Origin of the sequence: Collinsella sp. SGI.241, assembly GCF_050312955.1 — a bacterium.
GTDB lineage: Bacteria > Actinomycetota > Coriobacteriia > Coriobacteriales > Coriobacteriaceae > Collinsella.
Genome location: NZ_JBNPKM010000009.1, coordinates 1 through 57,671, shown reverse-complemented (window position 1 = coordinate 57,671; position 57,671 = coordinate 1). Strand labels below are relative to the sequence as shown.

Annotated in this window: 47 protein-coding genes, 1 tRNA gene, 1 other RNA gene and 1 pseudogene (1 of these 50 running past the window's edge); 33 read left to right on the top strand and 17 right to left on the bottom strand. The window is 59.7% G+C overall.

Annotated features, from left to right (window positions below; genetic code table 11):
- Positions 1-676, top strand: the final stretch of a protein-coding gene (gene ligA, locus ACQQ92_RS05575; protein ID WP_427795991.1) for an NAD-dependent DNA ligase LigA. 1,553 nt of this gene lie to the left of the window's left edge; only the last 676 of its 2,229 coding nucleotides appear in the window; its start codon lies beyond the left edge, outside the window; it ends in the stop codon at positions 674-676.
- A 155-nt stretch (positions 677-831) separates the two neighbouring features.
- Here the strand turns inward: ligA and ACQQ92_RS05570 are convergent, their stop codons facing one another.
- Positions 832-2,178: an MATE family efflux transporter gene (locus ACQQ92_RS05570; protein ID WP_427795041.1), complete on the bottom strand. Its 1,347-nt coding sequence runs from the start codon at positions 2,176-2,178 to the stop codon at positions 832-834.
- 209 nt (positions 2,179-2,387) lie between these two features.
- Between ACQQ92_RS05570 and moaA the strand changes: the two genes are divergently transcribed.
- From moaA to ACQQ92_RS05520, 10 genes are all read left to right on the top strand, one after another.
- Positions 2,388-3,443 carry a GTP 3',8-cyclase MoaA gene (gene moaA, locus ACQQ92_RS05565; RefSeq protein WP_427795990.1) on the top strand — a complete coding sequence of 352 codons (1,056 nt, stop codon included), beginning with the start codon at positions 2,388-2,390 and terminating at the stop codon, positions 3,441-3,443.
- Positions 3,444-3,447: 4 nt separating this feature from the next.
- On the top strand, positions 3,448-4,749 hold the full coding sequence (gene mobB, locus ACQQ92_RS05560) for a molybdopterin-guanine dinucleotide biosynthesis protein B (protein WP_427795989.1): 1,302 nt from the start codon (positions 3,448-3,450) through the stop codon (positions 4,747-4,749).
- A 277-nt stretch (positions 4,750-5,026) separates the two neighbouring features.
- A complete protein-coding gene (locus ACQQ92_RS05555; RefSeq protein ID WP_427795988.1) occupies positions 5,027-6,313 on the top strand; it encodes an MFS transporter in 1,287 nt (428 codons plus the stop codon).
- Positions 6,314-6,606: 293 nt separating this feature from the next.
- On the top strand, positions 6,607-6,918 hold the full coding sequence (gene gatC / locus ACQQ92_RS05550; protein ID WP_035136890.1) for an Asp-tRNA(Asn)/Glu-tRNA(Gln) amidotransferase subunit GatC: 312 nt from the start codon (positions 6,607-6,609) through the stop codon (positions 6,916-6,918).
- Positions 6,918-8,432, top strand: coding sequence for an Asp-tRNA(Asn)/Glu-tRNA(Gln) amidotransferase subunit GatA (gene gatA, locus ACQQ92_RS05545; RefSeq protein ID WP_427795987.1), 1,515 nt, complete (start codon positions 6,918-6,920; stop codon positions 8,430-8,432). The genes gatC and gatA overlap by 1 nt, the downstream gene beginning before the upstream one ends.
- Complete coding sequence (gatB, locus tag ACQQ92_RS05540; protein ID WP_427795986.1) at positions 8,432-10,108, top strand: Asp-tRNA(Asn)/Glu-tRNA(Gln) amidotransferase subunit GatB; 1,677 nt, start codon at positions 8,432-8,434, stop codon at positions 10,106-10,108. Before gatA ends, gatB begins: the two co-directional genes overlap by 1 nt.
- A 932-nt stretch (positions 10,109-11,040) precedes the next feature.
- Positions 11,041-11,172: a hypothetical protein gene (locus ACQQ92_RS05535; RefSeq protein ID WP_427795985.1), complete on the top strand. Its 132-nt coding sequence runs from the start codon at positions 11,041-11,043 to the stop codon at positions 11,170-11,172.
- 18 nt (positions 11,173-11,190) lie between these two features.
- A complete protein-coding gene (locus ACQQ92_RS05530) occupies positions 11,191-11,787 on the top strand; it encodes an HAD-IC family P-type ATPase (protein WP_427795984.1) in 597 nt (198 codons plus the stop codon).
- Between the two features lie 163 nt (positions 11,788-11,950).
- Positions 11,951-12,286: a hypothetical protein gene (locus tag ACQQ92_RS05525; RefSeq protein WP_427795983.1), complete on the top strand. Its 336-nt coding sequence runs from the start codon at positions 11,951-11,953 to the stop codon at positions 12,284-12,286.
- Positions 12,283-12,798, top strand: a complete 516-nt coding sequence (locus ACQQ92_RS05520) for a type II toxin-antitoxin system VapC family toxin (protein ID WP_427795982.1) — start codon at positions 12,283-12,285, stop codon at positions 12,796-12,798. The genes ACQQ92_RS05525 and ACQQ92_RS05520 overlap by 4 nt, the downstream gene beginning before the upstream one ends.
- Positions 12,799-12,857: 59 nt before the next feature.
- On the opposite strand, the gene ACQQ92_RS05515 is transcribed toward ACQQ92_RS05520, so the two are convergent.
- Positions 12,858-13,292 (bottom strand): hypothetical protein, encoded by a 435-nt coding sequence (locus ACQQ92_RS05515; protein WP_427795981.1) that lies wholly within the window; start codon positions 13,290-13,292, stop codon positions 12,858-12,860.
- Between the two features lie 239 nt (positions 13,293-13,531).
- Here ACQQ92_RS05515 and ssrA point away from each other — a divergent pair.
- The 8 genes from ssrA (at position 13,532) to ACQQ92_RS05475 (ending at position 23,103) form a co-directional block, all read left to right on the top strand.
- Positions 13,532-13,895, top strand: a transfer-messenger RNA (tmRNA) gene (ssrA, locus tag ACQQ92_RS05510).
- Positions 13,896-14,660: 765 nt separating this feature from the next.
- Positions 14,661-15,539, top strand: a complete 879-nt coding sequence (locus tag ACQQ92_RS05505) for a patatin-like phospholipase family protein (protein ID WP_154517988.1) — start codon at positions 14,661-14,663, stop codon at positions 15,537-15,539.
- Between the two features lie 157 nt (positions 15,540-15,696).
- Positions 15,697-16,140 carry a 50S ribosomal protein L13 gene (gene rplM / locus ACQQ92_RS05500; RefSeq protein WP_370450665.1) on the top strand — a complete coding sequence of 148 codons (444 nt, stop codon included), beginning with the start codon at positions 15,697-15,699 and terminating at the stop codon, positions 16,138-16,140.
- Between the two features lie 2 nt (positions 16,141-16,142).
- Positions 16,143-16,538, top strand: coding sequence for a 30S ribosomal protein S9 (gene rpsI, locus ACQQ92_RS05495; protein WP_022094634.1), 396 nt, complete (start codon positions 16,143-16,145; stop codon positions 16,536-16,538).
- A gap of 122 nt (positions 16,539-16,660) precedes the next feature.
- Positions 16,661-17,998: a phosphoglucosamine mutase gene (gene glmM / locus ACQQ92_RS05490; RefSeq protein ID WP_427794158.1), complete on the top strand. Its 1,338-nt coding sequence runs from the start codon at positions 16,661-16,663 to the stop codon at positions 17,996-17,998.
- A gap of 101 nt (positions 17,999-18,099) precedes the next feature.
- The gene (locus ACQQ92_RS05485) at positions 18,100-18,567 is read left to right on the top strand and encodes a PTS sugar transporter subunit IIA (protein WP_427719420.1); all 468 of its coding nucleotides are present in this window, start codon (positions 18,100-18,102) and stop codon (positions 18,565-18,567) included.
- Positions 18,568-18,839: 272 nt separating this feature from the next.
- On the top strand, positions 18,840-19,568 hold the full coding sequence (nagB, locus tag ACQQ92_RS05480; protein WP_154517979.1) for a glucosamine-6-phosphate deaminase: 729 nt from the start codon (positions 18,840-18,842) through the stop codon (positions 19,566-19,568).
- Between the two features lie 616 nt (positions 19,569-20,184).
- Complete coding sequence (locus ACQQ92_RS05475) at positions 20,185-23,103, top strand: AfsR/SARP family transcriptional regulator (RefSeq protein WP_427795980.1); 2,919 nt, start codon at positions 20,185-20,187, stop codon at positions 23,101-23,103.
- 61 nt (positions 23,104-23,164) lie between these two features.
- Here the strand turns inward: ACQQ92_RS05475 and ACQQ92_RS05470 are convergent, their stop codons facing one another.
- The 6 genes from ACQQ92_RS05470 to ACQQ92_RS05445 all read right to left on the bottom strand — a co-directional run bounded on the left by ACQQ92_RS05470 (position 23,165) and on the right by ACQQ92_RS05445 (position 30,126).
- On the bottom strand, positions 23,165-23,464 hold the full coding sequence (locus ACQQ92_RS05470; RefSeq protein ID WP_427795027.1) for a YhbY family RNA-binding protein: 300 nt from the start codon (positions 23,462-23,464) through the stop codon (positions 23,165-23,167).
- A 157-nt stretch (positions 23,465-23,621) separates the two neighbouring features.
- Positions 23,622-24,107 (bottom strand): hypothetical protein, encoded by a 486-nt coding sequence (locus ACQQ92_RS05465; RefSeq protein ID WP_427795979.1) that lies wholly within the window; start codon positions 24,105-24,107, stop codon positions 23,622-23,624.
- Between the two features lie 317 nt (positions 24,108-24,424).
- Complete coding sequence (locus tag ACQQ92_RS05460; RefSeq protein ID WP_427719427.1) at positions 24,425-25,789, bottom strand: PFL family protein; 1,365 nt, start codon at positions 25,787-25,789, stop codon at positions 24,425-24,427.
- A 108-nt stretch (positions 25,790-25,897) separates the two neighbouring features.
- Complete coding sequence (locus tag ACQQ92_RS05455) at positions 25,898-28,456, bottom strand: homocysteine S-methyltransferase family protein (protein WP_427795978.1); 2,559 nt, start codon at positions 28,454-28,456, stop codon at positions 25,898-25,900.
- Positions 28,457-28,465: 9 nt separating this feature from the next.
- Positions 28,466-29,254 (bottom strand): hypothetical protein, encoded by a 789-nt coding sequence (locus ACQQ92_RS05450; RefSeq protein WP_427795977.1) that lies wholly within the window; start codon positions 29,252-29,254, stop codon positions 28,466-28,468.
- Positions 29,254-30,126 carry a methylenetetrahydrofolate reductase gene (locus tag ACQQ92_RS05445; RefSeq protein WP_427794153.1) on the bottom strand — a complete coding sequence of 291 codons (873 nt, stop codon included), beginning with the start codon at positions 30,124-30,126 and terminating at the stop codon, positions 29,254-29,256. The genes ACQQ92_RS05450 and ACQQ92_RS05445 overlap by 1 nt, the downstream gene beginning before the upstream one ends.
- A gap of 498 nt (positions 30,127-30,624) precedes the next feature.
- Here ACQQ92_RS05445 and ACQQ92_RS05440 point away from each other — a divergent pair, with 498 nt between their 5' ends.
- Positions 30,625-32,712, top strand: a complete 2,088-nt coding sequence (locus tag ACQQ92_RS05440; protein ID WP_154517961.1) for a glutamine synthetase III — start codon at positions 30,625-30,627, stop codon at positions 32,710-32,712.
- Positions 32,713-33,094: 382 nt separating this feature from the next.
- Here ACQQ92_RS05440 and ACQQ92_RS05435 read toward each other — a convergent pair.
- The 4 genes from ACQQ92_RS05435 to ACQQ92_RS05420 all read right to left on the bottom strand — a co-directional run bounded on the left by ACQQ92_RS05435 (position 33,095) and on the right by ACQQ92_RS05420 (position 37,813).
- Positions 33,095-33,171, bottom strand: a tRNA-Glu gene (locus ACQQ92_RS05435).
- Between the two features lie 299 nt (positions 33,172-33,470).
- Positions 33,471-35,648, bottom strand: a complete 2,178-nt coding sequence (locus ACQQ92_RS05430; protein ID WP_427729125.1) for a MurT ligase domain-containing protein — start codon at positions 35,646-35,648, stop codon at positions 33,471-33,473.
- A gap of 45 nt (positions 35,649-35,693) precedes the next feature.
- Positions 35,694-36,737, bottom strand: a complete 1,044-nt coding sequence (locus tag ACQQ92_RS05425) for a hypothetical protein (protein ID WP_427729127.1) — start codon at positions 36,735-36,737, stop codon at positions 35,694-35,696.
- Positions 36,737-37,813: a hypothetical protein gene (locus tag ACQQ92_RS05420; protein WP_427795024.1), complete on the bottom strand. Its 1,077-nt coding sequence runs from the start codon at positions 37,811-37,813 to the stop codon at positions 36,737-36,739. The genes ACQQ92_RS05425 and ACQQ92_RS05420 overlap by 1 nt, the downstream gene beginning before the upstream one ends.
- A 500-nt stretch (positions 37,814-38,313) precedes the next feature.
- On the opposite strand from ACQQ92_RS05420, the gene ACQQ92_RS05415 reads away from it, so the two are divergent.
- The 5 genes from ACQQ92_RS05415 to ACQQ92_RS05395 all read left to right on the top strand — a co-directional run bounded on the left by ACQQ92_RS05415 (position 38,314) and on the right by ACQQ92_RS05395 (position 43,732).
- Positions 38,314-39,528 carry an iron-containing alcohol dehydrogenase gene (locus tag ACQQ92_RS05415; protein WP_117794788.1) on the top strand — a complete coding sequence of 405 codons (1,215 nt, stop codon included), beginning with the start codon at positions 38,314-38,316 and terminating at the stop codon, positions 39,526-39,528.
- A 152-nt stretch (positions 39,529-39,680) separates the two neighbouring features.
- Positions 39,681-40,748, top strand: a complete 1,068-nt coding sequence (locus ACQQ92_RS05410) for a glycerol dehydrogenase (protein WP_427795976.1) — start codon at positions 39,681-39,683, stop codon at positions 40,746-40,748.
- Positions 40,749-40,892: 144 nt separating this feature from the next.
- A complete protein-coding gene (locus tag ACQQ92_RS05405; protein ID WP_427795975.1) occupies positions 40,893-42,146 on the top strand; it encodes a 4Fe-4S binding protein in 1,254 nt (417 codons plus the stop codon).
- Between the two features lie 114 nt (positions 42,147-42,260).
- Positions 42,261-43,337 carry a redox-regulated ATPase YchF gene (ychF, locus tag ACQQ92_RS05400; RefSeq protein WP_089572784.1) on the top strand — a complete coding sequence of 359 codons (1,077 nt, stop codon included), beginning with the start codon at positions 42,261-42,263 and terminating at the stop codon, positions 43,335-43,337.
- An 11-nt stretch (positions 43,338-43,348) separates the two neighbouring features.
- Complete coding sequence (locus ACQQ92_RS05395) at positions 43,349-43,732, top strand: DUF1648 domain-containing protein (RefSeq protein ID WP_154517947.1); 384 nt, start codon at positions 43,349-43,351, stop codon at positions 43,730-43,732.
- 9 nt (positions 43,733-43,741) lie between these two features.
- Here ACQQ92_RS05395 and ACQQ92_RS05390 read toward each other — a convergent pair whose 3' ends face one another.
- On the bottom strand, positions 43,742-44,131 hold the full coding sequence (locus ACQQ92_RS05390; RefSeq protein ID WP_427795974.1) for a hypothetical protein: 390 nt from the start codon (positions 44,129-44,131) through the stop codon (positions 43,742-43,744).
- 76 nt (positions 44,132-44,207) lie between these two features.
- Between ACQQ92_RS05390 and ACQQ92_RS05385 the strand changes: the two genes are divergently transcribed.
- Positions 44,208-44,426 (top strand): helix-turn-helix domain-containing protein, encoded by a 219-nt coding sequence (locus ACQQ92_RS05385; RefSeq protein ID WP_427719445.1) that lies wholly within the window; start codon positions 44,208-44,210, stop codon positions 44,424-44,426.
- A gap of 317 nt (positions 44,427-44,743) precedes the next feature.
- Here the strand turns inward: ACQQ92_RS05385 and ACQQ92_RS05380 are convergent, their stop codons facing one another.
- The gene (locus ACQQ92_RS05380; protein ID WP_154517941.1) at positions 44,744-45,757 is read right to left on the bottom strand and encodes an asparaginase; all 1,014 of its coding nucleotides are present in this window, start codon (positions 45,755-45,757) and stop codon (positions 44,744-44,746) included.
- A 268-nt stretch (positions 45,758-46,025) separates the two neighbouring features.
- Here ACQQ92_RS05380 and guaA point away from each other — a divergent pair, with 268 nt between their 5' ends.
- Positions 46,026-47,624, top strand: a complete 1,599-nt coding sequence (guaA, locus tag ACQQ92_RS05375) for a glutamine-hydrolyzing GMP synthase (RefSeq protein WP_427795973.1) — start codon at positions 46,026-46,028, stop codon at positions 47,622-47,624.
- Between the two features lie 129 nt (positions 47,625-47,753).
- Here guaA and ACQQ92_RS05370 read toward each other — a convergent pair whose 3' ends face one another.
- Complete coding sequence (locus ACQQ92_RS05370; protein ID WP_427795370.1) at positions 47,754-48,971, bottom strand: InlB B-repeat-containing protein; 1,218 nt, start codon at positions 48,969-48,971, stop codon at positions 47,754-47,756.
- A gap of 337 nt (positions 48,972-49,308) precedes the next feature.
- Between ACQQ92_RS05370 and ACQQ92_RS05365 the strand changes: the two genes are divergently transcribed.
- The 4 genes from ACQQ92_RS05365 to ACQQ92_RS05350 all read left to right on the top strand — a co-directional run bounded on the left by ACQQ92_RS05365 (position 49,309) and on the right by ACQQ92_RS05350 (position 52,394).
- Complete coding sequence (locus ACQQ92_RS05365; RefSeq protein WP_427795972.1) at positions 49,309-50,646, top strand: LPXTG cell wall anchor domain-containing protein; 1,338 nt, start codon at positions 49,309-49,311, stop codon at positions 50,644-50,646.
- 103 nt (positions 50,647-50,749) lie between these two features.
- Positions 50,750-50,983, top strand: coding sequence for a hypothetical protein (locus tag ACQQ92_RS05360; RefSeq protein ID WP_427729216.1), 234 nt, complete (start codon positions 50,750-50,752; stop codon positions 50,981-50,983).
- A gap of 39 nt (positions 50,984-51,022) precedes the next feature.
- The gene (locus ACQQ92_RS05355) at positions 51,023-51,823 is read left to right on the top strand and encodes an SDR family NAD(P)-dependent oxidoreductase (RefSeq protein ID WP_123220203.1); all 801 of its coding nucleotides are present in this window, start codon (positions 51,023-51,025) and stop codon (positions 51,821-51,823) included.
- Positions 51,824-52,223: 400 nt separating this feature from the next.
- Positions 52,224-52,394 carry a hypothetical protein gene (locus ACQQ92_RS05350; RefSeq protein WP_427747580.1) on the top strand — a complete coding sequence of 57 codons (171 nt, stop codon included), beginning with the start codon at positions 52,224-52,226 and terminating at the stop codon, positions 52,392-52,394.
- A 306-nt stretch (positions 52,395-52,700) separates the two neighbouring features.
- Here ACQQ92_RS05350 and ACQQ92_RS05345 read toward each other — a convergent pair.
- A pseudogene (locus tag ACQQ92_RS05345) lies at positions 52,701-52,907 on the bottom strand (helix-turn-helix transcriptional regulator); the annotation flags it as partial.
- A gap of 106 nt (positions 52,908-53,013) precedes the next feature.
- Positions 53,014-54,819, bottom strand: coding sequence for an amidohydrolase (locus ACQQ92_RS05340; protein WP_427795971.1), 1,806 nt, complete (start codon positions 54,817-54,819; stop codon positions 53,014-53,016).
- Positions 54,820-55,060: 241 nt separating this feature from the next.
- Here ACQQ92_RS05340 and ACQQ92_RS05335 point away from each other — a divergent pair, with 241 nt between their 5' ends.
- The gene (locus tag ACQQ92_RS05335) at positions 55,061-55,972 is read left to right on the top strand and encodes a response regulator transcription factor (RefSeq protein ID WP_427729222.1); all 912 of its coding nucleotides are present in this window, start codon (positions 55,061-55,063) and stop codon (positions 55,970-55,972) included.
- Between the two features lie 382 nt (positions 55,973-56,354).
- A complete protein-coding gene (gene ptcA / locus ACQQ92_RS05330) occupies positions 56,355-57,425 on the top strand; it encodes a putrescine carbamoyltransferase (RefSeq protein WP_154517924.1) in 1,071 nt (356 codons plus the stop codon).
- Positions 57,426-57,671: the final 246 nt, after the last annotated feature.

Genomic DNA, 57,671 nt, shown 5'->3' with positions numbered 1-57,671 from the left:
GGACACGGGGCGCACCTATGCCAGCTCCAACAGCAGAAAGGGCGTTAAGAAGGGCGACCCCATTCCGGTAGGCCTCAAGACGGCCGAGAAAATCATCGCCGAGCTCAACAAGTCCAAGAGTCAGCCGCTCGGTCGCGTGCTGTTTGCCCTGGGCATCCGTCACGTGGGCAAGAGCGTGGGCGAGGTCATCGCCGAGCGATTCCTGTCGATTGACAAGCTTATCTTGGCGAGCGAAGAGGATATTGCCGAGTGCGAGGGCATTGGCCCCAAGATTGCGGCGAGCGTCAAGCAGTTCCTGGCCGTGCCCGAGAACCTTGCCGTCCTGGAACGTCTGCGCCAGGCGGGCCTGTCGCTCGAGGTCGATTTGGGCGCCGCGCACGCGCAAGCCGCAGCCGACGCTGGCGTGGCGGGCAAGCTCGCCGACGCACAGCCGCTCGCGGGTCTGACCTTCGTGCTCACCGGCACGCTCGTCAACCGCACGCGCGACGAGGCGGGCGCGGCGCTCAAGGTGCTCGGCGCCAAGGTTTCGGGCAGCGTATCAAAGAAGACGAGCTATCTGGTCGCCGGCCCCAAAGCGGGCTCCAAGCTCACCAAGGCCGAGCAGCTGGGTGTGCCCGTGCTGGACGAGGACGCACTCGAGCAGATCCTGGCTACCGGTGAGGTGCCCCAGGCTTAAGGCATCAATAGCCAAATTGAAGAACCGCCCGAAAGCGCGATGCCTTCCGGGCGGTTCTTACTTTGTTGGGGAAACCGGCATCGTGATCTGCGTCACGTAGGTCGCGGGGTCGTCGCTGATGATGTCGTCAATGAGAGCGATTTCGCATTGCCCCGCTACGCTGCTAACTTGTCAAAAGCCCCGCGCCGGTTGAGCACGGTAAACGCGACAACACAGATGACTGCCGACAGAATCGACCCGCACGGCGAGGCGATGCCCATGGGAAACAGCGTGTCGGAATAGGCGTTCGACAGCAGCCACGCGCCCGGCACGCGAATGAGTGCCACGGCCAGCACGTTGTGCGCAAAGCCGATGTAGCTCTTGCCATATGCAGCGAAAAAGCCGCTAAAGCAAATGTGGATGCCGGCAAAAATCGCGTCGAAAATATAGCTGCGCATATAGCCGGTGCCGGCAGCGACTACTGCAGCGTCCTTGGCAAAAAAGCCAATAAACGCCGGCGCCACCAGCCACATCAGCACCGTGATCAGGCAGCCGTACACCACCGAGATGGTCATGGCGTCTTTGAGCACCTGACGCGCACGGTCGCCCTTGCCCGCGCCGGCGTTTTGCGCCGTGAGTGCGCTGACGGTGGCGCCCATGGAACTCGGTACAATGAACAAAAAGCTGATCATCTTTTCGACCAGGCCCACGGCGGCGGCGTCGACCAGGCCGCGATGGTTGGCGATGACGGTGATAAACATAAACGCCACCTGGATGCAGCCGTCCTGCACGGCCACGGGCACGCCGATCTTAAGGATGCTGCCGAGCACCTCGGGCTGGGGACGCAGGTCGCTACGCTTAACGTGGATGTTCGTACGGCGGCTCTTAAGCCACACGAGCGCGAGGGCAACGCTTGCCGTCTGGGCGGTTACCGTGCCGAGTGCCGCACCCACGGGGCCGAGCCCCAAGTGGCCGATAAACAGAAAATCGAGCGCGATGTTGATGATGCACGCCACGCCGATCACGTACATGGGCGAGCGCGAATCGCCCAGCCCGCGAAAAATGGCCGAGAGGATGTTGTATGCGGCGATAAACGGAATGCCGACAAAGCAGATGCGCAGGTAGGCGGCGGTTCCTTCGACTGCCTCGGCTGGCGTCCCAATAAGTGCCACGATCTGCGGGCACAGTGCGAGCAGGATGGCTGCCAGCACTACCGAGACACCCATAAACAGCGTGATGGTGTTGCCGATGACGGTCTCGGCGCGATCGAAGCGGCGCGAGCCCACGGCGTGGCCGACGATAACCGTCGTTCCCATGGCCAGACCCACGAGCGTCACGGTAATGATATAGAGCGTCTGTGCGCCATTGCCCACGGCGGTGATGCCGGCGGCACCGCTAAACTGCCCCATCATGTACAGGTCGGCCATGCCGTAGAGCATCTGCAAAAAGTACGAGAGCATATAGGGCAGGGCAAAGACCGCGATGGTCTTAAGGACATTGCCGCGTGTGAGGTCGTGTTCCATAGGTGGGGCTTTCTGGCTGGGTCTGTTTCCGTACCAGTGTAGTGAAAACCCTACAACGATTGTAGAGTCAAGGTTTGTGTGTTGAGGATGGGCTTGGGAAGCCGGTCTTGCTCAAAGCGACCTGTCCTGTCGTACGGGTGTCGGCATGATTCTCTCGTGGGGGTATTATGTTTTTCGAAGAATAAAACGCCGCGTGAGGGGAGGGCTGCGTGGACGGGCACGTGCAGCATGACGGTTTTGGCCGCGATATCAACTACCTGCGCATCGCCGTTACCGACAAGTGCAATTTCCGCTGCATCTATTGCATGCCGGCCGATGGCGTGGCGCCCCGTGCACACGACGAGTTACTCAGCGCCGAGGAAATCGCCCGCTTTGTGCGCTTGGTGGCGGGGGAGGGCATTCGCCGCGTGCGCCTGACGGGCGGCGAGCCGCTGGTCAGCCGCCGTATTATTCCGATTATTCGCGACATCCGCGCGATCCCTCAGATCGAGGACATCTCGCTCACCACCAACGGCGCCCTGCTGCCCAAGCTGGCGCCGCAGCTCAAAGATGCCGGGCTTAACCGCGTCAACATCTCGCTCGACACGCTCGACCCTACGCTCTTTGGAAAGATCACGCGCCTGGGTCGGCTCGAGCAGACCATGGCCGGCATCGACGCGGCGCTGGCTTGGGGCTTTGAGCCCGTTAAGGTCAACTGCGTTGTTGTGCGCCGGCTCAACCAGGATGTGGCGGCCCTCGCGCGGCTCACGCTCGACCGTCCCATCCACCTGCGCTTTATCGAATATATGCCCATCGGCGACGAGCACACGAGCTCGCATTGCGCTGTGGACCCGCATGCGCCCGCGCTCAATCCCGAGCTGTGGGACGCGAGCGATACCGTGCCGAGTGACGAGCTGCGGGCGCGCATCAATGCCGGGGCCACCGCGACGGGACTGGGCGAGCTCGAGCCGCTCGACATCAACGATGCTCCTGCCGGCGCGGGCCCTGCGCGCTATTGGCGCTTTCCGGGCGCGGCGGGAACGGTTGGCTTTATTAGCGCCATGTCCAACCATTTTTGTGCGAATTGCAACCGTCTGCGCCTGACGGCCGATGGCAACGTGCGTCCGTGCCTGTTTAGCGATGCCGAGTATTCGGTGCGCGACGCCCTGCGCCGTGGTGATGATATGCAGGTACTTTCGGTTTGGCGCGATGCCGTGGCCCACAAACCGCAGGAACACGCGATAATTGAGGGCACGCAACGATTTATGTCCCAAATCGGAGGATGATCATATGGCCAAGAGCAGGTACGCCGACGCCACCAAGGCCGCTCGCAGGGCCGCGATGTCTGCCCACAAAGTCGCGGCCGCGGCGAATGCTGGCAACGCCGACGCGTCCGCGCAGCCGACTTCCAGCGCGGCCACCGAACCCGCCCGTGACGCACGTCGCAACGAGCTGACGCACGTGGATGCCAAGGGCGAGGTGCGCATGGTCGATGTGTCCGACAAGGCCGAGACTCATCGCATCGCCATCGCCGAGGGCACCATCCTCATGCATCCCGAGACACAGGCCATGGTGCTGAAGGACCGCGCCAAAAAGGGCGACGTGCTTGCCTGCGCGCGCGTGGCGGGCATCATGGCCATCAAACGCACGAGCGACATCATTCCCATGTGCCATCCGTTGCTCATTACCAAGAGCAAGTGCGACATTGCGCCCATCGCTCCGGCGGGGACGCCGGCCGAGGACGTGCCCGAGGGCTGGGCACCGGCGCGCGCGGACGGGCAAGTTGGCTTTCACGTACTGGTTACGGCCGGCGTGACGGGCAAGACGGGTATCGAGATGGAGGCCCTGACCGGCGCGAGTGCCGCGTGCCTAACGATCTATGACATGTGCAAGGCGGTTGATCGCGGTATGGAGATCGTCGACGTGCGCCTGTTGCACAAGGAGGGCGGCCGCTCGGGCGTGTGGGACCGCGCAGAGCGTCAGGCTGCTGCTGTTGAGGCCGTGGCCACTGACGGTGCCGCACCCGCGAGCGCACCCGTCGCCGTCGCGCCCGCAGCTCCGACACCGGCCGTCCCCGCGATCGCGTTTATCGGCTACCAAAACTCGGGCAAGACCACGCTCGTCGAGAAGGTCATTGCCGAGCTCACCCGCCGCGGCCTGCGCGTGGGTTCGCTCAAGCATCACGGGCACCACGGCTTTGATATCGACGTGCCCGCTAAGGATACCTGGCGCCATCACCAGGCCGGATCCAAGCACGTGGGCCTCATCTGCGCCACGCGCTGGGCGGAGTACGCCGACACGCGCGAGGAGGACGAGATGCCCGCGCGCGAGCTGCTGTCGCGCTACAACGATGTCGACGTGGTGATCATCGAGGGCTACAAGACCGAGGATTTCGACAACATCGTGGTCGCGCGCTCCGGTGTCGACCGTCTGCGCGGCAAGAGCTCGCTCGACCTGGTCGACGGCCGCACGCTGGCCCTTGCCTGCAACGAAGCCCTGGCACGTCAGGCCTTCGACGCAGGCTTTGCGACCCGGGCCATCAACATCAACGACGCCCGCGCCATCTGCGACCTTATCCAAGACCACCTTTAAGGCTTGGCGCTGAACCTGCCAAAAAGGGACAGGTTTATTTTGGCAGGTTCTATCTGGGCAAACGTCATTTCCACCACAAAGGGGCCAGGCACCTTTGTGGTGGTTTTTGCTTTGGTAGATTTTTGTGACATGCCTTACAATCTACCAAGTAGTTCATGACGGGCGAAAAACGGAGAGAAGGGTCCTGATGCGTCCTTAATGTTTCATGCGGATAGATTGATTTGGCAGACGGCGGCGAATGTCCACCGCCCGTATTCGTATGAAACGAGGAGTCTCCGTGCTCGTATCTCTTCTCTCAAAACCTCACCCTTCGTTGTCCGCGCAGGCTAAGCACCTGGTGGCAATGCGCTTCCTCATATATACCGGCTTTCAGACCAGCTACTTTATCGGTGTTATCGGAACACTCACCTATGCGGACGGCGCTTCGGTCGTTGCGACATCGCTGGCCGTCCTGTTTATGAACGTCTTCGTGATCCTGGGATCCTTTGCGGGTGGAGCGGCGCTTGACGCTTGGGGTCCGTGCCGGCATTTCCGGGCGAGTATCTTCGGCACGTTGGCAACCGACGCGGCAATCCTCGCCTGTGGCAGCGCGACCGGAACAGTCCTTGCCGCCGCGGTGCTCCTGGGCTTTGTGATAGGATTCGCCCAGCTCGTCGCCACGTCCTATCCGGCGTATCTCACCGACGACCCCGTCGAGCTCAAAGACATCAACTCCGCCATCACCATGTCCTCCAACGTGAGCATTATCGTCGGCCCCATACTGGGCGGCTTTGTCGCGGCGGCTGCATCGTCACACGCGGTGTTTTTGCTCATGATGATCTTTACCGTACTGGCGCTCGTCGCCGGTTGGGGCTTTAGGCCGCAAGCAGGTCGCGTCGCCGCGCGCAAAAGTGCTCCCGCGGATAGCAGCACAACGGCAAGTACTGCCAATCAAAGCTCCGACTCCAATAAATCCACCCGCGTCACCTTCGTGACCAGCATCAAGACAGTCTTTACCAACAGCGTCCTCGCCCTGCTGTTCTGCATTATTTTCCTTTCGAACTTTGGCTATGGCGCCTTCGATCCACTGGAGTCATTCTTCTACCGTGATGTCCTGCATGTCGGTGTCGAGTGGATGGGCTGGCTCTCGTCTGCCTGCGGCGTGGGCGCGGTGCTGGGCGCCGTGGTCGCGCTCCGCTTGCCGCCGCACCTGGTCAACCTTAAGACGCTGCTTGTGGCGCTTCTGTCCGTGGGCCTGGGAAGCCTGCTCTACGTGGGAACGCCGTACGTGGGCGTAGCCCTCGTCGGCCAGATTGCCCTGGGCGTGGCCTGGGGCTTCGTCAACCCGCTCCACAACACGATCGTGCAAACGACGGCCCCGCTCGAACAGCTCGGTCGCGTCAACTCGGTCATGGGCTTTGGCAACATGTTCGCCGGCGTGGCGCCGCTGGCGATTGCCCCGTGGCTGGCGGCGACGTTTGGCGTGCAGCAGACGCTCATCGGGGCGGGTATGGTCGTGACGGCGGTTCCCGCGGCACTGCTGCTGTTTGGACGCTGGCATTTGGATCGTGCCGCAAAGCAGTAAAAACCATCACAACATTCGATGAAAATCGCGATTTTGCCGAATAACGTCGAATGTTGTGATGGTTTGCGCCCCGGGTCATGCCATCCTGCGGATCCGGCCATCACAAAGGGGCCAGGCACCTTTGTGGCGGTTTTCGCTATGGACGGTGCGGTTTCGCTGCAGAACCGCCAGCCCGCCGCCTGCCAACCGCCACCCTCGTTACGTTTTCGCTGCATTTGGGTAAAGCGCCTGCTCCAAGCCGGCGTTGCCTTGTATACTAGAGCGGTTTAACTGTTATGCGGAAGGGAGCGCCTATGGCACTCAGCGAGAAAGACGTGCGCGGTATCGCCGAGTACGCAAAGATCGCACTGACCGATGACGAGCTCGCCCAGATGACGTCCTACATGAACGATGCCGTCCAGATGCTCGAGCCCGTCTTGCAATATGACTTGCCCGACGTGGAGCCCACGTTCCATCCCATCGGAAGCCTGTCCAACGTGATGGGCGATGACCTGCGCGAGCCCGAGCGCGACCTGCCGCTCGACGTCGCGCTCGAAAACGCCGGCAGCGCGCGCGACCGCTACTTCCGCGTGCCGTCCATTTTGGGAGAGGGGGAGAGCGAGTAATGGCGCAGAGCTTCGATTCCCTTACCGCTGTCCAGATTGCCACGGGCGTTGCCGCGGGCGACTTTACCGCTACCGAGGTGGCCCAGGCCTCCCTTGCCGCCATCGAGGCGCGCGAGGGCGGGGTCCAGGCATTCCTGCAGGTGGCGCCCGAGCTCGCGCTCGAGGCCGCCGCGCGCGTAGATGCCGATCGTGCCGCAGGTAAGCCGCTGCCCCCGCTCGCGGGCGTGCCGCTGGCCATCAAGGACAACATGAACCTTGTGGGCACGCGCACCACCTGCGCTTCCCGCATGCTCGAGAACTACCAGAGCGTCTACACCGCCACCTGCGTCCAGCGCATGCTCGATGCCGGCTGCCTGCCCATGGGCAAGGCCAACATGGACGAGTTTGCCTTTGGCAGCTCCACCGAGAGCTCGGCGTTCCACCGCACCAACAACCCCTGGGATACCGAGCGCGTGCCCGGCGGCTCCTCGGGCGGCTCCGCTGCCGCTGTCGCCGCGGGCGAGGTCGCGCTCTCGCTGGGCTCGGACACCGGCGGCTCCATTCGCCAGCCGGCGTCGCTGTGCGGCGTGGTGGGCTTTAAGCCCACGTATGGCGCCGTGAGCCGTTACGGCGTGGTCGCCTTTGGCTCGTCGCTCGACCAGGTGGGCCCCTTCGGCCGCACGGTCGAGGATGTCGCGCTGGCCATGAACGCGCTTACCGGCGCGGGCCACGATCCGTACGACTGCACCAGCCAGGATTGCGCCGTCGATTTTACCGAGCATCTCAACGACAGCATCGAGGGTAAGCGCGTGGGTATCATCCCCGCGTTTATGGAGGCCGAGGGCCTGACGCCCGAGGTCAAGGCCGCTGTTCAGCGCGCCGCCCAGGAGCTGCAGAACCAGGGCGCCGAGCTGGTCGAGGTCGACCTGCCGCACCTGGATGCCGCCATCGCCGCCTACTACGTCATCGGCCCGGCCGAGGCGTTCTCCAACCTGGCCCGCTTCGACGGTATTCGCTACGGCTATCAGGAGGAGGGCTGCGCCAACCTGTCCGACCAGAGCTCGCTGTCGCGCGCCCACGGCTTTGGCGCCGAGGCCAAGCGCCGTCAGATGCTCGGCGCCTACCTGCTGAGCTCGGGCGTGTACGACAAGTACTACTACGCTGCGCAAAAGGCCCGCACGCTCATCACGCAGGACTACGACACCGCGTATGCCAAGGTGGACACCATCCTCATGCCCGCTTCGCCGCGCACGGCCTTTAAGTTTGGCGAGATCAGCGACCCCACGCAGATGTACCTCTCCGACCTGTACACCATCTCGCTCAACATTTGCGGCAACGGTGGTATCTCGGTGCCGCTGGGCTTGGGCGAGGATACTCAGCTGCCCGTTTCTGCCCAGCTGGTGGGTCCGGCGTTTAAGGACCGTCAGCTGCTCACGTTTGCCCGCGCCCTGGAGCGCGGCTTTGCCGATGCCGCCACGGGTGCGCCCGCGCTTTCCGTCGCACCCGATTTTGCCGGGAAGGGAGGCGAGCTGTAATGAAGGAGCTTTCCGAGGTCCTGCAGGATTGGGAGGCCGTGATCGGCCTGGAGATTCATACCGAGCTCACCGCACTCGATACCAAGATGTTCTGCAACTGCAAGCTCAGCCACGATGACGAGCCCAACGCCAACGTGTGTCCGGTGTGCTTGGGCCTGCCCGGCGCCCTGCCGGTGCCCAACAAGCGCGCCATCGAGAGCATCGTTAAGGCCGGCCTCGCCACCAACTGCGAGATCCAGCGCCACTCGATGTTCTACCGCAAGCACTACTTCTATCCCGATATGGCCAAGAACTTCCAGACCACGCAGGGTCCGGTCGCCTTTGCCATGTACGGTCACCTGGACCTGGACGTGACTGGTCGCGGCGCTGCAGAGCGCCCCGATTGCGCGTTTGGCGAGGCCGAGGCCCAGAGCCTGGCGAGCGCCTCGGCCAACGCCGAGGGCCTGTCTACATCCATGACGTCGACCATGCGCGAGGGCAATCAGCGTGCCGGCCATCTGGCCAGCTATGACGCGTCCAACCTGCAGATGCCCGAGCGTCGCGAGGACGGTTCCTACACGGTGCCCATCCGCATTCTGCGCATCCACATGGAGGAGGACGCTGCCAAGATGGTGCACGTGGGCGGTGCCGAGGGCCGCATTACCGCCGCTGCCGAGTCGCTCGTCGACTACAACCGCTGCGGCACGCCTTTGATCGAGCTCGTCACCGAGCCCGACTTGCGTACGCCTGAGGAGGCTCGCCTGTTTATGGAAAAGCTCCGTCGCATCTTTGTGACGCTGGGCATTTCGGACTGCTCCATGGAGAAGGGTTCTATGCGCTGCGACGGCAACGTGTCGCTGCGCCGTCGCGGCGAGACCAAGCTGGGTACCAAAACCGAGCTTAAGAACCTCAACTCGTTTAAGAGCCTGCACGACGGCCTTGCCTACGAGATTTGCCGCCAGGCCGAGGTGCTCGAGGAGGGCGGCATTATCTATCAGGAGACCCGCCACTGGGAGCCCAGCCGCAAGCGCACCGTGGTCATGCGTGTGAAGGAGACGGCCGACGACTATCGTCTGTTCCCCGACCCCGACTTGGCGCCGTTCGATCTGGACGACGAGTTCATCGATCGCTGCCGAGGTGAGATTCCCGAGCTGCCCGATGCCAAGCGCGCCCGTTTTGAGGCCGATTTTGGCATTAAGGCGGCCGATGCCGAGCAAATCGCCGGTGACCCGGAGTTTGCCGAGTTCTTTGAGGCCTCCGCTGCCGGTATGGCTGGCAAGGAGGCCCAGACGGTTGCAAACTTGCTGGTGAACGAGATGATCGCCTACCTTAAGGGCGCGGGCGTGTCGCTCGTCGAGTCCGGCATCGCGCCGGCTCAGGTGGCAGCGCTTGCCAAGCTGCTGGCGACCGATGCCATCAGCTCCAACCAGGCTCACGAGGTCTTTGAGGCCATGGCCCAGACCGGCGACGACCCCAACAAGATCGTCGACGAGCGCGGTATGCGTCAGGTGAGCGATGCCGGCGCGCTGCAGCCGATTGTGGACGAGGTGCTGGCAAACTGTGCCGAGCAGGCACAGCAGTATCGTGACGGCAACCAGAAGGTCATCGGCTTTTTGGTGGGCCAGTGCATGAAGGCGAGTCGCGGCAAGGGTAACCCAAAGCTCTTCAACGAGTTGCTGAGAACGTCGCTCTCGTAAGCGGGAACCGAGGGGCCGGGCGCAGGGCCTTGCCTCTCAATTTCGGACAGTCCTGACTCACGACGGAGGCGCCACTGGCGCCTCCTGTTCGTGCGGAACTCATTGAGAGGCAAGGCCCTGCGCCCGGCCCCTCGGTTCCGTGGCGACTCGGCCGTTCTGGTCAGTCGGGCTGAATGGAAATAGAGTGAATGGGCGCGCCGTTGGCGCGCCCATTGTTTTTGAAGGGAACTCATTTTGAGCAAGCGCCCGCCCTGCCGGGGCTCCCGGGTTCCGTGGCGACTCAGCCGTTCTGGTCAGTCGGGCTGAATGGAATTTGGTGAATGAGGGTGCTGTTGGCACCCTCATTTTTTTGTGGATGTGGCGCAGGGACGGTCCCTTGGTCACATTTTTGGGCTGTGGAAAGCGAAGCTTAATACTTTTCCCGAGAAGTGAACGACCTTATTTGGACCTCTGAAGCATCGACACTATTTGGACGCTGTTTCCTGCGGTTTTGCCGAGTTTTCCCTGCGGTTTTGTTACTAAAAAATGCGGATGCTTCAGGGGTCCGATTTTGCTCGTTCACTTCTCGGGAAAAGTATTAGACCTCGATTTGCTGGGACGGGGGAGAGTCTTTCTTGGATGCCGGAGATGTACGTCGCGGCAGACCGATTGTCGAAAGTCGGCCGGTCTGCACCCTAAGATTTCCAGAAAGTTAACCATTTTTGACCTTAATAGTTAGTCCTACTTAACTATTATCCAAAAGTGTGCTTTAGTAAACTTATTCCTCGGGTGCTGAGGCACCGTGCCGTGTCCAATGCGGCAAAAGGGAGAAGCAACATGAAGAAGCCGACGTTTAACACCCTGCTTGTCGGTGGCGGTTTTCTGCTTGGTACGGCTGGCATCAAGCTGCTCGCCAGCGCTCCGGTAAAGAATGCCTGCGTGCAGGGCATCGCGTGCGGCATGCTGCCGTCGAGTACATCGTGGCGCACGGCATCACTTCGTCCATCGAAGGGCGTCGCGCCATCATCGGTTCCGCGCACTTTGTATTTGAGGATGAGGGCGCGCAGCTCGAGTCCGACATTTAGGAGCAAATCGAGCCTCAGATGCAGGGCCTGTCGCCGCTGTATTTGGCGGTCGATGGCAAGGTCGTCGGCGTGCTCGGCATCGAGGGCCCGCTCAAGCCTGGGGTCCGTGAGGTCATCGCCGACCTGCATGCTCTGGGCGTCAAGCATGTCGTTATGTTCACGGGCGATTCCGAGCGCACGGCCGAGCGCATTGCGCGAGAGGCAGGGGTCGACGAGTTTAAGGCCGAGCTGCTGCCCGAGGACAAGTACGCGTATGCGGAGCGCATTAAGGGCGAGGGGAGCCATGTTGTCATGGTGGGCGACGGCGTCAACGATTCGTCGGCACTCGGTTTGGCCGACGTGGGGCTTACAATGGGTGGCGGAAGCGACATCGCCAAGGAGGTCGCCGATATCATCCTGACCGATACGGATCTTGCTGCGATCGTGCGCCTGCGCCGTATGAGCCAGGGCCTCGTTGATCGTCTGACGAGCTCCTACTCTAAGGTGATGCTCACCAACTCGGCGCTCTTGGTACTGGGCAGCACCGGCGCGATTGCCTCGCAGGCATCGTCGCTGCTGCACAACGGCTCGACGATCGCCTACAGCCTGAGCAACGCGAAGGCTTACCTGCGTTAGCAGACGTGTTTGCCCACGTTATCTGGCCTGCGCCCAGACGGCATCGGTGTCGTCCGGGCGCAGGCCTTTTGCATTTGACCCCAATTGATAGCGTCTCTATATAGTGTTGCTATCGAGGATAGCAATTGAAGGGAGCGAGATCGACGTGGGTGCTGCTAGCGGCATGGCGCAGGTGAACGTTTGCGTGGATCGCCAGGTCAAGAATCGTGCCGAGGAGGCGCTGCGGCTTTCGGGCGGGTCACTGCCCGAGCTCATCAAAAAGGTGGTGGCCAAGGTCGCGCAGGGTGGCGGTTCGTGCGAAGAGGTGTTGTCGGCCGTTGACGACCAACCGCCTAGTGCTGGTGGCACCTCGCCGTTTGTCGCATCATGGGCGGCGGTGGATCGGCTTTACGCGGACCTGGGCATCGATACATCATCTGCGTCTGATGACCGCAGCTGGGACACAATCTATTCCGAAGCCATGGATGAGCATTATCGCCAAAAGGGGATGATCCTGTGAGTGGAGGCCCCCTTAGGATCATGGTGGATGCCAACGTATGGGTTGATTCGTTTTGCGCCGACCATACCGAGTCGCTTGCCGCGCGCGCGTTTATTGGGCAGGCGACGGAGACGGGGGCGTTGCTGTTCTTTCCGGTGCATATTGCCAAGGACGTGCTGTACGTTGTCCAACACGAGCTGAAGCGTAGCGTTCTTGCCGGCGGGGGAGCGCTCGACGAGGCATCTGTCCGTGCAATTGGCGATGCGGCGTTGGCGTTTGTTCGGAACATGACCGAAAACGCCACGGCCGTGGGTACTGATGCATCGGACCTTTGGCTGGCCGACAAATACTTAGCGCTCCATCGCGATTACGAGGACAACTTGGTACTCGCCGCGTGCAAGCGCGCGCAGATCGATTACTTGGTGACCAACAATCGCAAGCTGCTCGAACATGCCGATCTTGCAGCAAAGACCCCGCGCCAAATGATGCCGATTCTAGCTTTGGCCGAACGTGGTGGCGCGGCTATCGGTTAGCGCGAACTGTTTGCGTGGCCTTCGGAACGTCGGCGCTCAGAAGGCCACGCATCCTTTAATTACAAAAGCGCTGCCTTGATGACGGGAGCTTCGACGAGCTTCTCGGCGGCCTTTTCGTCGGAATCGTTTAGTGCTGCTAGACTGCGGTAGACCCACTCGTTGACCTGGGTGTTCTTGACGCCTGCGGTCTGCATAAGGGCGCCTACCTCGCGGATTGCTGCGAGCAGATCGGCTTTGGGACCCGCGAGCTCGACCTCGATGCCGTGGTGGGCGGCCACGCCGCGGTTCTCGCTCACGTGGTCGATAAAGCCCGCGACGGTCTCAAACTGCTGGGCGAGAGCTGCATCATCGTCAGCGTCCAGCGCAACAAGGGCGTTCGATACCGTGAGGGCGGGATGTCCACAGGGGACAAAGCCTTCGATGACATCCATAGCTTCGGTAATGGTTGAGCCCAGGCCTGCGAGGGCATTGACGAGTTGCTGCTTGGTATCCATAACTGTCCTTTCGACGGGTCAATTTTGCTTGGCGAAAATATACGTGACGCGTTCAGTGGCAAAAATGCGAAGTATGGTGCACATTAGGGTCTTCACAGCTCGTGCATAGAGCAGCTGTCTGCCTTTAGAACGTGGTAAGATAGCTATCCACGAGCGGGGTTTACCCCGCGTGTTCCTTGAAAAGTCGACGGCTATCGGGTGTTTGCAGGCCCGATACCATCCAGACTTTCCCAACATTCGGGGGCGACTGGTTTCGACACGATAGCTCTGAGAGAGGAAGCAAGCCGAGGTCTCCTCGCCTCGTTAAACAGGGGTACCGTCAAATTGAATTGACAACAACTCTTCTTTTGAGCCTATGGCTCTCGCTGCTTAGTTTATAGCGGCGCGTCAACCCGGTGATTTCCCCGACACCGGCGCGACGTCATGTTAGGGGAATGCTCCCGCGCACGTAATCGGTATGGCGCGGGCTAAGACCGAACCGGTTGGGATGCCGCGAGCGTGTCGCTGCGCGCAAAGCGTCCGAGACTAAACCAGCGACTGAGCTTGGAGATGCCAATCAGGGGGCTTTCGTGGACCGGAGTTCGATTCTCCGCGCCTCCACCAATAGCTACAGGCAGGTAGGTAAACGCACCTACCTGCTTTTTTATTACTTATAGATACCGCGGAGAACCGAACTCTGTGCAGGGCGCGGGCGTAAAGAAAACGCGTAAGCGTTTTTAGCCCGCGGGCGAGGACGCCGGCAGGCGGCCGAAGCCGGTGCGGATTTGCGAAGCAAATACGCGGATTCTCCGCGCAAAGCCTCGACCCTATATAGATGCGATGCCGATCGGATGACAGCCGGCAACGCCCTGCGCCAGCGTCATCCCCGCACCGCGGAGAACCGAACTCTGTGCAGGGCGCGGGCGTAAAGAAAACGCGTAAGCGTTTTTAGCCCGCGGGCGAGGACGCCGGCAGGCGGCCGAAGCCGGTGCGGATTTGCGAAGCAAATACGCGGATTCTCCGCGCAAAGCCTCTACAAGGTGGAGTAGTCAATTTGGGACGGGGCTATTTTAGCTACCCCTATAAGCCAGTCGATATTAGTTCCGGTCCCCAATAATTCGTCGACAGCCAAAGGGCAGCTAAAATAGCCCCGTCCCAAATTGACTACTCACGTTGACGCCTCAAGCGGAAGTTGCATCCCAGAATCTACGCTCAGAATGGGATGCATTTTCCGGATGGGTTGTTGGCGGAAAGTCCATCCCGGAATCGCCCCCCAGAACGGGACGTGCTTTCCGCCAGCCGCCCCGTCCTACTCAACTCCAAAACCCATGCGCTCTCCATTTCAAAACTGGGTAGAAGAAGGCCAAAACGAAACAGTAGGAGGTCAACATGACGGCAGAAGATAAGGCAAAGAACGCCGGCAAGGTCGCGCTCGTCTTGGAGGGCGGCAGTTTTCGCGGGCAGTTTACCGCGGGCGTGCTCGACGTCCTCATGGAAGCCGGCGTCGAGATTCCGGCAGTATATGGCGTATCGGCCGGCGCCCTCAACGGCGTGAACTACAAGTCGCACCAGATCGGCCGTGCCAACCGCATCAACCTGACTTTCTGCAACGACAACCGCTTCATGGGCGCCGCATCGTTTGCGTCCACGGGCTCCATCGTGGGTTACGACTTCATCTTCAACGATGTCCAGGACCGCTTGGATCCCTTTGATAACGAGGCATTCGACGCGAGCCCCATCGAGATGTACGCCGTCGCGACGGACATGCTCTTTGGAACCGCTGCATACCTGCCGGTCAAAAGCGCCGTGCTCGACCTCGATGCCGTGCGCGCCTCGACGTCGCTGCCGCTGGTGACGCCGCCGGTCGAGATCGACGGGCACAAATACGTCGACGGCGGCGTAGCCGATTCGGTCCCCATCGAGCACGTGCTGGAGGAGGCCGGCTTCGATCGCGCGGTTGTCATTGTCACGCAGGACCGCTCGTACGAGAAAAAGCCCTACGAGTTTATGCCTGCCGCACGCGCCCGCTATGCCGACTACCCCTATCTGCTCGAGGCTATCGAGACGCGCCACGACCGCTATAACATCCAGCGCATGCATCTGTGGAAGTATGAGCGCGAGGGCCGCGCGCTGGTCGTTGCCCCGCAAAAGCCTGTCGAGGTCGGTCACGTCGAGCACGATCCGGCAAAGCTTCTCGACCTGTATATTCAGGGTCGTCAGGAGGCAAAGCGTCTGCTGAGTGATATCGAGGCATTTGTCGAGCGCTAGCGTCGCGACATCATTACCGATGGACGACATGTGCAGAAAGTCTGGTCAGAGCCAAAATACCTGTTGACTCGGGCGACGGGCGGGGTAATATGGACGGGTTACTTGCAGAGCCCCGTGAATCTCTGTAACAACACGTACTGTACATGGAGGAGTCTAAGTGATTTCGAAATCGACTCACTACGCCAAGCAGGGCGAGGTCCAGCGCAACTGGGTTCTCGTCGACGCCGATGGTGCTGTCCTGGGCCGTCTTGCCACCCAGATCGCAATGATCCTGCGCGGTAAGAACAAGCCCCAGTTCACGCCCAACAGCGACTGCGGCGATTTCGTTGTCGTCATCAACGCCGATAAGGTCCAGCTTACCGGTAACAAGGCCGACACGAAGACCTATTATCGCCACAGCGGCTACAACGGCGGCCTCAAGGCTGAGAGCTTCCACCAGGCTATGGAGAAGCACCCGGAGAAGGTCATCGAGCGCGCCGTTCGCGGCATGCTGCCCAAGACCACCCTCGGCCGTGCCCAGATGACCAAGCTTAAGGTCTACGCTGGTGCCGAGCATCCGCATGCTGCCCAGAACCCCACGAAGATTGAGCTGGAGGCTTAAAGATGGCTGAGAACACCGTTGTCTACCAGGGTACCGGCCGTCGTAAGAACGCCGTCGCCCGCGTCCGTCTCGTCCCCGGCACCGGCAAGGTGACTATCAACAAGCGTGACGCCGAGCAGTATTTCGGCCGTCATCAGCTCGTTGAGAACGCCCTTGCTCCCTTCAAGGTGACCGATACCGCCGGTCAGTTCGACGTTATCGCTCTGTGCGATGGCGGCGGCATCTCCGGTCAGTCCGGCGCTCTGCGCCTGGGCATCGCTCGCGCTCTTCTGAACGCTGGCGACTATCGTGCTGACCTCAAGAAGGCCGGTTTCCTTACGCGCGATGCTCGCGTGGTCGAGCGCAAGAAGTACGGCCTCAAGAAGGCCCGCCGCGCTCCCCAGTTCTCCAAGCGTTAAGGTTTTTCTCCTTACGAGATACAATGTACAAGCGGGGCCTGCCGATTGCTCGGCGGGTCCCGTTTTTCTTTTTCGACTAGGGTGGGCGAGTGCGTTTTGCCCACTTGGGAAGGAGCGATCCTATGCCCCAGAACATCTTTGGCACCGACGGCGTCCGTGGCGTCGCCAACGCCGACCTCTCGTGCGACCTCGCGTTTCGCCTTGGCCGTGCGGCGACCAAGTTCCTTGGTCCGGACATTTGCGTTGGCCGCGACACGCGTCTTTCGGGCACCATGCTCGAGAGCGCTCTGACCGCTGGCATTATGGCCGAGGGCGGTCGCCCGCACTGCTGCGGCGTTATCCCTACGCCGGCCGTGGCGCTGCTCACTGTCCAAAACGACCTCGACGGCGGCATCGTCATCTCCGCTTCGCACAATCCGCCGGAGTTTAACGGCATCAAGTTCTTTAGCCGCAAGGGCATGAAGCTTCCCGATGCCGTTGAAGAAGAGATCAGCGCCTGGGTCATGTCCGAGGAGGCCATGGCTGCCGACACGCTGCCGACCGGCGCCGGTGTGGGCCACATCATCAAGATGAAGGATGCTCGCAAGGCATACGTCGACCACGCTATCAGCACCCTCGACGGCCTTAAGCTCGACGGCCTGGTCGTTGCCGTTGACTGCGGTCACGGTGCTTCCTGCCAGACCACGCCTGCCGCGCTTCAGCGTCTGGGCGCCACGGTCCACGCCATCAATACCGACTACTGTGGCACCGACATCAATGTCGAGTGCGGCTCCACTCATCTTGAGCCCCTGCGCGAGCTCGTGCTGCGCACCCACGCCGACATCGGCCTGGCCCACGACGGTGACGCCGATCGCGTGCTGTTCGTGGACAGCGAGGGCAACGAGATCGATGGTGATTACATCCTGGCCATCTGCGGCTCTGACCTCGCCGCTCGCGGCAAGCTCGCCAACTCCGAGATCGTCTCGACCGTTATGTGCAACTTGGGCTTTTCCATCGCTATGAAGGAACAGGGCTTTGAGATGGTGCAGACCGCCGTGGGCGACCGCTACGTGCTGGAGCGCATGCTCGCGGACGGCGCCGTTATCGGCGGCGAGCAGTCCGGCCACATCATCTTCCTGGAGCACAACACCACCGGCGATGGCCTGGTGACGGCGCTGCAGCTGCTGGCCGTGCTCAAGCGCACTGGCCGCACCCTCACCGACCTTGCCGGCATCATGAAGAAGTACCCGCAGGTGCTCGTCAACGTGCATTCCGACAACAAGGCCGGTCTGGACGATTGCCAGCCCATTTGGGACGCTGTCGCTGCCGCCGAGAAGGAGCTTAACGGTCGCGGCCGCATTCTGGTGCGCCCGAGCGGTACCGAGCCGCTGGTTCGCGTGATGGCCGAGGCCGAGACGCACGAGCTGACTCAGCGCGTCGTTGACGACATCGTCGAGGTTGTCAAGCGCGAACTCCCCTAATGGTCAAAAACCAATGCCAAGTGGTAAACTAGTAAAACTGGTTTTGATTATTGGTATGTCCAAGGGGGAGCATGTTCACTAAAGTCCTAAGGTCTTTTGGTATGCGTGGTCGAGTCCTTACGCTGGATGCTCCCATCTCGGGCGATGTCATTCCGCTTTCCGAGGTTAACGACCAGACGTTTGCCACTGGCCTTTTGGGCCAAGGCGTTGCCATTCGGCCTACGGGCACGCGCGTGATTGCACCTGCGGATGCCAAGATCGAGGCGATTTTTCCAACGGGACACGCCGTTGCGCTCAACACGGTCGATGGCTTGGATGTTTTAATCCACGTTGGACTCGATACCGTTCAGCTCGAGGGCAAACACTTTACCGTGCATGCACAGGTGGGCGATATCGTCCATAAGGGCGATGTGCTTATCGAGTTTGAACGCGAGGCAATCGAGGCCGAGGGCTACGATGTGACGGTTCCCATTTTGGTGTGCAACTCTGTTGAGTTCTCGAGCATCAAGGGCTCCGTTGGCGAGCATGTCGAGGAGATGGATCAGCTCATCGTCGCTCGCGAGCGCTAACTCGTTCGCTTGCCCTTTGGCCTACAATTCAAACACGTTTACGGAGGGCGCCCTTGAAAGAGGGCGCCCTTCGTGGCAAGATGAAAAATGTCCGAGGCTAAAAGGCTTCGGGTCACCGTGGACGGGCAGGGGCCTCGACGCGGCTAGACACGAGATACATACATTACGCGACCTCGCCCTGGTGGCCGCACACGTTGGTTGCGGCCGACGCAGGCCGCGGGCAAGTGCTTGTAAGGGGAGCCTTGCCTCTCTTCTACGAGAAAGGATGCGTAATGAAGATCATTAAAGCTAAAGACTACGAGGATATGAGCCGCAAGGCCGCCAATATCATCTCGGCGCAGGTTATCCTTAAGCCCGATTGCGTGCTCGGTCTTGCCACCGGCTCCACTCCGATTGGCGCCTACAAGCAGCTCGCCGATTGGTACAAGAAGGGCGATATTGACTTCTCCGAGGTCAGCACCTATAACCTGGACGAGTATCGCGGCCTTTCGCACGATGATCCCCAGAGCTATCACTACTTCATGCGCGAGAACTTCTTCGATCACATCAACGTCGATCTGAATAACACGCACGTGCCCGATGGCTCCAACCCCGATGCCGCCGCTGCCTGCTCCGAGTACGACAGAATCGTCGCTGCCGCCGGTTACCCGGATCTGCAGCTGCTCGGCATTGGTAATAACGGTCATATTGGCTTCAACGAGCCCGATGACCACTTCTCCAAGGGTACGCACTGCGTCGACCTCACCGAGAGCACCATTCAGGCCAACAGCCGCCTGTTCGATAGCATCGACGACGTTCCCCGCCAGGCTTACACCATGGGTACCCAGACCATCATGTATGCCCGCATGATCCTGGTCGTCGCCAACGGCGAGGCCAAGGCTCAGGCTGTGCACGATATGTGCTATGGCCCGGTTACGCCCGAGTGCCCGGCTTCGATCCTGCAGCTGCACACCAACTGCGTCGTCGTTGCCGACGAGGCTGCCCTTTCGCTCTGCGAGTAGTACAATCCGAGCGATTTGTTATTACTTTGTTACAGGCTCCCGTTCTGCGGGGGCCTTTTTTATTATGCATATGCGGGATGGCGGCTAGCTTATAGACTCATGAGTCCTTATACTGCGTCCGTCCGCAATATCTGCCAGTGGAACCAGATGAGCGCGGACTTTATGGTGTGCATAACATTAGCTTGCCAAAAGCTTGACGGTGGTGCCTCGTATAGCGTGATGCATTCTCTAGCATATTCTATTCAAAAATGCTACTAATGAGTCGCAAACGGTATCAGCGCGTAGGTGAGTTGCGCAACAAAATATTACAAGCCCCATTGCGTTACACTGCCAAATGAGTGGGACATGCTGGCAAGCGCATTGACCTGCGCAAAGACCGGTTGGTTGGGGGAAAAGTTTCAATCGGCGCTCGCTGAACAAAAACTTGCCAAATGCGAACCGAAAGACAACCTAAAACTCTACGTCGTTCGATTTACGGGATGGCTTGGGCTGTCTTGCGATTACGGTGTCCATGTGGCCGAGGTAAGGAGCGAGCATGATGAACGGGCTGAACGATACGGACGATCTCGAATTGGCACCGTTGGGCACAGGTTATATGGTCCGACGTGATCGCCTGATGAGCGAGTTGATTGTCAAGGGCCGCAAGGCGGGCATTGTGTTGCTCTATGCACCAGATGGGTTTGGGAAAACATCGATATTGCTTCAGTACGCTCAGGAAGTCAAAAGCGACCCGACGCGCGGTCTGGTACGAATCATCGAGGCTGACCGCGCGATTGCCCGCGAGGTGTTTATGCAGCTCGAAGTGGTCACAGATGAACTTGAGGACAAACCGCGATCGTTGATTGCGATTGATAACGTCCCCAACCTCGATCAGCAAGATACCGAGGAGCTTATCGATCGAATTCGAGGCCTGCGCACTATGGGGATCGGGGTCTTTGTCACCTGCCGCCCCTCAAATCGCCAGTTGATTCGCGGGCTGGGTGACTCGGTCAAGATCAATGCGCAGATGCTCAAGGTGCATGCCTATGAGTATTCGGCTTGGGCATCGGCGTTCTCGATTAGCACGTCGCTCGATTTTTACCAGCTCACACAGGGTGTTCCCGAGTTGGTTTCGGCTATGCAGACGGGGCTGTACGGAGAGGGCGACGTTGCCAGCTTGCTCGAAAACGAGATTGTCAACGTATACGGTGCGGCACTTGCCGATATGGCATCAATCGATAACGGCGCCCTATTTAACGTGGCGTGCGTGATGGCCCTGATGGGCGAGGGCAAGATTGCGGAACTTGAGGCATGCGGTGTCAGGCTCTCCATGATCGATCAGTCCTATCTTGTTCGTGATTATCCGATTTTTGGTGTCGATCCGGTCGACCGAAGCTTTACGTGTATGGGCACCGAGGATAACGCGCGCCTGAGATTACGAAAAATGGTTGCGGAAATTCGTCCAGAGCTCGTTATGCGCGCGGCACGCATTCTGCTCAAGGCGGGCCGATGCGATGCTGCGATGGATTTGGCAGATGCCTTTTTGGATCGCGACGCCGTCCTTGAGCTTGCTGGACAGTATGGTGTCGATTTGGCTCTGACTGGGCATGGAGGGGATGTCTGTCGCGCGGTACTGAGGACGACGGATGCCGACAAGCCCGCGTTGGAGCCGACGCCCACCGAGGCACTTGGTGTCTATTTGGCGGCGGTAAGCGTTTCGAATACTAAACTGGCCCGGTATATGGCCTCGATTGTCGAACATGCGAGCGCACAGTCGGTCCGCGAGATTGATTTGGTTTCTTGGAAAGTCGCCCAGGTGCTTACGGTCGTCTGTTATGGAGATTGCGAGCTTGGGCTTCCAGCCAATCCTGCTCTTCCAAAAAATGAGGCATCTTGTGCTGCGCTCGATATGCTGTCGGCGCATATCGAGGTTAAGAGCCGGCTGACCGAACAGGCGAAAGACGGCGCAGCGCTTTCGGGACTCAAGGCGAACAAGGTATATGATTGCGAACTCGATATTGCAGAGATTCTCATACGGGCAGATCGGATGTTGGTGGAGCTCTTCGATGGGTCCTTTATGGGAATCGATGAGCGTGACGACGAGATGTCTCGAACACGGGAGGCACTCGATGCTCGTGGGCTTAAGGCACCGGCTGTCTGGGTGCGTATGGTGCTGGCGGCACGGCGTCTGCTTGCAGGCCTGCCAATGACTGACGATACGGCGTTTAATGAGCTCGATCGCTTTGCCGTGCGCGTGCGTGATAATCAAATCCAGCTGTTTGGCCTGCTACTTGAAGGCTGGCAGGCGCTCGCCGAGGGGCGCCCGGTCAACGCGAAGTTCCGCGCGGTCCAGGTACTCAAGCTTGCTGACGAGTCGATCGCATACATGCGCGACAACGCGTTGCTGTTGGAGCGTGCATCAAGCCTTCGCAATACGTCGATGGTGTCGGTACGAGAAGAGGCAGAGCTGCTCGACCTAAGTCGGACACAAGTCGGCGGCGCGGAGGCTTGGGTCGTAGCGCTGCATTTGGCGTCTGCGGGCCGTGACAGCGATCTTGCCGCCTGGATGTCTATGAATCGTTCTGGGATTCTGGAGCCAGCGTATCGGCTGTTTGCACGCCTTGCGATGCATTGCCTGGGCGAGCCTGCTGCCAAGATTCGAAAGAAGCTCCCGGTGCGTGAGCTATCGCGATATTCGCTGCGCGACGATTTGGAGGGAGAGAGCGAGCGGCTGTTCCAGGTCGGCGAGGTCGAACCCGTCGACGCTATCGATCATATCGAGATTCGCATGTTTGGCACGTTTCGTGCCGAGCGCGACGGATTTCCCATCACAGACAAGATGTGGCGTCGTAAGAAAGCGGCAACGCTTGCCGAGCGGCTTGCGTTGGGTATCGATTCGTTTGTCGATCGCGAGACCTTGGCTATGGAACTGTGGCCACATGCCGAGTACAGTAGCGCCCGTAACAACTTGTATTCGACTGTGTCACGCTTACGATCCGCTTTGGGACCCACGCCAGATGGCAAGTCGTGCGTCCTGATTCAAAACGACTGCCTTGGCCTCAACAGGGATTACGTTAAGACCGATGTGAAGCTATTTGAGCAGATAAGCCGCGAGATTTTGGGTAATCGCACAAGAGTGCGTGGGCCTCACCTGGTCGAGCTGTGTCTTAAGATCGAACAGCTCTATACCGGACCGCTGTATATCCCCAACGGTTGCAATCCGACGTACTTTTTGCGCATGCGCCGCATCATGCAGTCGAAGTTTATCGACTGCATGATTGTGGGAGCAAGCGCTGCCTTGGAAGAAAACGACCTGCAGTCGGCAATCTGGCTGGTAGAAGCGGGGCTACGTCAGGAGACCGCACGCGAGGACATGGTGCGATGCGCCATGCGCGTGTACGGAGCGGCGGGGAGACGCCGCGATATCGTCGAGCTCTATAGCGGGCATATCCATCATCTTAAGGAACAGGTCGCAGGTGTTCCCGAGCCCGAGACCAAGCGTCTCTACGAGCGTTTGGTCGAAAGCAGGGTCAACCGACCGTTCATTGAGCGATAAAAAACGGGCGCCCGCATCATTCGGACGCCCGCAGGCTTGCTCTGTGTGAACCGAACGGCCCTTAGACGAGCTTGATCTTCTCGATATCCTTGCGCGAGGACTCTCGATACAGCGAGAACTTGCGGCCGATAACCTGAACGACGTCGGCGTGGCAGCGCTCGGCGAGTTCCTCGGCGGCCTCGCGGGCAGAAAGGCTGGAGCCGTCCAGCACGGAGCACTTAACGAGCTCGTGCTTTTCCAGGTAGGCGGCCGTCTGCTCGACGGTACCCTCGTTGACATCGGACTTACCGATGATGATGGCGGGGTTGAGGTGATGGGCCATGCTGCGAAGCTGCTTGACCTGGGCTCCTGTCAGTGCCATGGGATCTCGCTTTCTATGTATGGGGCGCCCCGCGATGGGGCCTTAATCTACGTGAGCTGTCCCACGATAGCGCAGGAACGGCGCGGTGTGGAGCGCGTTTGCCAGTTCGCAAAGAATGCGGATGCCGGGTGGGTAGACGATGCATGCTTTAGATGGGCTACGGTCGGGGCGCAGAGACCGGCTCCCAGGCGATGAACGCCCATCGGACCTTGCGGATGTGGTCGAGCATGTAACGTCCCTGCGGCACACCCTTGGATCCCGGCTCGCCGGCATGGGGGTTCTCGATCATATGTTGGGCGATATAGTCGCGCAGACGATTGATCTTATCCTCGTTGCCATGCTCGAGCATACGGGAGAGGTCCGCCACGCCGGCCTCGAGGCTATCGAAGGTGTCACGACGGGGCGATTCAAAATACGTGACCTGCGGTAGTGCACCCATCTGAATAAGGATGTTAAAGGCGTACACAAAACCATTGCTGCGGGTAACCGAGGCGCCGATGGCATTCATCACGTGCAGGTCATAGCGCGGGCTGGAGTTGGCGACCATCGTGACAGCACAACGCCGCCGAGCAGCCTGTAGACGCATCCATTCGCCATTCCAATCCGCAGAAAGAAGCTCAGATTGAATTACACCATCAACCACGGGCCATCCCTCCTCACAACAAAAAAGCGACTCCTCCCAAAAGAAGAGCCGCAACCAGCATATATCAGAAAGAACCGATCCAATGCCAAACCGCCATACCAGCAAAGTAGGGCAGAAGCGAAGCGACTGCCAAAGGGATAGAACCCAACCGAGGTCCCGTTGTGCGGGAGCCCCGGGGAGGGCAAATATATAAGGTCGATCGCGAGTTCCGCACGAGCCGGAGAGCACTTAATGTGCTCTCCGTGCGAGTCAGGACTGTCCGAGCAGGCGACCTTATATATTTGCCCTCACCGGGGCTCCTCGCCAGTCCCCCTCAGCTAGTTCTTGAGCGAGTTCAGCGGCGCCGGGAAGCGTCCACCGCGGTGGGCAAGCACGGTGCCGGCGTTGGGGTTCACCGGCATGATGGGCGCACGGCCAAACAGGCCGCCATACTCGACGCAGTCGCCCACGCCCTTGCCGATGGCGGGGATCACGCGCACGGCCGTGGTCTTATTGTTGATGACGCCGATGGCCATCTCGTCGGCGATAATGCCGGCGATAGTCTCGACCGGGGTGTCGCCGGGAATGGCGATCATGTCCAGGCCAACGGAGCACACACAGGTCATGGCCTCGAGCTTCTCGAGCGAAAGCGCGCCGGCCTCGACGGCGGCAATCATGCCGGCGTCCTCGGACACGGGGATAAAGGCGCCCGAGAGGCCGCCCACGCTGGAGCTGGCCATGACGCCGCCTTTCTTGACGGCATCGTTGAGCATGGCGAGCGCGCAGGTCGTGCCGGGGCCACCGCAGGTGCCCACGCCGATGATCTCGAGGATGCGCGCGACGGAGTCGCCGACGGCAGGCGTAGGCGCCAGCGACAGGTCGACAATGCCTTTCTCGACACCTAGGCGACGGGCGGCCTCGCGACTCATGAGCTCGCCGGCACGGGTGATCTTAAAGGCGGTCTGCTTAATCTTTTCGGCGACTTCCATCATCGATGCGGAATCGGGCAGCTTCTCCAGGGCTGCGGCCATAACGCCGGGGCCCGAGACGCCTACGTTGATGACGGCGTCGGCCTCGCCACCGCCGTGAACGGCGCCCGCCATAAACGGGGAGTCCTCGACCATGTTGGCAAAGCAGACAAACTTGGAAGCACCGACGGAATCCTCATCTGCCGTAAGCTTGGCGGCATCGATGATGGTCTGAGCCGCCATGAGCACGGCGTCCATGTTGATGCCGGCGCGCAGGCTGGCGACGTTGACGCTGGAGCAGACGCGGCTGGTGGTAGCGAGCGCCTGGGGGATGGACTGAATGACGCGGCGGTCGGCGTCGCCGATGCCCTTCTGGACGAGTGCGGAGAAGCCGCCCAGGTAATCGATGCCGAGCGTCTCGGCCGCGCGGTCGAGGGCATGCGCGATGGGGGTGAGGTCCTCATCCTTGCAGCACGCGGCAATCTGCGCCACCGGGGTGACGGAAACGCGCTTGTTGACAATGGGGATACCGTACTCGCGCTCGAGGTTCTCGGCGGTCTCGACCAGATGCTCAGCCGTGTGCGTCACGTGGTCGTAGATCTTCGTGCACATGCGGTCGAGGTTCTCGTCGCCGCAACCCATGAGCGAAACACCCATGGTGATGGTCCTGATGTCGAGGTTCTGCTCCTCAACCATGCCGCGGGTTTCCGCGATTTCTGCGGGCGTGATCGCCATCCTTGCACTCCTATCTGCCAAAACGAGCATAGTCTTGTCTATTCTAACGTGCCGCACGTGCCAAGTGGCGCATGCGGCACGTTTTGGTGCTCGGTTGTTTCCGTTGTGTTACTGCCCAAAGACCTCTTCGGCGATACGAGCGCTTTCGGCGGCGTCCTTGGCGTAGTAGTCCGCGCCGATCTGCTTGGCGTATTCGGGGGTGAGTACGGCGCCGCCTACGATGATCTTGACGCCCGGCACCTCGGCATGAAGCAGTTTGATGGTCTCCTCCATAGCGACGACCGTGGTGGTCATAAGCGCCGAGAGGCCGACGAGCTTGATGTCGCGCTCCCGTACGATCTTGAGCACCTCCTGCGGGTCGACGTCGCGGCCTAGGTCAAAGACGGTATAGCCGTAGTTATCGAGCAGCATCTTGACGATGTTCTTACCGATGTCGTGGATGTCGCCTTTGACGGTGGCCACGCAGATTTTGCCCTTGTCGGCAATCTCGCCGGCGGGCATCAGGCGCTTGATGGTGTCAAAACCCACGCGCGCGGCCTCGGCCGAGGCCATGAGCTGCGGCAAGAAGAACTTTCCCTGGTCAAAGAGGACGCCAACCTCGTCGAGGGCGGGGATAAAGTGGTTGTTGATGAGGTCCATGGCGTCGTGGTCAGCCAGCAGACGCTCGGTCTCGGCCGCAATCTCGCCTTTGCGGCCCGAGACGACCATGCGACGAATCGGGTCGTCGTTGCCGTCGCTGCCGTCGGTGCCAGCGGCGGGCACAGTGTCGGTCGATACTGTCTGAGCCGCCGCCGGGTTCGCGGTGATCTTGTACGGATCGGTCCAGCCGGCGTAGCGCTCGATGTATCCGGTCGAGCCCTCGTCCTCAACGCTCAAGACGCGATAGCTGTAGACGGTATCCATAAAGCGCTTGGAGCCCGGGTTCATGATGGGGGCGTCCAGGCCCGCGCCAAAAGCGGCAGCCAAAAAGACCGAGCCCAGCAGCGGGCGGGCGGGCAGACCAAAGCTGATGTTCGACACGCCGAGCGCACATTTGACGCCCAGACGCTCCTTACACAGGGACATGGCGCGCAGGATCTGTTCGGCTTGGCGTTGATTGGTCGAGGCGGTCATGACCAGGCAGTCGATGAGGATGCGGTCCGGTCCGATGCCGTAGCGGGCGGCTTCGGCCACGATGCGCTCGGCGATGGCGAAGCGAGCCTCGGCGGTATCGGGAATGCCGCCTTCGTCGAGCGTGAGGCCGACGACGTTGGTGCCGTAATGGGCGACCAGCGGAAAGATCTCATCCATGATCTGCTGCTTGCCATTGACCGAGTTGATGATGGGCTTGCCGGCGTAGCGGCGCACGGCGGCCTCGACGGCTGCGGGGTCGGTGGAGTCGATCTGCAACGGCAGCAGCGTGGAACCCTGGAGCTGCTCGGTGGCCTGTTGGATGATCTTGACCTCGTCGATCTCGGGCAGGCCCACGTTGACGTCCAGGATGTCGGCGCCTTGCTCCTGCTGGCTGATGCCCTGGCTTACGACGTAGTCCAGGTCGCCGTCGCGCAGGGCCTGCTGCAGGCGCTTTTTTCCGGTGGGGTTGATGCGCTCGCCGATGACGGCGATCTTGTGGCCGTCACAGGGAAGGTCCACCACGGTCTGGGCGCTTGTGACCGACATGCTGGGCTTGCGGTGGCGCGGGCAGGGCGTGTGGTTGTCGATAAGCGTGCGCAGCGCTGCCATGTGCGCCGGCGTGGTTCCGCAGCAACCGCCCACGACGCTTACGCCGTCGGCGATCATGCCGGCGACGGCCTTGGCGTATTCGGGGGCCTGGATGTCAAAGACGGTGTTACCGTCGTCGTCCACGTGGGGGAGTCCCGCGTTGGCCTGCACCATAACGGGCTTGTCGGTAACGGTGAGCATGCGTGCGGCGAGTCCTCGGAGCTCGGCCGGTCCCTGGCTGCAGTTAATGCCCAGGACGTCGGCGCCGATGGCGTCGAGCGTGATGGCGGCAACCTCGGGACTCGTGCCCAGGAAGGTACGGCCGTCCTCCTCAAAGGTCATGGTGGCAAAGACGGGCAGCTCGGAGTTCTCGCGGCAGGCAAGGACCGCCGCCTTGATCTCGGCAAGATCGGTCATGGTCTCGATAATAAAGAGGTCCACACCCGCGTCGACGCCAGCGCGCACTTCCTCGGCAAAGAGGTCATAGGCCTCGTCGAAGCTGAGGGTACCCAAGGGGCGAAGCAGCGCACCGATGGGGCCGATATCGCCGGCGACGTAGCGGGCACCGGACGCGCGGGCGCAGGCGACGGCGGCGGCAAAGACATCTGCCACGGTGGCGGCACCGTCGAGCTTGTGGGCGTTGGCGCCAAAGGTGTTGGCGGTGATCACATCGCAGCCGGCCTCGACATACTGACGCTGAATATCGGTAATGACCTGGGGCTCCTCAAAGTTGAGCAGCTCGGGCAGGGCGCCGGCCTTCATGCCGGCCGCCTGCAGCATGGTGCCCATGCCGCCGTCGAACAGCAGGTGCCCCGTGCCCTCGATGGCGGCGCGCAGGCGATCGTCCTTAATGTAAAGGTCGTCGATCGTGCGCGTCTTGTACGTGGCGCCCTTGCGGCGGGCAGCATCAACGGGCGCCGCCAGCGCGGCGCCGTCCAGATCATGAGTGATAAGCGGGGTGAACATCGGGGGCTCCTAATGGCTGGAATAGCAGGTGGTGTGGGCGGCGCGGAAGCGGCAGTGCTCGCGCATGCGGCAGATATTGCAGGTGGGGCGACTCTGGGCGTCGTGGACCTCGCCGTCAAACAGACCGATCACCGCGGTCACGCTCTTGGTGGGCATGAGCAGGCTGGTAGGTGTGACGGTAAGCCCGATGAGCCGCGTGGCGTTGAGTGCAGCCACGATTGAACGCTGAGCCGTAAGCGGGCAGTCGCCGTAGCCGGGACTGAAGCGCCAGTTACCGGCGAGTCCGTGTGCGGCGGCCGCAGCCTTGACCTGCTGGTCCATCTGCTCGACGGCAGCTTCCACATAGGCGGAGCACGCGGCATCGAGCACGGCTCCCTCTAGGGGCTGCTGGGCTCCCGTGGTGCGCAGACGACGCTCGGCGTCCATGCCGAGGGTGCATGCCATGAGCGCGGCAAAGCGGGCGTCTTTGAGATGTCGATAGATATCGCGACCGCGCAGCTCAACGTTGGTTCCAACCAGACGGATGTTGGGCTCTCCCTGCTCGTCCACGCCCATGGCATCGACGGCAAATACGCGGCGCACGCCACGGGGCTCAATGTCCAGCTCAAGGCGCTCGACCACAAGCTCAATACGCTGCGACAGCTCGGGCTCAATCTGCTGGCCGCCGTAACCCAGATACCGCAGCATCTCGGCACGATCGACGCGGGGATGGTGGGTATCATCGATACGGTAGAGCGCCGGCGACGCAAGGTCGGCCGGCACTTCACCAAAAGCTGTATCGATGTGCGGTTTTTCCATTACCCCAGGCGCTCCATAATGGTTGCGGCGATCGCAGGACGATTCATAGTGTACAGGTGCAGGCCGTCGGCGCCGTGCTCCTTAAGGTCGCAAAGCTGGCGGGCGGCATAATCTACACCGGCTGCCTGCAGGCTCTCGGGGTCATGCTCGTACTTGGCGAGAATCTTGATGACGGGGGAGGGCAGCGACGCGCCGCACATAAAGACCATGCGGCTGATCTGCGACTTGCCCATAAACGGCATGATGCCCGCGGTAATGGGCACAGTGATACCGGCCTTGTCGGCAAGCTCGCGAAAACGGTAGAAGCACTCGTTATCAAAAAAGAGCTGCGTCACAAAGAAGCTCGCGCCGGCGTCCTGCTTTTGCTTGAGGTATTCGACCGAAGCGTTGAGATTCTCACAGGCAATGTGGCCCTCGGGGTAGGCTGCGGCGCCCACGCAAAAGCCGGCGTCGACGAGCTCGGGGATGAGGTCCCGGGCGTAGGCGTAGTCCGAGGCGGGTTTGTCATCCTCGCTCGCGCCGGCGGGAAGATCGCCACGCAGGGCCAGCACATTTTCTACGCCGGCGGAGCGGTATTCGTCGATCTTGGCGGCGATATCGGCATGCGTGCGGCCAACGCAGGTGAGGTGCGCCACCGAGGACGTATCGAATTCGCTCGTAATCATATGCGCGATGGGGGCGGTGGCGGAGCCGTTGCCCGAGCCGCCGGCCGAGCAGGTGACCGAGACAAAGCTCGGCGAAAGCTTGCACAGATTGCCAGCCACCTCGCGAGCCGTGTCGAGGGTAAGCTCGCCCTTGGGCGGGAACATCTCAAACGAAACGGGCGTGGTGCCCTGGGACGCTGCCTGCTTAAAAACCTCGTCGACGCGCATGTCGTGCTCCTTTAGATGCCTGGGTGCGATGTTTTGTTGCAAGGATTCTACAGCACCACTGCGCTAAGGTGGAGTTTCACTCGCTATTTGGAAATATCAATCGAAGATGTTTCGCTATCGGCATTCCCTATAACAGCGTAGCTAATTTGGAGCTTTTTTACCCCATCAACCAGGTACGCAGGGTAGTCTTTTTGGGACGGGGCTTTTTTAGCTACCCAATCCGGCGCCTCCAAAGCTTGAGACCATATTTAAATAGGGCAGCTAAAAAAGCCCCGTCCCAAAAAGACTACCCGTAAACCATGCGGAGAGGTCTGCAATTTATACAGTTGATTGACTGTTGAGGGTGGCAACATCGCCGCGATGCGGTAACCTCATTGATTAGTTTCGCGACGGCAACATAACGGTAATGTCGCGGAAACACGGCGAGTCTAAGCTATGACTCGTTCGTTAGTAATCAACACCGCTTCTCACGCGGTGCCGATACGAAGGGAGTTCCGTATGGCCGAACTTACTGACCGCTTCGGGACCATGGTGTTCTCTGAGGAAGTCATGAAGGACTACCTCCCCAAGGACATTTGGAAACGCCTTGCTGCAACCCTCGAGGACGGTGAGCCGCTCGACCTGGATGTGGCCAACGCCGTTGCCCATGCCATGAAGGTTTGGGCCATCTCCAAGGGCGCGACGCACTACGCGCACTGGTTCCAGCCGCTTTCGGGCATTACTTCCGAGAAGCACGACAGCTTCCTCGAACCCAACCACGACGGCACCGCTATTACCAAGTTTACGGGAAAGAACCTCATCCAGGGCGAGCCGGACGCCTCCAGCTTCCCCAACGGCGGCCTGCGTGCCACCTTCGAGGCCCGCGGCTATACCGCTTGGGATCCCACCAGCCCCGCCTTTATCAAGGACGATGTCCTGTGCATCCCCACGGCTTTCTGCTCCTACACGGGCGAGGCCCTGGACAAGAAGACCCCGCTGCTGCGCTCCATGACCGCGCTCTCGCGTGAGTCCAAGCGCGTTTTGGCGCTGTTTGGTAAGACCCCCAAGAAGGTCGTTCCTTCCGTGGGCGATGAGCAGGAGTACTTCCTGATCAAGAAGGACGCTTACCGCAAGCGCAGGGACCTGGTCATCACCGGCCGCACCCTCTTTGGTGCTGCTCCCTGTAAGGGCCAGGAGCTCGAGGAGCACTACTTTGGCGCTATCCGCCCCACCGTCTCGGCCTATATGAAGGACCTGGACGATGAGCTGTGGGCGCTTGGCATTCCCGCCAAGACCAAACACAACGAGGTCGCTCCCTGCCAGCATGAGCTCGCCCCCGTCTATGGCGAGGTCAACGAGGCCATCGACCAGAATCTGGTCATGATGGAGAAGATGAAGCTCATCGCCTCCCGCCACGATTTGGTCTGCCTGCTGCACGAGAAGCCCTTCGAGGGCATCAACGGTTCGGGCAAGCACAATAACTGGTCGCTTGGCACCGAGTCCGAGAATCTGCTCGATCCGGGCGACACCCCGCTCGACAACCTGCAGTTCATCGTCTTCCTCACCGCGGTGATCGAGGCCGTCGATAACTATCAGGAGCTCCTGCGTGCCTCCGTTGCCTCGGCCGGCAACGACCATCGTCTGGGCGCCAACGAGGCTCCTCCGGCGATTATGTCCATCTTCCTGGGCGACCAGCTTACCGAGGTCGTCGAGAAGATCATCGATGGCAAGGCTTCCGTCCATGCCACGCGCGGCGTGCTCGACCTGGGCGCCGATACCCTGCCCAAGCTGATGCAGGACAACACCGACCGCAACCGCACCTCTCCGTTCGCCTTCACCGGCAACAAGTTCGAGTTCCGTGCCTGCGGCTCCGAGCAGAACGTCTCCGACTCCAACCTGGTGCTCGATGCCGCCGTGGCCAAGTCGCTCAAGTCCTTCGCCGACGCACTCGAGGGTACGCCCGAGGATAAGTTCCAGGACGCCGCGCTCGAGTACTGTAAGAAGGTGCTGACCGATCACCAGCGCATCCTGTTCTCCGGCGACGGTTACTCCGACGAGTGGCCCATCGAGGCCGAGAAGCGCGGCCTTGCCAACAACAAGACCACGGCCGACGCTCTTCCCGCTTTTGTTTCCGATAAGGCTATCGCGCTCTTTGAGGAGACGGGCGTCCTGACCAAGGCCGAGGCTCAGTGCCGCTACGACTGCAAGCTCGAGAAGTACAACAAGCTCATGAACATCGAGGCTACCACGATGATTCGCGAGGCACGTCGTACCTATCGTCCGGTCATCACCGCCTATGCCACCAAGGTCGCTAAGGGCCTTGAGACAATTCGTGCCGCCGGTGCTGAGGCCGCCATGCAGTGCGAGCAGAACACGCTCAACAAGCTCTGCAACGGTATCACCGCCATCAACGACTCCATCAAGGCGCTCGATGCCGTGCATCAGAAGGCCGAGGCTCTCGATGGCCAGGAGCAGGCCAATGTGTATGCACACGAGGTCGTTCCCGCTATGGATACGCTGCGTGCCTCCGTGGATGCCATGGAGGAGATCGTGGCCGCCGACTACTGGCCGGTCCCGACCTACGATGACATCCTGTTCTACGTGTAGGGCATAGCCAGCATATCGTCACGGTATTAAGCCGGGGTCCGCATCGCGCGGGCCCCGGCTTTTTGATTGCGAAGGACGCTTTGGAGTCCGTTTTGCCGCCGATTTGCCGGGGCCCGCACCCTGTCGGGTTCGAATCCCGGCGTTAGGTAGAAAAAAGCCCGTCACCGCGGGGGTAACGGGCTTCTCGTTTTAAATGGTGCCCCCAGCGGGATGTCCGCGTGCGGCTGGCGCCGCCCGCCTTCGCTGCGTCGCTTCGCTCCTTGCGTGCTGCGCTGGAAAACGCTTCGCGTTTCCTCAGCTCCGCACCCTGTCGGGTTCGAATCCCGGCATATGGGTAGAAAAAAGCCCGTCACCGCGGGGGTAACGGGCTTCTCGTTTCAAATGGTGCCCCCAGCGGGATTCGAACCCGCGATATCCACCTTGAAAGGGTGGCGTCCTTGGCCGCTAGACGATGGGGACAGCGGGAAAGAGTATAGCAGACTTTTTTGTCGGCGCGTATATCGTTGGCAAACTGGAAAACCACCACACAGGAGCTGGCCCTCTCCCCCCGATCTTCAAAAATCTCAATCTATAACATCTGGGCGGGTAAATCGGCCTTATCTGTTACAGATTGAGACAAAATGCAGGCGTCGGGACGAACGTCTCAATCTGTAACAGTAAGACGACCTTTGGTGGTCTAGATGTTACAGATTGAGACAAACCGCTGGGACGGGTCAAAACCACCACAAAGATGCCTGTCCCTTTGTGGTGGCGGGGCGTTAGGGGAGGAGCTTCATCGCGGCGTCGTGGGCGGCGTGCTCGTAGGTGTCGTCGAGGGGCTTGAGCGGCAGCAGGGCGGCGGCCTGTGCATCGCCACGGCGCTCGAGGGCATGGGCGATGAGCCAGTCGGCGAGCTCGGGGTTCTTGGGCAGTGCCGGTCCGTGTAGGTACGTGCCGATGACGCCCTTGTAGATGAGGCCCTCAAAGCCGTCGTCGCCGTTGTTGCCGGTGCCCGTGACGACAGATGTTCCGAGCGGCGTGGCCTCTGCATCGAGCAGGGTGCGGCCGCCGTGGTTCTCGAACCCCACAAAGGGCTCGGGTGCCAGGTCGGTCTTGACGGCGACGTTGCCTATCAGGCGGTCGGAGCCGCGCACGGTCTCGGCGGCGATGACACCTAGACCCTCGATGCGATTCTCGCCCATATAGTACGAACGACCGAGCAGCTGATAGCTGCCGCAGATAGCGAGCAACGAGCCGCCGTCCTCAACATATGTCGCAACCTTGTCCTTTTGAGCGAGCAGCTCGTGTGCCACAGCCAACTGATCGCGGTCGGCACCGCCGCCCATCATGACGATGTCGGCGTCGGTAAGATCGAGCGTCTCGCCCATGCGGACCTCGTCCACGCGCGCGGGAATGCCGCGCCAGGCGCAGCGGCGCTCGAGGGCGATGACGTTGCCGCCGTCGCCATAGAGGTTGAGGGCATCGGGATACAGATAGACGATGCGCAGCGGGCGCGGAAGCTCGACCGGCGCAATATCGGTGGGGACGGCGCTGCCATCGGTGCGTGTTACGGCGCAGGAGGCAACCGAGCTCGCATCGGCGTCTTTAAGTCCGTCGAGCTCTTTGACCAGCGGCGGGAATGCCGTGTAATTGGCGACGGCGTAGAAGGTGTCATCGGCTGCCTCATCTGCCACGGCGCCGATCGCCTGCTCGATATTCGAGATGATGGCGGCGTCGATGCCGGCGTACTTCAGGCGCACCTGCATGTCGTGCGCGCGCGTACCCCCGGCAAAGGCGATAAGCCCTGGGGTATCGGCGATGCGCTCGAAGTCGACGTCGTAGATCCACGAGACATCGTGGCCGTCGGCGTCGTTGTCATTCAGGAAGAAGGCGCAGAGTCTGCCGCCTGCCGTTTTAATGGACTGGATCTGGCGATCGAAGCCCACGGGATTTTTGGCCAGGTTTGCCTCGACGGTGCGGCCGGCGATTTCCCAGCGGCCCATGCGTCCGCCGGCGGGGACGTAGGCATCGAGCGTGGGCTGCAGATGCGCTGCGTCCACGCCCAACTCGCGCGCCGCAAAGAAGGCGGCGGCAACGTTGTAGACCATGTACAGGCCGTTGTAGCGTGTGGCGATGTGCGTTGCGGGCGCTTTTGCCTCGGGTCCAAAGGTCAGGTCAAAGCCGTAGCCGTCGCAGCCGAGCTCAACGCCTGTCACGCGACGGACCAGCGCGGGGCGACTCCAACCGCACGAAGGACAATGATAGGCGCCGAGCTGGCCGTACTGCACATAGTCGTACTCCAGCGGCGCGTTGCATTGCGAGCAAAAACGCGAGTCGCTAATGCGATCGGACTCGGTGCCCGTGGCGCCGTCGATGCCAAAGGCGATGCTCACATTGGGGACGCGTGCGGCGATCGAGGCGCAGAGCGGGTCGTCGGCGTTATAGATGAGCGTCGTTGCCGGCGAAAGCTCCAACGCGTGGGCTATGACGTCCTGGGTGTGGTCGATCTCGCCGTAGCGGTCCAGCTGGTCGCGGAACAGGTTGAGCAGCACAAAGTAGGTCGGCTTGAGCTTGGGCAAGACGCGCACCGTGTAGAGCTCGTCGCACTCAAAGACGCCTACGCGCTTGCTGCTGGCGGCACGCTTAAGATCGCTGCGGCCCTCGAGCAGGGCACCCACCACGCCCGGCTCCATGTTGTTGCCGGCGCGGTTGCATACCACGGTGGCGCCGCTGGCGGCAACGGCGTCGGCGATGAGGTTGGAGGTGGTGGTCTTACCGTTGGTGCCGGTGACCACCACGCTGCAGTCGACAAGGCTCGCGAGGTCGCTTAGCAGCTCGGGGTCGATCTTCATGGCGATACGGCCGGGGAGTACGCCGCCCTGGCGCTTAAGGATGGAGCGCAGCCCCCAGCGGGCGATATCGCTCGAAGTGCAGGCGAGAGATGAGCGGAAGTTCATGAAGCCGTTCCTAACGTGAATGACATGGTCATGGCGATCGTGCCGTTAAAAGCCGTAACGGCGCGCAAATTCCTGGGCAAGCTGCGATACGTCTTCGCAAGCGCTGGCCCAGGGGGCAAAGTCGGGAGTATCCGAGATGATGCCGTCGGCCTCCCAAACTGCCTGATGCGAAAGGTCCCAGGGGTCGTGCGGTTCGGGCCGGCAGGGAAGGTACGGCGTCTGATACATGGGGTTCAGCAAAAAGAACGCGCCGCCCTCGCAGCGGTTGGCAAACTCACGCAGCGCGCGTGTCGCCGGGCGCATCTTGTTCGTTTTGAACAGCAGGATCGTGCGGGCGAGCAGGTACCAGGGGGAGTTCTCGAGGACATCGGCCCCCATCTGCTCCTCGAGCTGGTGGGCCAGGGCAAAAAAGCCGTCCTCGTCTTCCAGACGAGCGAGGGCGAGTAGCACGGTGCCGGCAGCTCGGGTGGGATAGCCTTCCGCCTTAAGAACACGGCGAGAATAGTTGACGGCAGCACGGTAGCGAGCGCTCGCCATGCACAGCTGCGAGATGGCCTCGAGCGTGTGGAGCCACCCGATAAGCGCCGGCTCGCTCACGGTGAGATCGGCCGCCGTCACGCCGTCTGCCAGCACCTTGTTGGTCCAGTAGTGCGGGGCCTCCATATCGAATCCGGGCACGCTTTGCCGTAAGTAATCGGCTGTGGTCGCCTCGAGCTTCATCAGGTCGCCCAGGCAGGCGTCGACGGGCGTGTCCGCCAAAATGATGGCAAGCAGCTGGGCATCGAAGACATACGCATCGACGCGGACGATCTTGAGCAGCTCATCGCGCATATCGTCGAACAGGCGGTTGCGCGTCTGCTCAAACTCCTCATCGCTGCCCATATCCTCGATACGATGGAGCTCGTCGAGCAGGTGGCGGTGAACACCGGCATAGGAAAGCAGTGCCTGGGCATGCTCGGTCTGCGCATACTTATGAGGGTTGACGCTTACGTCGTTATGGACAAGATCGCGTGCTGCATCGGTGAGTTCGGGGTGCGACGCAACGTAGGCGCGCTCCAGGTAGGCGGGGATGTAGACGCTCGGATCCATTAGAGGTCTCCTCCCTTAAACGGCAAGCCCTGCTCGGCCGCCCGCAGGATGCGCTCGTCGATCTGGGAACGCACGATATCGTTGGTGGCGACCCAGGCGGCAAAGCTGGCGTTGTCGGGGGCGCCCAAGCCCTCCTGCAGTACCGGCGTCGCTTCGGACAGCGCAAGGACAAGCTCGTCGGTGGAGCCCACGCCCACGTTGACGCGGGCATAGACGCCATCGGGAAACTCGGTTTGAAAGTAAAGCGCCTCGGCTGCGTGCGGGCACGAGCGCGCAAGGATGCGCAAGTAGTGTTCGGCGCCCTCGTAGTCCAGCTCGCGCCAGGCAGCGCTCATCAGCGCGATGAGCGTCCACGGGTCTAAGTCGCGCTCCGCGTCCTTGGGACGACGGCGCAGCGGCGTGTTGGCAAGATAGGGGACGGAGTGGGCAGAGCGAAAGCGTTTGAGCTCCTCGGCGGGGTATTCGAGTTTTGCCATGGCGAGCATCGCAGTGTGGCGGACACCGGCCGGATCGTTGGGGGCAAAGTCCAGGCTGCGGTTTGCGGTTTCGAGCGACAGGCGGTAGCGGCCGCTAATGAGGGCGCGCGACGCAAGGGCGGCAAGCCAGCGCAGGTAGGGGCGGCGTGTAAGGTCGCCTGCGGCCTCGCGCTCGTAGGGGTCCTGCGCCGAGGCGATCTTGAGTGCCAGGTCGTGCTCGACTTCATCGCGCTTGGATACCAAGTACTGTACGTACTCCTCGTTGGAGTTAGCGGTGAGGGCGGTCAACATGCGCTGAGCGTCCCAGTTGGTCGGGTCGAGTGCGGCTGCCTCGCGAAGCATGTTTTCGGCAGCGGTCTCTTCTTGCTCTGCCTGGGCATCGTCAGGGATAAAGGGAATGCGGTAGTCGACAGCCTCGACTACCTTGGCAATCAGATGTCCGGCGCGGTCGCGGTCGTGCACGATGAGCGGCGCGGGGTTGCGGGTGAATTGTTCCATCAGACGCTCTACGGCAGGGCCGTCGGTGAGCGGGATATTGTCGCGGCGCAAGGCCTCAAGAACGAGGCGATGGCAATCTTCTTGAATGGGATCGAATGCCATGGGGCCTCCTTTGCTGCGGTTAGGGTTCAAATGTCTCTATATAAGGTTCTAGTTTACCCGCATGAGGCACATTGGGAGTGCCGCACTTGGACATGCACCTTTGCACCACGAAGACGGATGTCGCACAAATGTCGGCACCTTGGACGACCGAGTGGTATCACGGTGCCGCAAACGGTCGATTTTTGGCGGCGAACGGTGTGTCTTTTGGAGGGGCACAGTCCTGCCCTGGATATGTGGTCAAGCTTGATAAAACGTTTGCCCAGCTTGGGAGTATGAATGCCGCATAAGGGTCTTCAGGGATAGAAAAAACGTTTCATCATTGTCGGCTTTCGGTAAATAACTGACCAACCAGAACGGTAAAATACTATTTGTCTGAGCGTTGAGACGTTTAGACATCGCGCATTGTCATCGCCGGCAACGCGCAAAACGGTCCTAACGGAGCCAATCGGGTGCTCCGTTATATACGCAAGTCTAAGAGGGGCTTGTTTAGGAGGCACAGTATGGGACGTTTTACCAATCCTCGCGATCTGTACTTTGGTGAGGGCGCTCGCCACGAGGTGAAGAACCTCAAGGGCAGCAAGGCCATCATCGTGACCGGCGGCGGCTCCATGCGCCGCGGCGGTTTTTTGCAGGACGTCGAGGCCGACCTCAAGGAGGCCGGTTTCGAGGTCAAGCTGTTCGAGGGCGTCGAGTCCGATCCGTCCGTCGAGACGGTCATGAAGGGCGCCGAGGCCATGACCGAGTTCCAGCCCGACTGGATTATCGCCATTGGCGGTGGCTCGCCCATCGATGCCGCTAAGGCTATGTGGCTGTTCTACGAGTATCCCGAGGAGACCTTCGAGGAGGCAGTCGTCCCGTTCTCCTTCCCGGAGCTCCGTCAGAAGGCTCACTTCTGCGCCATCTCCTCTACCTCCGGCACCGCTACCGAGGTCACCGCGTTCTCCGTCATCACCGACTACGCCAAGGGCATCAAGTACCCGCTGGCCGACTTCAACATCACCCCTGATGTCGCCATCGTCGACCCCGAGCTCACCTACACCATGCCCGCCAAGCTGTGCGCTCACACTGGTATGGACGCTCTGACTCACGCCATCGAGGCCTACGTTTCCACCGCTGGTTCCATGTACACCGACGCCAACGCCCTGCATGCTATCCGCGAGATCGTCGAGTGGCTGCCCAAGTCCTATCAGGGCGATCATGAGGCCCGCCAGCACATGCACGACGCCCAGTGCATCGCCGGCATCGCCTTCTCCTCGGGTCTGCTGGGCATTGTCCACTCCATGGCTCACAAGACCGGTGCCGCCTTTGAGGGCGACCACATCATCCACGGTTGCGCCAACGCCATGTACCTGGGCAAGGTCATCCAGTTCAACGCCAAGGACGCTCGCGCCAAGAGCCGCTACGCCTTCATCGCCAAGGAGATCCTGCACCTCGCCGGCGAGACCGAGGACGAGCTGGTCGAGGCTCTGGTCCAGGAGATTCGCGACCTCAACGACAAGCTCGACATCCCGCAGGGCATCAAGAACTACGGTGCCAAGGGCGTGAAGGCCGACGAGTCCATCATCGATTACGATGAGTTCGAGGCTAAGAAGCACGACGTTGCCGCCAACGCCATCCTCGACGCCTGCACGGGCTCCAACCCGCGCCAGCCGTCTCAGGAGGAGATGGAGCAGCTGCTCGAGTGCGTCTACACCGACACCCCGGTCACGTTCTAATCGGCACACATTGTTCTGATAAGGGTCTCGCGCTCTGTGCGCGGGACCCTTTTTGCTATGGTGCAATCTAACCTGTCCTCAATGCGCCAAGTTGCCACAAGGGGACAGGTGGCTTTGCACCAATCGTTGTTTGATGAAGGGCGGATTCTCGTATGGCGCTTCCTATGGTTTATGGCGGTCCCGGCCGGTATGTTCAGGGGCCGGGCGAACTTTCGCGTCAGGGCAGATATTTGTCATGGTTGGGCTGTGCTGCCTATGTCTTGTTTGACCAGGGCACCGAGGATCGGCTGTGCAGGCAGATCGTCGATGGATTTCTGGACGAAGATCTAAGCGAGCCGTTCTTTAAGATTTATGACGGTCCATGTACGGAAGAGGCCGTTGTCGAAATGGCTAAGGAGGCCCAGGCTGAGTATTGCGACATGGTGGTGGGTATTGGCGGCGGCAAGATGCTCGATATCGCCAAGGCCGTTGCGTTTTATGCCGAGTTGCCGTTGTGCGTATGCCCCACGGCGGCTTCGATGGACGGTCCGTGCAGCGCGATTTCGGTGCTGTATCACGAGGATGGGTCGTTCGACCGCTATCTGATGCTCGAAAAGAATCCAGATTTGGTTGTGGTCGATACCTGCGTGGTCGCGGCGGCTCCGCTGCGTATGACGGTCGCTGGCATGGGCGACGCGCTGGCAACGTACTTCGAGGCGCGTTCGTGCGCCGCGGCGCACGGCACCAATGAGCACGGTGGCGCGCCGGGACACTTGGCCTTGGTTGCGGCTCATGCCTGCTATGACACACTCATGGAGTGCGGCGTCGCTGCCAAGCGCGATCTTAAAAAGGGTCGTATATCGCCGGCGGTTGAGCGCCTGATCGAGTGCAATATTCTGCTCTCGGGTGTTGGCTTTGAGAGCGGTGGCCTAGCGCTTGCCCATGCCATCGCCAACGGCCTGACGATTCTGCCCGAGTGCAAGGCCATGCACGGTGAGGCCGTGGCATTTGGCCTGGTGGTGCAGCTTCGTTTGGAGTGCGCGCCCGAGCTTGATCAGGTGCTTGAGTTTTGCCGGCGCGTTGGTCTGCCGACGACACTCGAGGAGCTGGGCCTTGGTGAGATTTCCGATGCCGACCTGCTGAGCGTTGCGGACGCAACTTTTAAGAACGAGCGCAATATGGCTAACGAACAGGCCAAGGTGACCAAACAAAAGCTCGTGCAGCTCATGTGCGAGGCATAGCTTGGCGCTTGATTGACCTTGTGCAATCGAGGCGGCGATAGGCTATTTGTCTCAAAGATGCGCCGCGTGTAATTTGCCCGAGGCGTGGGCCGATGGCGTATCATTATCTCTTGCTTGTTTGCACTGCTCAGGGAGGGGCCGCGCATGGCGCAGGAACACGATCTGTTTGATGACATTATCGAGATCAGCAAGGGTTTCGACTTTCTTAAAAACCCACTTGGCGGCGTGACCGATGCGCTCGATCCGTCGGCGCCGCAGTGGAATCCTGCCGACTATAAGGAGCGTCCGCGCGGCAACACCATTCCGTGCCTGACCTGCAAAAACGAAAAGAGTGGCTGCTCCGCGTGCATGGATGTGTGCCCGGTCAACGCTATCGAGGTCGAGGAAGACTCCATCGAGATTCTCGACTCCTGCCGCAAGTGCGGCCTGTGCGCCGCTGCCTGTCCGACCGAGGCAATCATCTCGCCGCGCCTGGCGCCCAAAAACCTGTATGACGACATTGTCTCGGCGGCAACGAGCCACGAGACCGCCTACGTCACCTGCACGCGCGCCCTCAAGCGCATGCCGCGCGAGAACGAGGTCGTCGTTGCCTGCGTGGGCGATATTACGGCCGAGACCTGGTTCTCGGTACTGGCGGACTATCCCAACGTGAGCGTGTACCTTCCGCTGGGCGTGTGCGATAAATGCCGCAACACCGGTGGCGAGGATATCCTGGGCGAGGCGATTGCGAAGGCTGAGGAGTGGTCTGGCACGGGTATGGGCCTGGAGGTCGACCCCAAGAGCCTCAAGTGCCATAAGCTCCGCGAGTACGAGCGCAAGGAGTACATGGAAAAGATTGCCCGCACGACGGGTCTGACGGTGACCAAGCTCAACCCGGCGACGGCGGCGCTGGCCTCGGTGACGCAAAAGTTGAAGGCCCATCGCCATCAGATCACCCAGCTGGAGCGCACGCTCAACACCATGTGCGGCACCACGACGGCAAAGCGTCGCCGTTCGCTCACGCACGGGCGGCAGCTGGTGCTTTCGACACTGCAGAACCATCCCGAGCTTGCCCAGAACATGCAGGTGAGCACGCCGGAGTGCGATTTTGACAAGTGCACGTCGTGTGGCGAGTGCGTCAATGTATGCCCCACGTTCGCCTGCGATTTGGTGGGAAGCGGCCGCTTCGCGTTGGAGTCCACGTATTGTTTGGGCTGCGGTGCCTGTGTCAAGGTTTGTCCCGAACATGCGCTCAAGCTGGTCGAACACGATGCGTCCAACTTGGTTGTCATCGACCCCGAAGCCGAGGAAAAGGCCGCTCAGAAGGCCAAAGCCCACGAAGAGGCCCAAAAGGTAAAAGCCGAGGCGAAGGCCAAGCTCGACAAGATGCTCGACCAGGTGGAGAAGCTCGCGGACTAGCCAGCTACCCCAATCTCTGCTTCATTTGCGCCGCCGCGGTGTCCGGATTCGCCCGGATGCTGCGGCGGCGCTATACTTATGCAGTTTGAAGTACCTGTACCAAAAGGAGCTGTCGTGTCCCTTTCCATCGGTATCGTGGGCCTGCCCAACGTGGGCAAGTCGACGCTGTTCACCGCGCTTACCAAAAAGACCGGCCTTGCCGCCAACTACCCGTTCGCCACGATCGACCCCAACGTGGGTATCGTCGATGTGCCCGATAGCCGCCTGCAAAAGCTCGCCGACATTGTCAACCCTGGCCGCATTGTGCCGGCTACGGTCGAGTTTGTCGACATCGCGGGCCTGGTGAAGGGTGCCAACGAGGGCGAGGGCCTGGGCAACCAGTTCTTGGCAAACATTCGCGAGACCGACGCTATCTGCGAGGTCGTGCGCTATTTTAAGGATCCCAACGTCATGCGTGAGGTGGGTCGCACGGGCGAGTTCGTCGATCCCGCCGGCGATGCCGACACCATCATGACCGAGCTTATCCTGGCCGACATGGGCACGCTCGAGAAGCAGCTGCCTAAGCTCGAGAAGGAGGCCAAGCGCGACAAGGAGCTCATGCCCAAGTTTGAGGTCGCCAAGCGCCTGCTCGCCTGGCTCAACGAGGGCAAGCGCGCCGCGTCCATGGAGATGACCGACGAGGAGCGCGCCGCTGCCAAGGGCCTGTTCCTACTCACCATGAAGCCCATCTTGTATGTGGCCAACGTGGACGAGGACATGCTCAACGAGGACCTGGCGCCCATCGATGGCGTCAAGCCACTGCCGATCTGCGCCAAGATCGAGGCCGAGCTTTCCGAGCTCGATCCCGAGGATGCGGCCGACTACCTGGAGAGCCTGGGCCTGGAGCAGCCCGGCCTGGACGTGCTCGCGCAGGCAGCCTACAAGCTGCTCGGTCTGCAGTCGTTCTTTACGGCTGGCGAGATGGAGGTCAAGGCCTGGACGGTGCGTCAGGGCGCGACCGCCCCGCAGGCCGCCGGTGTCATCCATACCGACTTTGAGCGCGGCTTTATTAAGGCCGAGGTCATTGGCTATGATGACTACATCGAGCTCGGTGGCGAGCAAGGCGCCAAGGCTGCAGGCAAGCTGCGCATCGAGGGCAAAGAGTATGTCATGGCCGATGGCGACGTCGTGCACTTCCGCTTTAACGTGTAAGGACGGCGAGCATGTTTAAATATGGAAAAAAAGCTGGCTACATGGGCATCGCGCTGCTGGTGCTTGCAGTGCTTCCGCTGGTGGTCGCAGCGTTTGTAATCCCCAACATTGGTCCCGAGGTGGCAACAAAGTTTAATGCCGCCGGTGAGGTGACGCGCTGGGGCAAGAGCTACGAGCTGCTGGCATTGCCGGTGCTCAACCTGCTGCTGAGCGTGGCGACGTACTTTACGGCGGGACGCCAGGCAAAGAACAATGAGGACTCTGCCGCCATGGCGCGCATCGTGTGCGAGCGCTACCTGCGAAACGGCTGCATCACGGGCGCATTCCTCAACGTAATTAACGTCTACTTTATGTATTCGGCGATTACCGGCACAGGCTTTGGCCTGGGCTTTTAGCTTGCGCCTTTAGGCAACGAGCCTGCAAGCATATTCGATGGCTGCTGCGAGGCCGCCGCTCGATCGTGGTTGAAAGACCACATCGGCGGCGGCCTCGTTTTCGTATCCGGCACCGCGAAGGCAGAGCGCGATACCGGCTTCCAAGAGAAGGGGCAGGCCACACTGGCTGGTTGTGATTACGGCAGCCTGATTGAGTGAGCAGCCGTGCGCTTGGCATTGGATGGCAAGTTCACCTTGCGCCGGGCAAGGGACCAAAACGGCGGCGACGCGACTTGATAGCAATGCAAATGCTGTGCGCTCATCGGGCGAAAGGCATTCTGCTTCAACGACGACGAGCTTGGGCGGTGCGCTGTTTGCGCGAAGCGTGGCTCGGTACATGCGGACCGAAGAACCCGACATAGAAAACTCCTGTATATTGGGCAAAACGTAAACTATAGTTTACGTTTTTGTTTTGCTCCATTTCAAACTCGTCTGCATGAACGAACATGCGAAACAGATTCTTGGCGAGCGAGTCGAGCGGACGCGCAAGGCCCTTGGTATCTCCAAGGTCGATTTTTGCGTGGCGGTTGGGATCAGCCGACCTTATCTCGATCAAATCGAAAGCGGAACGGCAAACAGCACGCTCGAGATTTTATTTAAACTTGCGCCCGCGCTTGGCATGACGGTGTCAGAGCTTCTCGAGGGCATTGAGTAGGCGTTTTTGCTAGATTTGTCGTTTGCTGAACGGGTCCCCCCGACGGCGGCGTGCAAAAACCCGAGTATTCAGCATCCCTCAATAAATTGACAGCAACCGAAGGCGCAAATACGATGCTTGCTGTTTTGGATTATCCACAAAATTCATTATTATGAGGAATAATAGACGCGCGGGACGAGCCTATCGAACCGAAAAGCGATCTACAGCTAGCGGTTTTAACGTTTCCGGAAGGGGCGGGTGCTGAAAACTCCGTTTTTTGCACGTTCCGAGAGGTACCACGTGCCCTACAAGGCCCAAAGAGACGGATTTTGTTTTAGCTACACCATCGGGATGCGGTCATGGTTGACTTGGCTGTAGAACAGGCGCTGAATCTCGGCCGCATCACGTGACTGGCCGAGCGCCCACATGGTCTTGGCCACGAGCGTTTCGGTGGTCATATCGTCGCCGCGCAAAATACCCGGATGGTCGGCGTAGGCACGGCCGACCTCATAAACACCCAGATCGAGGCCCTCTTCGGGGACCTGTGTGGTCATAACGACGGTGCGACCCGAATCGACCCAGCGGAAAATCGCCTCCTGGAATGACTCGCCGGACTCGCCAAACTCGGGAATACCGCCAATGCCAAAGGTCTCCAGAATTACGGCGTCGTAGCTATCGGTCAGGGCGTCCAATATGCCTGGATTCACGCCGGGCGTGAGCTTAAGGACAAACACGCGCGGGTCGATACTGTCGTAGAAACGAACCGGGCTCTCATTCTGGTGAGTGCCGTGGAGCCCGTTGCGCACGATACGGTCGTTGCGGATGTAGGCAATGGGCGGATAGTTGACGCTGATGAACGCGTTAAAGCTCATGGTGCGCTGCTTGCGGGCGCGCGTGCCGGCGATGGCCACACCGCCAAACACGATTGAGACGTCGTGCGAATGCTCGTCGAGCGCATAGAGCAGGCTCTGGTACAGATTGAGCTTGGCATCGGTAAAGGGGTTGCCCATGGGCTTTTGCGAGCCGGTGAGCACGATGGGCTTGGGGCTGTCCTGAATCAGGTAAGAAAGCGCCGCCGCGGTGTAGCTCATGGTGTCGGTGCCGTGCAGAATCACGAAGCCGTCGTGGTCAGCATAACCCTCGACGATGACGTCGCGGATACGCATCCAGTCACTCGGACGCATATTGGTGCTGTCGATGTTCATGGGCTGCACGACGTCGAGCTCGCAGAGGCCCGAGATCTCGGGGACGCTCTGGGCGAGTTCCTCACCGGTTAGGGCGGGGGAGAGGCCGTTACCGTCCTCGGTCGATGCGATGGTGCCGCCCGTGGCGATGAGAAGGATGCGCTTCATGTTGGTGTTCCTATCGTATTTGCCGCCCCAGAGGCGGAGTCGTTCGGCAGTATTGTGGCACAGGGTGTCCAATGTTCAAACGTATTACATCATCTGTAACGTTTGATAACACTTCAATTGCCGTCAAATAGGGGCCCTGGTCGTGCGTTTGCCGTGCGCTGACGGCTGCGAGGGGCGAGAAACCCCATATAACGTGTACACTATGGAGGTTATTTTCGTTCATTCACGCGGGTGGGCACCGGCTCCCCGCCAAAAAGAGGGGGAAACCATGGATCAAAAGGCTTCCGCAAAGGTCCTCGTACTCGACTTTGGTGCGCAGTACGGTCAGCTCATTGCCCGTCGCGTCCGCGACCTCAACGTGTATTCCGAGATTGTTCCCTGCGACATCTCGGCCGATGAGATTCGCGAGATGAACGCCTCTGCGCTCATCCTTTCCGGCGGCCCGGCCTCCGTGTATGCCGAGGACGCTCCGTCCATCGATCCTGCCATCTTTGACCTGGGCCTTCCCGTCCTGGGCTTCTGCTACGGCCATCAGATCACGGCCGTGACGCTCGGCGGCAAGGTCGGCCACTCAGAGGTGGGCGAGTACGGCCGTGCTACCATCACACGCACGGCCGGCGCCAAGCTCTTTAACTCTACGCCCATGAAGCAAACCGTGTGGATGAGCCACCGCGACGCCGTGTCCGAGGTGCCCGAGGGCTTTACCGTTACCGCCAGCACCGACGTGTGCCCGGTTGCCGCCATGGAGTGCCCCGAGCGCAAGATTTTCACCACGCAGTTCCACCCCGAGGTCAAGCACTCCGAGTACGGTCAGCAGCTGCTGAGCAACTTCCTGTTTGAGATCTGCGGCCTGGAGCCCAACTGGAGCATGGACAACCTGGTCGAGACCATGACGGCCGAGTTCCGCGAGAAGGTCGGCGACGACCGCGTGATTCTGGCCCTGTCCGGTGGCGTCGACTCCTCCGTCGTGGCTGCGCTGGGCGCTCGCGCCGTGGGCAAGCAGATGACCTGTGTGTTCATCAACCACGGCCTGCTGCGCAAGGGCGAGCCCGAGCAGGTGGAGGAGGTCTTCACCAAGCAGTTCGATGTCGACTTTATCCACGTTCACGCCGAGGACCGTTATGCCGAGCTTCTGGCCGGCGTGACCGAGCCCGAGGAGAAGCGCCGCATCATCGGTACTCAGTTCTGGAAAGAGTTCTTCGCCGTGGCGCAGCAGCTCGAGACCGATGGCAAGTCGGTCAAGTACCTGGCTCAGGGCACCATCTACCCCGACATCATCGAGTCCGGCGCTCGCAAGACGGGCGGCAAGACGGCCACCATCAAGAGCCATCACAACCTGATCCCGTTCCCCGAGGGCGTACACTTCGACCTCATTGAGCCGCTTGATCACTTCTTTAAGGACGAGGTTCGCGCGCTTGGTCTGGCACTGGGCCTGCCGGGTCATATCGTGTTCCGTCAGCCTTTCCCGGGCCCGGGTCTGGCCATCCGCATCATCGGTGCGGTCGACAAGGAGAAGCTCGAGATCCTCAAGAACGCCGATGCCATCGTGCGCGAGGAGCTGGATGCCTACAACCAGCGCCTGTTTGAGCAGACCGGCGAGCGCAACTCCGAGCACAGCTGCTGGCAGTATTTCGCGGTCCTGCCCGACATCAAGTCCGTTGGCGTTATGGGCGACGAGCGCACCTATCAGCGCCCGATCATCCTGCGTGCCGTCGAATCCAGTGATGCCATGACCGCCGACTGGGCCAAGCTGCCCTACGATGTGCTGGCCCGCATTTCCGGCCGCATCGTTGCCGAGGTTCCCGGCGCCAACCGCGTGTGCTATGACATCACGTCCAAGCCGCCCGCGACCATTGAGTGGGAATAGGAGAAGATTGGGAATAGAATTCCCAATTTTAGTAGGAACAGCGTAATTAGGTACGCGAATGGGAAGGGGAGTCCCGCGGGACTCCCCTCTGTTTAGATCGAGAATTAGAACGGTAACGTCACGTATGCTTTATGCGTGCTTGCATTTGCGATACGCGGCTAACGCGATGCCGACTGCTATCAGGGCTGCTGCACTGAAGCAAAGGGATGCCACGAGTGCCATCTGGTTGTCACCGGTCCGGGGGATTGTTGAGTTGGTGGGAGCGGAGTCGGCATTCTTCTCCCACTGGGCGTACAGGGTGGTGTCCTGGTCTGCGTTCTTCTTGGGGTCGAAGGCCTGCTTGCCTTCCTTGTCGTAGGTCCAGCCTTTGAAGGTATAGCCTTCGGCGGTGGGGTCATCGATAAGGGTGATGGGCTTGCCCTTCTCGGTCTGCTTGGTCACACTGTCGCCGTGGCCGTTCATGTCGAAGGTGACATCGACCATTTCGATGATGGGAGTGGAGGGAGTTTCCCAGACAGCCGTGAAAGTGATGTTTTCTTTAGCTGTGTATTCGCCTTTAAGGGGATCGGTGCCTTCGGAGCCCTTAGGAATCCAGCCAACGAATGAGTAGTCGCCGTCAGTGCCGAGGTCAGGGAGTTCGACGACTTGGCCCTTGTTCACGGTCACGGCTTCAGGTGCGGTCCCGAATTCGGATTCGAAGGAAACGGTGACCTTTTCCTTTTCGGTCCATTTGGCGTAGACGGTCATGCTTGTAGCGGCGGTGCCGTTGAACGAGGTGGTGAGGCTCTCATCGGTGAACCAGCCGCCGAAGTCATAATTCGGGTCTGTGGGCTGGGGCAGGGTGACGGACGTCCCCTTCTTGACCGTAATGGGGTTGATGATCTGGGTTCCGTGGCTGTTCATATTGAAGGTCACGGTGACGGTTTCGTAAAGCTCTGCTTTAGTGAATCGGGTAGTGGGTTTCGAGCCTTTAATGGGAGATGCTGCTTGATTGGTAGGAAGAATATCTTCACCAAAATAGGCGGTTAATACTGATCCATCTTCCGTTGTCAACTCAAGGACAGATGGGTGAATTTTATCTCCGCCGTTATTCGTGATATGGGCCTCCAGGTGATCGCCCGAGCCAGCTACTTTTATTTCAAGCGGAAGGTTCTTTCCACCTGTTTCTGGAACGACATATCCCGGCGTTAGGACTCTATTCCAAGTGGCAATGGGTCCCTCGCCTTCAGCCCAGGCGTAATTCTGGGTGCCGGAGAAGGTGAAAGCGCAAACGCCGACGATGGCTGCGAGCGTGAGGACGAAAACCGTCCGGCGCCTGGCCAAGGTCTCTTTAACCTGTATCTTCATCGTATCCTCCAATTCAAGCGTGCGTTCCCTATTGCAACATTGCATTTCATGTTAACAGAGAATTATTTTCGGGCATGTCCCTTGCTCGGCTCGGGCTTGCTCTGGGCGGGGATGCTTCGCGGTCTTGATGGGGTGGGTGCCTAATTCGAAGGAGGCAGAATCTGGTTTGGTGGTGCAAAAAAGTAACAAATATGATTTATTAGAGAGGTAATTACATTCAAACGACGCATAGCCAACAAAGATTCGGTTATTCTTTACCAAATCGAAAAAACGCAGCAACACACTGTACGTCGTGTTGCGTTTTACGTTGGTTCAATTCGATACGATTGGAGCATACATGAGCTTCATGGATGCCAAATTCTCCAAATGGGGAGAGGTCGAAACTGCAGTTCTCTCCCAATCGCTTGCGAAAAGATTTGCGAGGGTGATGCTGGCGGCAGTGCTGGCAGCATCTTTTCTGCCCGTCGCAGCTTTCGCTGATGAGGGCGGGGCGGTAAGCGATCCCGTTGGCAATGCATTCAAAGGCCCTGATAAGATTCAGTACGGCGTTGCTGCACAATATACCAATATGACATCAAGGTCTGAATATAAATGGGATTATATTCGTGACAATGACGGTGGAGATGTCACAATCTCGTATCTTGATAATCTTTATCCTAATCACAAGACCGTTTCTGTAATGGGAACTCAAGTCGGCCACGTGACCTTGGTGGTTTCGGGAGGTGATGTGGATGAGGAACGATTCGAAATCGAGATTACAAAGCGTAACGTAACTCTTAAGTCCACAAACGTCTCAAAAACCTATGACGGCGAACCTCTTGCCTGTCCCGTATCAGTTGATCCTGGTTTTGCTACGTTTGACGATGTTTATTGCATATCGACTAGTTCTCGGACCAATGTTGGCATAACGAATAATAATACGTTTGAGATAATATTTATTAAGGGTAGTCCCGACTCTTACAATATTACCAAGTTTGAAACAGGTATAGTGGAGATCACACCACGTGTGGTCACCCTGACCTCCGCGAGTGGTTCGAAGGAGTACGACGGCGAGCCCCTGACCAATCACAAGGTCACCGTTGGGGAGGCTACCCGGGATACTGGTTGGGTCGATGGCCAAGGTGCCACCTATTCTTTCACCGGCTCGCAGAAGATCGTCGGCTCCTCTGAGAATGCATTCGAATGCATCCCCAACGAGGGAACCAATCTGGACAACTATCAGATCAACAAGACGTACGGAACCCTGACCGTTACCGACCGTAGCGAGAAGTACCATATCACCCTCACTCCTAACTCCAAGTCCGTGGCCTACGACGGCACCGAGAAGTCCGTATCCGGTTTCGAGACCCTGGAGTTCCATATCAATGGTCAGACCTTCTACGTTTCCGGCGTTGAGGCTTCTGCAACGGGCACCGATGCAGGCGAGTACCCTGTAACGAAAAGCGGTCAGGCGGTCGTGACCGATGCCGAGGGCAACGATGTGACCGACCAGTTCATCGTGAACATCGACGATGCCAAGCTGACCATCGTCGGGGTCGACTCCGATAAGTCTGCATCCAATCTCCCTCACACCGGCGATAGCGCCGCCCTCTATGCAATGGGCATCTGCGGCGTTGCGATCGCTGCCGGTGCTGGGGCGCTCTTCACGTTCAGAAAGCGCAACAACTATAAATAAGCACGGATACCATTGGTGCAGCTCCATTGAAATGAAGCGCTAAGATAATCAGCAAAGGGGCCTTCCCGTCTGGGAAGGCCCCAACTTTGTGCGCGAGCATGGCATGTCAGAGAGCAAGCGTTTTGTTGAGGGAGTAAATTGTTTGCCAGCAGCCTCTGACCATGCTAAATCTGTCTACTATTCAAACAGAAAAACGAGCAGCTCAACATATTTTCCTGCAGAAAAGAATACGGCAGTGCACGCAACGCGGCCGGCCCCTTCCCTTCCTGCCGAAATCCCCACGACTGCCATCCGCTTTTTCTATGCAAATATTCACAAAAACGCGAAAAAGGAATAAAAATACCTTATCGATTATTTGAACGAGAAAGGGAACACAATGGGTAGACTCGAAGGCAAAGTTGCTATCGTAACGGGCTCCACCAGCGGCATTGGCATCGGTATCGCAAAGGTATACGCAGCCGAGGGCGCGACGGTTGTTATTAGTGGTCGTCGTGCCGAAAAAGGCCAAGTTGTAGTTGATCAAATTGTTGAAGCAGGCGGCAAGGCAAGCTTCCACTATTTCGACATTACCGAACCAGCAAGCATCGAAGCGCTTATTGCAGACACTGTAGAGCAATACGGCAAGCTCGATATTTTGGTAAACAATGCAGCAAACGTTGCCCTCAAGGACGGTCGTGTTGACGAGCTCACCCTTGAAATGTGGGACGCTATTTTGGAAAGCGACCTGCGCGGCACCTTCTATGCAACGAAGTGCGCTATCCCCTACATGAAAGAAATTGGTGGCGGCGCAATCGTAAACATTGGCTCTATGGCATCATGTGCAGGCGACTTAGGTTCTACCGCTTATGCATGCGCCAAGGCGGGCGTAGACATCTTCACGCAATACGTTGCCTTGCAATACGGCAAAGACAACATCCGCTGCAATTGCATCCGTCCAGGCTTGATTGTTACGCCAGAAAACGAGGCGAAGGTTCCTCAGATGCTCAAAGATATCTTCTTGGGTAGCATCATGGTTAACCGCTACGGTTGCCCAGAAGACATTGCTCATGCAGCCGTATATTTTGGCTCCGATGAAAGTACCTACACCACGGGACAGATCATCAACGTTGACGGCGGCATGAATTCGCACGCTCCAACCGTTGCTCAGTTCCGCCAGATGAATTCCCGCACGTGGTAATTCGTACAGGCGAATAGACCAGTACGAAAGCGCGAACGCGAGAATGCGGAAAGCGTGGACGCGTGAACGTGCTAGAGTGTGAAAGCGCGAAGGCGCGCATGACTGAATGCGCGAAAGCACACCACGCACGCAAAAGATTTCTTGCAGTTAAAATCTACATGGCCACCCTTTGCGGGTGGCCATGTTTTTTTGTGCAGGCAATCTGTTGGCTAAGGCTTATAGGACAAAATGTGTGTCCACGTTGGGGGCATCGGCGCAGGTCGATGCCCCTTTTTCAGCCGTATAAATTCCGTGCCCGCTTTTAACCGCTCGGACAGAATGTGTGTCCGGTTGCCTATCGTTCCCGCAGGTAGATAACCTTTTTCCGGAACCGTTAAATACCTTTTCGGAAGAGGTGTCCATGAAGGCCGTCTATTGCCCCTGCTGCGGCGGGCGGGCCTTCAGGAGCAGGACGGCCGAGTTCCGGGAGGTCTGGCCCACGCTCGCCCCCGACGGCGGGTTCGCCAAGGCCGTGCGCGAGACCTGGCCGCAAACCATGGTCCAGCGCTGCCTTTGGCATGATTTCTCCTAGGTGAACAGGCACACGACTAGCAGGCCGAGGCTGAGGGCGGCGATCGAGCTGAGGGGGCTGGCCGTCGACCTTATGTACGTTGAGACCCTGAGGGAGGCCGGGCAGCGGCGGGCGCCTTCTCGGCAGATACATCGATTGAAAGGCCTGATCCATTCTCGACAGGCACGATGCCGAACTCGTCCTCCAGCTGCAGAAGGAGGCCCAGGAGGTCTCGGGCGTTCTCTGCCCTGAAGTCCAACAGGCAAGCGGAGAGTTGTCGAGAGCTTCGGCGATGGCTTCCACCTGAGGCTGCTTGGGAGTCCTGAAATCCGTCTCATAGTGACGGATCGCGCCCTTGGAGACGCCGATTTTCTCGCCCAGCTCTCCCTGATAGAGCCCGCGAAGCTTACGGTAGTACCTGATTTTCTCGCCGGTCGTAAAGTGCGCTAAAACAAATTGGAGAGCGAGAAGCCCTTTCGGGATACTGCGTGTTTGCGTATTGCCGCAGTGCCGGTAAGGACTGCGAAGTCGCATAGATTGGCCCCCGCGGCTCTGCGGGACTAATGACCGCAGAGCCGCGGGGGCTTGTGTTCGAGGGTTTGTGAGCCGTTCTGTATTGCTGGCACCTTCTGGCGTGGTTCTATCCCTTGTAGACGATGCGGCCGTCGGAGATGGTGTAGATCACGCGCGTGTCAGAGATGGCCTTGGTATCGGCTTCGAGAATGTTGGTGTCCAGCACGACGAGATCGGCGAACTTGCCTACTTCAACGGTGCCGATAATATCGTCCATGAAGTTCTGGTAGGCGTCGTTCTTGGTGTAGGCCTCGAGCAGCTGGTAGGCAGTGAGCCCCTGTTCGGGCCAGCGGGTCATGTCGGTGTCCTCTTCCTCGGGATAGGGCGAGTTGCGGGTAACGCCAACCTCGATCGCATCGAGCGGGGCAAATGGAATGACGGGGGCGTCTGAGGAGCCGCTGATGCAGATGCCTGCCTCGGCCAAGTGCTTTGTTGGGTACAACGCCATGGCGCGCTCGTCGCCGATATAGGCGCGCTCCAGGTCCATGAGATCATCGTGGTACATCATCAGGAATTGGAGATTCGCCACTACATCCAAATCGGCCATGCGCTGGATATCCTCATCGGTAATGGCGCATACGTGGGTGATCGTGTGCCGCGCGTCGCGCTTCCCATTGGTCGCCCGAGCCTCCTCGAAGGCATCAAGGGTGCCGTGAACGGCGCCGTCGCCCATGGCGTGCACGTGCACCTGAACGCCTTCTGCATCAAAGTCGTGTACAAGACGGGTAAAGTCTTCCTGAGACCAGATGGGTTCGCCGCACCAATGATCGCCGAGTCCCGTTGATTCCTGGTAGGGTTCCAGGAAGACGGCGGTGCCTCTTTCGGTCACTCCGTCGTAGAAAATCTTCACGGTATTCGAAGAAATCATGTCTGTGGCGGAGTCGTTGTAGGACTTGATGGCGGAAAGCACCTCGTCATAGGTGCGGCCTTCTTTCATAGTGGGGACGACGTTCATGCGCAGGGTCAAATTGCCCTCGTCCTCCAACTCGTGATACATGTCGATAACATCAAGACCGCCTTGGGTGATATTTGTAATGCCGGTTATGCCATAGGAGTTTGCTTCCTTCATGAATTTGCGCATGGCCTTTTTCAGCTTATCGTTGGTCATGGTGTTGGGCATGATGGCGAACACAATTCCCTTGGCGGCATCGGAGACGCACCCCGAAGGCTCTCCCTTCTCATTGCGATAGAACAGGCCGCCTTCTGGGTCGGGGGTGTCGGCAGTTACGCCAGCCATTTCGAGGGCCTTGGAATTGACCCAAGCGGCGTGGTAGGAGACGTCGTGGATGAGAATGGGCTTATCGGGGCAGATGGCATCTAGATCTTCTTTCGAGGGCCCGGGATTCGAGCCGTCGGGAAGCTGGTAGGCATTGAGCATGAAAGGCGCTCCGATGTAGCCCTCCTCGTCGGGATGGGCCTCCACGAAGGCGCGGATTGCCTTGAGGTATTCCTCGTTGGTGGTAAGCCCCGTCAGGTCGATCTGGAAGAGGGCGTTGAACCAGTTGGCGGGGGCGTGGATGTGGCCGTCAATGAAGCCGGGGGAGACGAACTTGCCATCGAGGTCGATGACTTGAGTCTTGTCTCCTACGAAAGCATCGATGCCCGAATCGTCGCCCACGTACACGATCTTGTTGCCCGCGATAGCGACGGCTGATGCAACATCGCTTTCTGACACCATGGTCTGCACATGGCCGTTGCGGAGCACGATATCGGCAATGTTTTGATCGGCGGAACCGGGCGTGGCATTTGATCCAGGCTGCTCCCCGGATGCGCATCCCCAGAGTCCGCCCGAGAACGCGGCAGCCGCTAGGGCGCTCGATCCAATGACGAAACGACGGCGGCTGAGAGGTTGCTTCTGATGGGATGTGCTCATAAGACCCTCCTTAATTTGGTTGCAGCGCTGTCTCTTTTTTGCGCTGCAGTAATTCAACCTTAAGAGTCAGGGGGTCCTTTGTTAAGAAAAACAGAGAGGGATTTGAGATTAATCGGAGGATGATTTTCTATCCCCCTGTCCCTGAACAGCGAAAATGCAGGGAGACAAATCGGACGTTGGGGTAGTTTTAGCTTTGGGTGCTAAATCTTCTATAATGTTGCCGCTTGATGAAGGAGGAGTCGTGTCCCTCGCTTTTCTCTACAATGTGGCAAGTTGCATCGCCTATGCGTTTGTCAGTGCTGCCTATGGGACTCTGCATTATGTCGAGCGCAGGCGGGGCTATCTCTTCGTCGCGCTCACCTTCCTTGCGTATACGATAGATATTAATACTGTATTCATGTATGAGTTCGTTCCGGAATTCGCGATGCAATTCGAGGGCGCACGAAACGCCTATCCTATGTTCCGTGTTGCATTCAACATGGTGGTAATCCTCTTGTATCGGCTCGTTCTCGGCAGCTTGCTCTCGCGCAGCTTCTCTCTCGTAGAGGGATTTTTTTGGGCAGTTTGCATGATGGTGGCTTTGGCAAGTGGCGCTTCGTCAGTCGAATCGGTTGCACTATGGCGCGAGTTTCTCTTTACCAGGTTGTTGGCGATCTGGGTAATAGGGTACGGCATCTGCTGTTTGGCGGCAGAGTTTCGACACATGAGCCAATGGCGATGGGTTCTCTCGCTCTTACTTGTGCTCATATATGCCTTGGCGGAAGCGGCAACGTATTTGGCCTTTGGACAGGAGGGCGGCGCGCGCTCTGCCTCTCCTCGTAGGGTCCCCGTTGAGATTATGGCGCTTTGCTTCACCGTGGCTGCATATGTCTTTCTTGCACATCATCGGCGGATACGTAATGTGCGGTTGGCGGAATCCCTTGTGCCCTGGATCGCTCGCGAATACGGGCTGACCAAGCGCGAGGAAGTACTGTTGTCGCTCCTTGAAAAGGGCGCATCGAACAAGGAGATTGCTGAGCAAGAATGCATTTCCGTCAACACGGTGAAAACCCACATATCGAATATTTACGCCAAGCTTGGTGTGAGTAGCCGAGACGAGCTTGCGCAAAAACTTAGAAAGGAACTGAGCGGCCGCAAGAGGGCCGGGCTCTGAGAGGCTGGGGGTCGGTGCGGCTATGCGGCCGCCCCCTACGGGAGCAGCTCGTCTACGTATTCTTGGGTGTCGGGCGCGTCGGTTCCTTAGAACGGAGGCGCAAGGTGTTGACAGCGGCGCACAGGGCGAAGAAACCAGTTCAATATCAATCCGTCTAGGCGTTAGGACTAGTTAGGATTAGTTAGGATTAGCTAGGATTAGCCAGGGTAAGGTGTGCGGTGAGCTAATGTAATCTGAAAATAATCCTGGTTATTTCTTCTCAAAACTACGGGTGCGCCCCATGCTGTGTGGCGCAAGGGAGCGTCTCGCTCATTTCGGGGCGCTTCATGGGAGCGCGGTCCGCAAGGGGCGGTCCGGCCAACGAATTTTGAAGGAGATTTCAATGGTCAAAGATTACATCGACACCAACGACTTCACAAAAGAAGAGCTGCTCGGCATGGTAGATCTGGCCATCGCCATGAAGGGGCTCATCAAGGAGGGCGGCGAGTACCCGCACCTGCTGAAGGACAAGACCCTCGGCATGATTTTCCAGCAGGTGTCCACCCGTACCCGCATCTCCTTCGAGACGGCCATGACCGACCTCGGCGGTCACGCCGAGTTCTTCGGCCCCGGCTCCATCCAGCTGGGTGGCCATGAGTCCATCGAGGACTCCGGCCGCGTTATGGGAAGCCTCGTCGACATCCTCATGGCCCGCGTCGATCGTCATAAGGATGTAGTGAGCTTGGCGAAGTACTCCGCGGCCCCCGTCATCAACGGCATGAGCGAGTACAACCATCCCACCCAGGAGCTCGGCGACCTCATGACCATGATCGAGAACCTCCCCGAGGGCAAGAAGATCGAGGACTGCAAGTTTGCCTGGATCGGCGATGCCACCCAGACCTGCGCGTCGCTCATGTTCATCTGCACGAAGATGGGCATGGACTTCGTGCAGTTCGGACCGAAGGGGCATCAGATTCCCGACGGCTGCCTGCATATTGGCACCGATGAGGAGCGCGCCGAGTTCGGCAAGCATCTCATGGCTATCGGCGAGGAGAACTGCAAGGTCTCCGGCGGCACCATCACCATTTCCGACGACATTTCCTGCATCGAGGGCGCCGACTTCGTGTACACCGATGTGTGGTACGGCCTCTACGACAGTGAAGTCTCCAGCTCCAGCTACATGGATGTGTTCTATCCGAAGTACCAGGTGACCTGGGATATGATGAACGTTGCCGGTCCGAACAGCATGTTCATGCACTGCCTGCCCGCCAACCGTGGCGAGGAAGTCGTCGACGAGGTCATGGACGATCCCGAGCGCTCCCTGTGCTGGGTCGAGGCCGAGAACCGCAAGCACTCCATTCGCGCCATCCTGGCCACTCTGTGCCCCCAGAGCGAGCCCGACGAGCAGAAGGCTGCGGCATACCGCGCCACCATCAATGAGCGCATGGCGGCCCTCGGTAAGCACGGTCTGTAAGACGTACCAGGTCGGGCGAGCTACGGCTCGCCCGCCTTCGCAGGAGATGGGCGACCTCATGGCCATCGGAGAGGAGAACTGCAAAGTCTCCGACGACAACCGAGTGCATCAAGGGCGCCGACTTCATCTACACCGACGTGTGGTATGGCCTGTGCGATGCTTTCTGATGAGCGGCAGCAGATGCTTGTCTCTTGCCGCCCATCATCTGCGCCACTGCGCGTAAGCACTGGCGCCCTGTCTGAAAAC

Excerpts from the sequence above, each read along its gene's own strand:
- ACQQ92_RS05570 (WP_427795041.1), bottom strand. The coding sequence starts at position 2,178 with ATGGAACACGACCTCACACGCGGCAATGTCCTTAAGACCATCGCGGTC.
- mobB (WP_427795989.1), top strand. The coding sequence starts at position 3,448 with ATGGCCAAGAGCAGGTACGCCGACGCCACCAAGGCCGCTCGCAGGGCC.
- gatC (WP_035136890.1), top strand. The coding sequence starts at position 6,607 with ATGGCACTCAGCGAGAAAGACGTGCGCGGTATCGCCGAGTACGCAAAG.
- gatA (WP_427795987.1), top strand. The coding sequence starts at position 6,918 with ATGGCGCAGAGCTTCGATTCCCTTACCGCTGTCCAGATTGCCACGGGC.
- gatB (WP_427795986.1), top strand. The coding sequence starts at position 8,432 with ATGAAGGAGCTTTCCGAGGTCCTGCAGGATTGGGAGGCCGTGATCGGC.
- ACQQ92_RS05530 (WP_427795984.1), top strand. The coding sequence starts at position 11,191 with ATGCAGGGCCTGTCGCCGCTGTATTTGGCGGTCGATGGCAAGGTCGTC.
- ACQQ92_RS05525 (WP_427795983.1), top strand. The coding sequence starts at position 11,951 with ATGGCGCAGGTGAACGTTTGCGTGGATCGCCAGGTCAAGAATCGTGCC.
- ACQQ92_RS05515 (WP_427795981.1), bottom strand. The coding sequence starts at position 13,292 with ATGGATACCAAGCAGCAACTCGTCAATGCCCTCGCAGGCCTGGGCTCA.
- ACQQ92_RS05505 (WP_154517988.1), top strand. The coding sequence starts at position 14,661 with ATGACGGCAGAAGATAAGGCAAAGAACGCCGGCAAGGTCGCGCTCGTC.
- rpsI (WP_022094634.1), top strand. The coding sequence starts at position 16,143 with ATGGCTGAGAACACCGTTGTCTACCAGGGTACCGGCCGTCGTAAGAAC.
- glmM (WP_427794158.1), top strand. The coding sequence starts at position 16,661 with ATGCCCCAGAACATCTTTGGCACCGACGGCGTCCGTGGCGTCGCCAAC.
- ACQQ92_RS05485 (WP_427719420.1), top strand. The coding sequence starts at position 18,100 with ATGCGTGGTCGAGTCCTTACGCTGGATGCTCCCATCTCGGGCGATGTC.
- nagB (WP_154517979.1), top strand. The coding sequence starts at position 18,840 with ATGAAGATCATTAAAGCTAAAGACTACGAGGATATGAGCCGCAAGGCC.
- ACQQ92_RS05475 (WP_427795980.1), top strand. The coding sequence starts at position 20,185 with ATGAGCGAGTTGATTGTCAAGGGCCGCAAGGCGGGCATTGTGTTGCTC.
- ACQQ92_RS05470 (WP_427795027.1), bottom strand. The coding sequence starts at position 23,464 with ATGGCACTGACAGGAGCCCAGGTCAAGCAGCTTCGCAGCATGGCCCAT.
- ACQQ92_RS05460 (WP_427719427.1), bottom strand. The coding sequence starts at position 25,789 with ATGGCGATCACGCCCGCAGAAATCGCGGAAACCCGCGGCATGGTTGAG.
- ACQQ92_RS05455 (WP_427795978.1), bottom strand. The coding sequence starts at position 28,456 with ATGTTCACCCCGCTTATCACTCATGATCTGGACGGCGCCGCGCTGGCG.
- ACQQ92_RS05450 (WP_427795977.1), bottom strand. The coding sequence starts at position 29,254 with ATGGAAAAACCGCACATCGATACAGCTTTTGGTGAAGTGCCGGCCGAC.
- ACQQ92_RS05445 (WP_427794153.1), bottom strand. The coding sequence starts at position 30,126 with ATGCGCGTCGACGAGGTTTTTAAGCAGGCAGCGTCCCAGGGCACCACG.
- ACQQ92_RS05440 (WP_154517961.1), top strand. The coding sequence starts at position 30,625 with ATGGCCGAACTTACTGACCGCTTCGGGACCATGGTGTTCTCTGAGGAA.
- ACQQ92_RS05430 (WP_427729125.1), bottom strand. The coding sequence starts at position 35,648 with ATGAACTTCCGCTCATCTCTCGCCTGCACTTCGAGCGATATCGCCCGC.
- ACQQ92_RS05425 (WP_427729127.1), bottom strand. The coding sequence starts at position 36,737 with ATGGATCCGAGCGTCTACATCCCCGCCTACCTGGAGCGCGCCTACGTT.
- ACQQ92_RS05420 (WP_427795024.1), bottom strand. The coding sequence starts at position 37,813 with ATGGCATTCGATCCCATTCAAGAAGATTGCCATCGCCTCGTTCTTGAG.
- ACQQ92_RS05415 (WP_117794788.1), top strand. The coding sequence starts at position 38,314 with ATGGGACGTTTTACCAATCCTCGCGATCTGTACTTTGGTGAGGGCGCT.
- ACQQ92_RS05410 (WP_427795976.1), top strand. The coding sequence starts at position 39,681 with ATGGCGCTTCCTATGGTTTATGGCGGTCCCGGCCGGTATGTTCAGGGG.
- ACQQ92_RS05405 (WP_427795975.1), top strand. The coding sequence starts at position 40,893 with ATGGCGCAGGAACACGATCTGTTTGATGACATTATCGAGATCAGCAAG.
- ACQQ92_RS05395 (WP_154517947.1), top strand. The coding sequence starts at position 43,349 with ATGTTTAAATATGGAAAAAAAGCTGGCTACATGGGCATCGCGCTGCTG.
- ACQQ92_RS05390 (WP_427795974.1), bottom strand. The coding sequence starts at position 44,131 with ATGTCGGGTTCTTCGGTCCGCATGTACCGAGCCACGCTTCGCGCAAAC.
- ACQQ92_RS05385 (WP_427719445.1), top strand. The coding sequence starts at position 44,208 with ATGAACGAACATGCGAAACAGATTCTTGGCGAGCGAGTCGAGCGGACG.
- ACQQ92_RS05380 (WP_154517941.1), bottom strand. The coding sequence starts at position 45,757 with ATGAAGCGCATCCTTCTCATCGCCACGGGCGGCACCATCGCATCGACC.
- guaA (WP_427795973.1), top strand. The coding sequence starts at position 46,026 with ATGGATCAAAAGGCTTCCGCAAAGGTCCTCGTACTCGACTTTGGTGCG.
- ACQQ92_RS05370 (WP_427795370.1), bottom strand. The coding sequence starts at position 48,971 with ATGAAGATACAGGTTAAAGAGACCTTGGCCAGGCGCCGGACGGTTTTC.
- ACQQ92_RS05365 (WP_427795972.1), top strand. The coding sequence starts at position 49,309 with ATGAGCTTCATGGATGCCAAATTCTCCAAATGGGGAGAGGTCGAAACT.
- ACQQ92_RS05360 (WP_427729216.1), top strand. The coding sequence starts at position 50,750 with ATGTCAGAGAGCAAGCGTTTTGTTGAGGGAGTAAATTGTTTGCCAGCA.
- ACQQ92_RS05355 (WP_123220203.1), top strand. The coding sequence starts at position 51,023 with ATGGGTAGACTCGAAGGCAAAGTTGCTATCGTAACGGGCTCCACCAGC.
- ACQQ92_RS05350 (WP_427747580.1), top strand. The coding sequence starts at position 52,224 with ATGAAGGCCGTCTATTGCCCCTGCTGCGGCGGGCGGGCCTTCAGGAGC.
- ACQQ92_RS05340 (WP_427795971.1), bottom strand. The coding sequence starts at position 54,819 with ATGAGCACATCCCATCAGAAGCAACCTCTCAGCCGCCGTCGTTTCGTC.
- ptcA (WP_154517924.1), top strand. The coding sequence starts at position 56,355 with ATGGTCAAAGATTACATCGACACCAACGACTTCACAAAAGAAGAGCTG.